Source organism: Janthinobacterium sp. 64 (assembly GCF_002813325.1).
GTDB lineage: Bacteria > Pseudomonadota > Gammaproteobacteria > Burkholderiales > Burkholderiaceae_D > Janthinobacterium.
Window position 1 is genome coordinate 5,542,284 of record NZ_PHUG01000001.1, and the last position, 55,550, is coordinate 5,597,833.

Here is a 55,550-nt window from a genome sequence, read left to right on the forward strand (position 1 = left end):
CGTCATCGCAAATTGCGCGCGCGACAGGTCCAGGGTATCGAAACCGAACATGGGGTTCTCCTGTTCAGCTGAGGGCGGCCGAAGGCGACAGCAGCACGGGGATGGATTTGAAGGTCGGCGTGCGCGAACCGTGGCCCACGCTGTCGAGCGGCACCAGCGGATTGGTTTCCGGATAGTAGGCGCCGATGCAGCCGCGCGGAATGTCGTACTCGACCAGCAGGAAGCGGTCGGCGCGGCGTTCGATGCCGTCATGCCACACGCCGATCAGGTCGACCCAGTCGCCGGCCGCAAAGCCCAGCATGGCCAGGTCATCCTTGTTGATGAAGACCACGCGGCGCTGGCCGAACACGCCACGGTAGCGGTCGTCCATGGCGTAGATCGTCGTGTTGTACTGGTCGTGCGAACGCGTGGTCATCAGCACCATCAGGCGCTCGCCATATTGCTGGCGCGCGCGGTGGATCGGGGTATCGAGTTCCACGGCGTTGACGAGGAATTGCGCCTTGCCGCTCGGCGTCTTCCATACTCTTTCACGCGAAGCGATTTCCAGGTGGAAACCGCCCGGCTTGGCTATGCGCAAGTTGTAATCAAAAAAGTCGTCAAAGACTTGCTCGATGGAATCGCGCAGCAGCGCATAGTTGCCGGAAAAGCGCAGCCAGTCGATCTTCTCGCTGCCGATTGTCGCTTGCGCCATGCCGGCCACGATGGCGATTTCCGAGCGCAGATTGGGCGAGGCGGGCTGGTTCATGCCGAACGAGATGTGCACCATGCTCATCGAATCTTCCACCGTCACGCCTTGCGCCACGCCTTCCTGCACGTCGATTTCCGTGCGCCCCAAGGTGGGCAAGATCAGCGCATCCTTGCCATACACGAGGTGGCTGCGGTTGAGCTTGGTGGCGATGTGCACGGTCAGGTCGCACGACCGGAGCGCGTCCCAGGTGCGCGGCGTGTCCGGCGTGGCCATCGAGAAATTGCCACCGAGCGCGACAAACACTTTGACTTTTTTCTCCAGCATGGCGGCTATGGTGCCGACGGCGTCGTAACCGTGGTGGCGCGGCGGCTCGAAATTGAAGACCAGGCCCAGGCGGTCGAGGAATTCCTTGGTCGGCTGTTCCTCGATGCCCATGGTGCGGTCGCCCTGCACGTTCGAGTGGCCACGCACGGGGCACAGGCCCGCGCCGCGCTTGCCGATATTGCCGCGCATCATCATCAAGTTCGACAGGATTTGCACGGTGGCCAGCGAATTCTTGTGCTGCGTCACGCCCATGCCCCAGGTGGCGATGACGGCCTTGCCCTTCACGTAGATCTGCGTCAGTTCCTCGATCTTGTCGCGCGCCACGCCCGATTCGGCGATCAGCAAGTCCCAGTTTTCGGCGCGCAGGTCGGCCGCGAAGGCGTCGAAGCCGCTCGTGTGTTCGGCAATGAAATCGCAGTCGAGCACGCGCTCCTGGCCGTGGGCGATGGCCTCGTCATCGAGCTCGACGACGCGCTTGGCCATGGCCTTGATCAGCGCAAAGTCGCCGCCCAGGGTGGGGCAGATGAACAGCGAGCAGATGTTGGTGCTGGCGCCCGTCAGCATTTCCAGCGGATGCTGCGGGCTGGTGAAGCGTTCCAGGCCCCGTTCGTGCAGCGGATTGATGGAGACGATGACGGCGCCACGGCGCGCCGCTTCGCGCAATTCGCCCAGCATGCGCGGGTGGTTGGTGGCGGGGTTCTGGCCGAACAGCAGCAGGGTGTCCGCATACTCGAAGTCGTCCAGCAGCACCGTGCCCTTGCCGATGCCGACCGTTTCCGGCAAGCCGCGGCTGGTGGCTTCGTGGCACAGGTTGGAGCAATCGGGGAAATTGTTGGTGCCGTAGGCGCGCACGAACAGCTGATACAGGAAAGCGGCTTCGTTGCTGGCGCGGCCCGAGGTGTAGAAGGCGGCCTGGTTCGGGTCGTCCAGCGCGTGCAAGTGGTGCGCCACCAGGGCAAACGCGTCGTCCCAGGCTATCGCCTGGTATTTGTCGCTGGCAGCGTCGTACACCATGGGGTCCGTCAAACGGCCATGTTGTTCCAGATCGTAGTCCGACTGCTCCATCAGTTCGGCGACCGTGTGCTCCTGGAAAAACTCGGGGCGCACGCGCTTGCTCGTCGATTCGGCGGCCACGGCCTTGACGCCGTTTTCGCAGAATTCGAACGTGGACGCGTGTTCGCGGTCGGGCCAGGCGCAGCCGGGACAGTCGAAGCCGTCGGGCTGGTTTTGCTCGAACAGCGAACGGTAATTGCCGGCGCTGACTTTTTCCTTGAACAGGTTGATGGCCACGTACTTGAGGGCACCCCAGCCGGCCGCGGCATGGGTGTAGGGCGCGATGCGCGCGTCGGACTTTGGCTTGCTCATGATGACTCTCCTGGTGATATGCGATGGGACAATCACATGGTAGGGGCGGGGGACTGCCCCGTAGGCGCACAGTTCCGGACAAAAAAACAGAGTACAGATGGCAAGACGACGATGTGCGTCGCGTCCGCGTCGGCCGTGATTTATGATGTGGACAAGGAGAAAAACATGCACAAGGAAGAGGGAATCGACGCGGCGCTGATCGCGCTGCTGGCGCTGCTGTGGCAAGCGCGGCAGGAGGCACCGGAGAAACCCTGGTCGCTGGCCAAGCTGGCCAAGCGGGCAGGGGTACAGATGAGCACTTTGCTGCGCCAGCTCAATGCGCTGTCCAGCGCGGGCCTGGCGGTGGTCGTCACGGCGGAGAGCGGCGGCGGCAGCGCGCTGCTCAGCGCGGCGGGCGCCGAGCTGTGCGCCAGCGTCTTTACTGCACCGCCAGCGCAATAGTTTGCGTCTGTACTCTATCGGCTGGCGCCGGACTGTACCTCTTTGCCTGCCCCCATTCGTCTTATGCTACATCCTGACGTATGCCTATCGAGGGGGAAGCAACAATGAACACCATCATGTATCCGCAGCCAGCCATCCGGCAGCCAGACCATAGTGACGCGTGTGTGGACATGCTGGGCCGCCCCCTGACGGACTTGCGCATTTCCGTCATCGACCAGTGCAACTTTCGCTGCACCTATTGCATGCCGGCCGAGCTGTACCCCAGCGATTACCCGTTTCTGCCATCGAGCGAGCGCCTGTCCTTCGCGCAGATCGACACCATGGCGCGCGCCTTCGTGCGCCTGGGCGTGGATAAAATCCGCATCACGGGCGGCGAGCCGCTGCTGCGCAAGAACCTGGAGCAGCTGATCGAGCGCCTGGCGCGGCTCACCACGCCGGACGGACGCGCCGTCAGCATCGCGCTGACGACGAATGGCAGCTTGCTGGCGGCCAAGGCGCGCTCGCTGAAGGATGCGGGCCTGGAGCGGGTCACCGTCAGCCTCGACAGTCTGGATAACGGTATTTTCCAGCGCATGAATGGCGTCGACTTTCCCGTCGAGAAAGTGCTGCACGGCATCGAGGTGGCGCAAGCCGTGGGCTTGCATCCCGTGAAGGTCAACATGGTGGTGCAGAAAGGTGTCAACGATAGCCAGATCGTGCCGCTGGCGCGCCATTTCCGCCATACGGGCGTGATCCTGCGCCTGATCGAATTCATGGACGTGGGCGGCATCGGCGCCTGGTCGCGCACGCATGTCGTCACGTCGGACGAAGCGCGGGCGCTGATCGCGGCCGAATTTCCCCTCGTGTCGCTGGGCGAAGGCAAGCCGATCTTGCACGAGACGGCCAGCCGCTACCGCTATCTTGATGGCGGCGGCGAAGTGGGCTTCATTTCCAGCGTGTCGCAGCCGTTCTGCGGCGACTGCAGCCGCGTGCGCGTGTCGTCGGACGGCAAGCTGTTTACCTGCCTGTTTGCCCACGACGGCCTCGACCTGCGGCCCCGGCTTGACTCGGCGCAAGGGCTGGAAACCCTGCTGCGCCAGCATTGGCAGCGCCGTGGCGACCGCTACTCGGAAGTGCGCGGCGCACGGGCCCAGGTGGGCGGGCGCAAGCAGTATCCCACCGTGCGCATGTCGCTGGTGGGCGGGTGAATGGTCTACAAAAATTCGGTGATGAGTTTACCCAGAAGAATAATGGCTTGCTCCACGCCCACGCTCCACGGATAGCTGTAATTGAGGCGGATGCAATGTTTGTAGGCTTGGCTGACGGAAAACATGCGCCCCGGCCCCACCGTGATCTTGCATTCCAGCGCGCGCCGGTACAGCTGCATGGAGTCTATGTCGCCGGGCAATTCCACCCACAGCACGTAGCCGCCCTGCGGGTGCGAGATTTTCGTGCCAGCAGGAAAGAAGCGCAGCACGGCCGCGGCCATGATGCGTGCCTGTTGGGCATACGCCTTGCGGGTGCGGCGCAGATGCTGTTCGTAGCCATCGTTTTGCAGGTATTCGGCGATGGCCAGCTGGGGAAACGAGGACGTGGCCAGGGTATTGAGGAATTTGAGTTCCTCCACCTTGCCCCGATAGCGCCCGGCCAGGGCCCAGCCCACGCGCTGGGCCGAACTGAGGCTCTTGGAAAACGAGGAACAGTGCAACACCAGGCCCTTGCGGTCGTACGACTTGAGCGAGGATGGATGGGCGTCGCCGTAATACAGTTCGTTGTAGACGCCGTTTTCGATGGCGGGCACGTCGTGCTGCTCCAGCAGCTGGACCAGGGCCCGCTTGCGCTGGTCGGACATTTGAAAGCCCAGCGGATTCTGGAAGTTCGGCATCACCATGACGGCGGCGATCGGTTGCCGGGCCATGATGTCGGCCAGCGCCTCGATGCTGATGCCCTCATACGGATCGGTGGAGATTTCCACCACCTTCATGCCCAGCCGTTCGACGGCCATCAGCATGGCATAGAAGGTGGGCGATTCGACGGCGATGGTGTCGCCCGGCTTGGCCACCGCTTGCAGACACAGGTTGATGGCTTCCGTGGCGCCCACGGTGACGATGATTTCGTCGGGATCGACGGCCAGGCCGTTTTCCATGTAGCGGCGGGCGATTTCGCGGATCAGTTGCGGGTTGCCCGGCGGCAGGTCGTCCGTCACGCTCCAGGCGCGGTTGCGGCGCGCCACAGTGCCCGCATACTGGTTGATGCGTTCCCAGGGAAACCGCGAAGGGTCGGGGTAGGGCGAGCCCAGCGGGATGGCGTCGTGCAAGCCGATCGAGCGCAAGGTAGACAGCACCAGGCGGCTGACGTGCACTTCGGCCGGCACGGTGCTGGGGTGCGACGCCTGCATGCACAGGGACGGTGCGGCCGTATCGCTGGCCCGCTGGCGCACGAAGTAGCCGGACTGAGGCCGGCTTTCGAGCACGCCCATGCTTTCCAGCTTGACGTAGGCGCGCAGCACCGTGGTGATGCTCAGCTTGTGCTGCTGGCTGGTCTGGCGCACAGAGGGGATGCGTTCACCGGGCAAGAGCACGCCCTTGTCCACCAGTTGCTCGATGTCGCTGACGAGCTTTTCATACAATTTCATGCAATGGTATCCATTCTTATTCTTGCTCTACGTCATTGCATTATCGTCCAATTCATGAAGGCGGTATGGCTGCGGTGAGCCCATGTTGTCGAAATGAAACTAGCATTCCGCACTTCTGGTTTACCATCCACATAGAAAACACAAAGAGGAACATTGGTTATGGCAATTCCACAAAGCATGCTGTCTGTCGTCGCGCGCGACGAAGTGCATTTGCAGTTCAAGGTGAAGGCCGGCGTCGACCTGCGGCAGTTGTTCAAGCTGCTGGGCAAGCTGTGGGAGTCCGAAGTGACGGGCATCCTCGACCCCACCCTGAACCGCCACCATCAGTTGACGGGCGGCACGGCCAATGTGGTGCTGGGATTTAAGCCTGAGCTGTGGCGCGCCGCCTGTCCCGGCTGCGTGCCGGACAACATGGAGTCGTTCGCGCACGACCTGGTGGGCGCCAACGGCAAGACGGCGCCGGCCACCCAGCACGATTTCTGGGTCTGGATCACGCAGTCGAACGCGGCCACCCTGTACGACAGCATGCGCACGACGCTCACCTTGCTGAGTCCCTTCGCCGAGCTGGCCAGCGAGCAGGTGTGTTTTCCGTATCACAATAATGTGACCTTCGACGGCTTTGCCGACGGCGTCGCCAATCCGAATCCGTTCCGCGCCCACGGCGTGGCCATCATTCCGGACGGCGAGCCGGGCGCGGGCGGCTCGACCGTGCTGCTGCAGAAATGGCGCATGGATGTGGAGCGCCTGCGCGCCTTGCCCGTGCATGCGGCGGAACAGGTGTGGGGCCGCACCAAGGCCGGCAGCCATGAATTGTCGCCGCTGCCCGTCGATTCCCATGTGGGCCGCAACCAATTCATCCGCGATGGCGAGGAAGTCGATATCGTGCGCCGCAATGCCAATTACGCCAATGCCGGCGAGGCGGGCGTCATGTTTGTCGGTTTCTGCCGCGATATCACGGTGACCATGGGCATGCTGCGGCAAATGTATGGCGTAGGCTATGATGGCGTCAGCAAAACGGACAGGCTGCTGGATTTTTCCACGCCGCTGTCGTCGGCGATCTATTTCGTGCCCAGCATCGATGCCTTGCTGGCAGTGGGTATTTCGCCGGCCGATCCCGGCTAAGGGCCGCCCCGGCGGCTCCAGGTCCTGTCCCTATTTTTTACTTCACAAGGAGTTTTCCATGCGTATTCGTCCCGCCACATTGCTGTCCGCCCTGATCTTCGGCAGCGTCGTCTTCAGCGCTTCCGCTTCCGCCGTCGGCCTGGGTTTCCTGGCCGATACGCCGATGGCTTACCTGAACAAGAATGACAAGCCGGTCTTCGTGAAAGCCGTCGCCGACGTGCTCAATGACAAGAAGGACGGCGAAACCGTGCAATGGAGCAATGAAGGCTTGCGCAATTCCGTGCGCATCGCCGCCGAGATCACGGCCAGCGACACGCAAAAGACGGATGCACAAATCTGCCGCAAGGTACAGGTGGGCTTGAGCGCCAAGGGCCAGGAACAGACCCTCAAGCTGAAAGTCTGCAAGGCCGGCACGGCCGCGTGGAAAGTGGCGAAGAGCTGATTTCCCGTGCATTGCCCTTGCCGGTTCTGCGCCGGCAAGGTGCGACTTTCGTCTAAGAGACTATCCCAGTAGGGAGCGTCTTTTGCTGGCAGTTCATCAGGAGTGCGGACAAGGCGTGAGGAGGACGCGTGGCGAGCCACGCGACGACGATCAACGCAGTCCCCGCTTCTGAGGGGCGCCAGCAGGGGATGTATTCATCTACTGGGACAGGCTCTAAGTAGGTCGTGGGAAATTATTGTGAAGTTATGACGAACAGAACCGGATGCTCTGCAAGGCGCCCGCTGCGACGCAGTGCGAGCACTGCCAGCAGCGGGCAACACCGCAGAGCGTCGGTTATGGAAGTCAGAAATCACAATAATTTCCCACGACCTGCTTGGGTAAGTCTGGCAGCGGTTAGAATCACGCTTTACCCTCACTTTTCCCAACTACATGCAGCAAAGTCGCCTCCTGTTCTTCCGCCTGGCCGGCCAGTTTCGCCGCTATGGCGCCATCGTTGCCGCCACCTTGCTGGCTGTCGGCGTGGCGTCCGCCACCGATGTGTTGTTAATCCGTCAGTTGCAAAACGTCGTCGATGCCATGCGCACGACGGCCAGCGAGCAGGTCGCACCCGTGTCCGGCGTGATGGGCATGCTGCAGGGCTGGGTCGACCGCTTCCTGCCCGCGCATGCGGGACAGGTGGACTTGTGGGTGATTCCCGCCACCATCCTGGGCCTGGCCGTGCTGCGCATGGTGTCCAGCTTTTCCGGCGATTACGGTTCCGTATGGCTATCGAGCCGGGTGCAGGCCGATTTGCGCGAAAAAATGTTCGCCACCATCATGCGCCTGCCCAGCCGCTTCTTCGATACCACCACCACCAGTTTGACGCAATCGCGCGTGGCCTTCGACGCCAGCCAGGTGTCGCAGGCGGGCTTGAACGTGCTCAACGTGATGGTGCGCGATTCCGTCGCCACCATCGGCTACCTGATTTTGCTGTTCAGCATCGATGTGAAACTGGCCCTGTTCTGCATGGCCTCGATGCCCATCGTGGCCATCGTCGTGACCCTGGCGGGACGCCGCATGCGCCACCTGAGCAAGAGTTCGCAGCAAGCCGTGGGCGAGCTGACGTCCGTGCTGGACGAAAGCATCGCCGGCCAGCGCGTGGTGAAGATCTTTGGCGGGCAAGATTATGAACAGGCGCGCTTCGTCGACGTGGTCAAGCGCAACCGCCAGCTGGCCGTCAAACATGCCGCCACCTCGGCCATGAATTCCGGCTTCATCATGATGCTCGTCGGCATTACCTTGTCTTCCGTGATTTACTTTGCCATGCTGCGCGCGCAAAGCGGCGCCATCACGCCGGGCGCCTTCGTCGCCTTCATGGGCGCGCTGATGGCGATGCAGTCGCCGATCAAGAACCTGACCAAGATCAATGAGCCGCTGCAGCGGGGCCTGGCGGCGGCAGAGTCCGTCTTCGGCCTGATCGACACCCCGCTGGAACCGGACCCGGGGACAGTGGCCCCGGCGGCCGTGCAGGGCAATCTGTCGCTGCAAAACGTCCACTTCCGCTACAACAGCGACGATCCCGATGCGCCCACGGCCTTGAGCAATATCTCGCTCGACATCCGCGCCGGCGAAACGGTGGCCCTGGTGGGCGGCTCGGGCGGTGGCAAGACGACCTTGCTGGGCCTGCTGCCGCGCTTCTACGACGTCAGCGGCGGCCAGATCCTGCTCGACGGCGTCGACGTGCGCGACTACGCCTTGCTGGCCCTGCGGCGCCAGTTCGCCCTCGTCAGCCAGGACGTGATCCTGTTCAATGACACGATGGCGGCGAACATCGCGTATGGCGACCCGGCCCCGGACCAGGACAGAATCGAAGCGTCGGCGCGCGCCGCCTACGCGCACGACTTCATCATGCAGATGCCGCAAGGCTACGCGACGCAGGCGGGGCAGAACGGTTCGCGCCTGTCGGGCGGACAACGCCAGCGCCTGGCCATCGCCCGCGCCCTGTACAAGGACGCGCCGATCCTGCTGCTCGACGAAGCGACCAGCGCGCTCGATACGGAGTCCGAGCGCTCGGTGCAGGCGGCGCTGGAAGTGCTGATGCGCAAGCGCACCACCATCGTCATCGCCCACCGGTTGTCCACCATCGAAAGCGCCGACCGCATCGTCGTCATGCAGGGCGGGCGCCTGGTGGAATCGGGCAGCCATGCCGCCTTGCTGCAGCAGGGCGGCGCATATGCGCGGCTGCATGCGAGCCAGTTGTCTCCCGTCAAGAATGGCGTGAGCTGACGCCTGACACCTGGCGCGTCAGCGCATCCGCCGGGCCGGAGCCGGACCAGCAGGTCCGTCCCGGCCTTTTTTCATGGGGCGGCAATCGTGCCCATGGCGCACGGCGCTTGCCTTTATGATAGTGGTCGCAAAGCAACATGATCAATGGAGCAACATGAAGAATCAACAAACGCTGCGCTGGCTGCTGGCCGCCGCGCTGGGTGCGGCCTTGCCGCTGGCGGCACAGGAACTGGCGCCAACGCCAACGCTACAGGAGGAACAGCAGACCATGTATCTGGATGAAAATTTCATGCCGAGCAATCAGCGCCGCGCCGTGTACGCGCTGCGCACGCCGCCCGTGCGCGACGAGGGGCTGGGCGCCTGGCATGTGCGGCTCGAATTTCCCGACACGCCAGGCATGCTGGCCTTTGAAACCTACACCACCGACCTGGACTTGAGCCAGGTCAGGTTCGTGCGTTTTCGCAAGTATTACTACGAGAATGGCCAGCTGCTGCGCGAAACCTACTTCAATGCCCAGGGCGAGGAGCTGCTCGGCGGCAGCGTGTACTTCGAGAATGGCCAGGTCAAGCAAAAGGTGACGGCCTTGCCGAACGGGCGCGACAGCATCTCGGAAACGTATCACGAGAATGGCCAGCTGGCGCACAAGACGCTGTATCACGGCGACGAGATGGCCGATGGCGAGCAAGTGTCGTATGGCGCGAATGGCGCCGTCAGCCACCGCGCGTATCGACGCAATGGCCAGATGCATGGCGTGCAGGAATCGTTTTATGCCGACGGCAAGCTGTTCCAACGTGGACAGTTCGTCGATGGCAAGCGCGAGGGTGAGTTTGTCACGGTTGCAGAGGACGGCAGCGTGCTGGCCAGGACCGTGTGGGTGCACGGCCAGCCCGACGGCTGGTCGTTTGAAAGCCATGGCAACGGCGTCGTGTCGAACAAATCGCTGTACCAGAAAGGTGCCGTGCTCAGCTTGCAAACGTGGGCGCCGAGTGGCCGGCCCGTGTTTGCCTGGCAGAAAGACGCGCAGGGGCGCGACCATGGCGACACGACGGACTGGCATGCCAACGGCGTGCGCGCCAGCGTGACCCCATTCGTCGAAGGCCAGCGCCACGGCTTGCTGCAGACCTGGTACAGCGACGGCAGCCTGCGGCAGATCGTGCCGTACGAGCACGGCAAGAAGCACGGCATCGAGCGCCAGTGGGACCAGGCTGGCAAGCTGGTGCTGGAACAGGCTTGGCGCGATGGACAGCCTGTCACAGGCAGTTAGAGCCTATTCCAGTAGATGAATACATCCCCTGCTGGCGCCCCTCAGAAGCGGGGACTGCGTTGATCGTCGTTGCGTGGCTCGCCACGCGTCCTCCTCACGCCTTGTCCTCGCTCCTGATGAACTGCCAGCAGAAGACGCTCACTACTGGGATAGGCTCTTAGTCGAGTGCTTCCTTTGCAGGTATCATGCAGGGATTCCGGCCCGCCAGCAGGCGCGCAGCCGGGTCTGATAACTGGAGGCAATGGTGGTGGAAGCGGAAGGTTCGGCGGTGGCCCGGGCACAGGGCCTGGCCTTGCAAAACATGCGCGTCGTCATGCGCGCGGCGCAGCGGCACTCGGCGCAGATCGAGAAGCAATGCGGCGTGTCTGGTGCGCAATTGTGGGTGATGCAGGAATTGCTGGAGCGCCCAGGCCTGCGCATGGGTGAACTGGCAAGCAAGATGTCGATCCACCAGACGACGGCCAGCAACCTGGTCGACGCGCTGGTGAAAAAAGCCTATGTACGCAAGGCGCGCGACCAGCCCGACCAGCGCGTGGTTACGCTCACCCTGACGGAGGAAGGCCAGGCCGTGATCGCCGGCGCGCCGCAGCCGGCGCGCGGCTTGCTGCCCAGTGCGCTGGCCCAGCTGGACCCCGACAGCCTGGCGCACCTGAACCAGGGCTTGAACGCCTTGCTGGCCGTGGTCGCCCCAGATGACCGCCAGGCGGGCATGCTGCCGTTTCCGTTCACCATGTAATCACGCGCAAGCGTGTGGCGGGACCGCCGCGCTTGCCCTTATCATCGGCGCCGTCGCAGCGTTGATGAAAGCACGCATTGAAGATAATCAATTCCGTTTTGCTGGCCACCGTCCTGGCCGGTTCGTCGTCCATTGCCATGGCCGCACCGGCTTTCCTGCATTTCACCGATGGCGAACTGCCCCTGCAGGAGGAGCGCAACGGGGAGGGCGGTGTCGACGGCGTGACCGTCGCCTGCTATGCGGACGGGACGGTGAGGAGCCGCAAGGCTTATCGCGACGGCGTGCTGTCGGGCGAGGCGCAAGCGTTTCATCCGAACGGCAGGCTGGCCGAGCGGGGACCGTATCTGGAAGGCCAGCGCAATGGCTTGCACCAGACCTGGTGGCCGGACGGCCGAGAAAAGTCGCGCCTCAATTTCCTGCATGGCAAGCCGCAGGGCTGGTCGCTGCTGTATTTCGCAAATGGCCAGCTGGACCAGAAAAACCTGTTCGAGGATGGCGTCATGCTGAGCACGCAAAGCTGGCGCGACGATGGCACGCCGCTGCATGCCGTCGAGTATGTCGACGGGCGCAAGCACGGCCTGGAGCGCCGATGGGGCGAGGATGGCACGCGTACCGTCTGCGCATGGCAAGACGGCCGCTTGCTGCGCCCCTGCAACCATTTTTAGGTCGGTGGCGCCGGCAGCCGTTGCAGCTGCAGTTGCGCCAGCGCCCCGTACAGCGGTTCGCTGAGTACGCGCGACACCGTGCTGGCCACCACGGCGCAGGCCATCAGGCTCAGCACCATGCCGTGGCCGTCGACCATTTCCATGACAATGATAAACGCCGTCAGCGGCGCCTGCGTGGCGGCGGCCAGGAAACCCACCATGCCCAGCGCGATCAGGGCCGGCGCGTGCGGGTAGTGCAGCAGTACGGCGATATCGTGGCCGATGCCGGCGCCGATGGCCAGCGACGGGGCGAAGATGCCGGCGGGCACGCCCGACCACACGGTCAGCCACGTCGCCACATACTTGAAAGCGACAAAGGCGGGCGAGGCGTCGCCGGAACCTTCCAGCATGGCGCGCGTGGCCACGGTGCCGCTGCCGAACGTGGCGCCATGGCTGGCGATGCCGATGGCCGCCACCAGCACACCGCAGACGGCGGCGAACAGCACGGGCCGGCCCGTTCTCCACGCGGACAATTTTCCCAGCGGATTGCCGCGGGCGGACGCCAGCAACAGCCGCGCGAACAGGCCGCCGGCCACGCCCGCGACCAGGGTGACCAGTAAACCTGGCAAGGCCAAGGCCAGGCCGATGGGGCCGGGATGGATGATGCCGAAATGGGTGGCGTTGCCGTGAATCGACACTGCCATCATGCCGGCCAGCACGATGCCGGCGACAATCAAGCCGCTGTTGCGCTGCTCGGGCGAACGCGACAATTCTTCGATGGCAAACATGACGCCCGCCAGCGGCGTGTTGAAGGCGGCCGCGATGCCGGCGGCGCCACCGGCCACCAGCAGCGAATGGGCGCTCACCTGAGAGTGGCGCGGCAGCAGGCGGCGCGCGGCCAGCATCACGCCGGCGGCGATCTGCACGGACGGCCCTTCGCGCCCCAGCGAGAGCCCCCCCAGCAAGCCGCCCGCCGTCAGGACGATTTTTGCGGCACTGAGTTTTAATGAAACAAACAATGAGCGCTGCTCGGGCGCGACGGCCGGATCCAGTGTCGCCATCACTTGCGGGATGCCGGAGCCGGCCGCGCCCATCGCATAGCGGCGCGTCAGCCAGACCAGCAGGGCGGCGCAGGCCGGCGTCCACAGCAGGGCGAACCACCAGGCCTTGCCGTTAAAAAACAGGAACAGGTCCAGCGCTTCCTCCGCCAGCCACGTAAAACCCACGACGACAAGGCCCGCGATGGCGGCCATGCCGACGACGACGGCGCGCGACCACCACAGGCGCGGGTTGGCAAATTCATGCTTGAAGGCAGAGGGAATATCGTGCAAGTGCTTCATTGCGGCAAGTCCAGGAAGGGGCGCGCAGGGCGTCGGGAAGACTTGCCATTATATAGATGTATTTGCTCGAATGTATTTATGTCTCGCGGTGTTGGGGCTGTTACACAAACAACTCGTGCCGCGCGCTCTGGCTGATGGCGATGGTGGCCGGGTGGCTCAAACGCCGTTCCGTGGTGATCGCATACACTTGCTCGACGAGGCTGTCGACCCGCCCCAGCGCCACCACGGCATATTGTTCACACACCTGGGGCGCGATGACGGTGGGGGCAAAGAACAGGCCGGCGCCGGATTGGCCGAAGGCTTTCATCATGGCGCTGTCGTCGAACTCTCCGACGATGCGCGGGTGCAGGTGATTGTCGCCCAGCCATTGCAGCAAGCGCCCGTAAATGGCGAAGTCTTCGCCCGGCAGCAACAGCGGCGCGCCATCGAGGCACTGCGGAAAGCCGCCCGTCAGGGTGGCGGCCAGGGCTTGTGTGCCGAACAGGGTCATGCCGCTTTCACCGAGCAGATGGTTAAAGCCGCGCACGCTCAAGTGGGCCGGCATGGGGCGGTCCGCCATGATCAGGTCGAGCCGGTGCACGGCCAGGTCCGCCAGCAGGCTGGCCAGTCGTCCTTCGCGGCAAATGATGCGCAGCGGTTCGGCCAGGCCCAGCGCCGGTGCGACCAGGCGGCAAGCGATCAGTTTCGACACGGAATCGGCGCAGCCCACGCGAAACGTCGTCGTCGCCGTGCGCGACTGGTCGCGCACGATTTCCAGCAGTTCATCGCCCGTGTTGAAAATGCTTTCGGCATGGCTGAGGATGCGCCGGCCCGTGTCCGTCAATTCCAGCTGGCGCCCGCTGCGGCGGAACAATTCCACGCCCAGGGTGTCGGCAAATTCGCTGAGCTGTCCGGAGATCGATTGCGGCGTCAGGTGCAGCTGCTCGGCCGCGCGCGCGATGCTGCCCGTCTTGGCCACCATCCAGAAGTAGCGCAAGTGTTTGAAGTTGAGTGTCGACATGCTTTTCCCTAAAGCTAATACATCGAGTTTTTCGATGTATTCTTAAATTATATTCGATTTGTTCGATGTTTATATTCGGACTATGATGGCTGCTCAATTCATGCAAGGAGAGTGTCATGGACTTCAGGATACAAACAGACAGTTGCGGAGGCCGCCGATGAACGGCCTGGAAAGTATTGCTACGGCACCCATGTGGGCCGGCTTCATCGCCTTTGTTCTGGTGATGCTGGCGCTGGACTTGTTCGTCTTCGGCGGCAACAAGGCGCACAAGGTCAGCGTCAAGGAAGCGGCCACGTGGTCGCTGGTGTGGGTCAGCCTGGCCCTGCTGTTCAACGGCGGCCTGTGGTGGTATCTGAACGGCACGGCCGGTCCCGAGATCGCCAACCAGAAGGCGCTGGAGTTTTTCTCCGGCTACCTGATCGAGAAAGCGCTGTCGGTCGATAACGTGTTCGTCTTCCTGCTGATCTTCAGCGCCTTCCAGGTGCCGATCCAGTACCAGCGCCGCGTGTTGATTTATGGCGTGCTGGGCGCGATCGTCATGCGTGCCGTGATGATCATGGCCGGCGCCTGGGTGGTAAGCGAGTTCAGCTGGGTGCTGTACCTGTTCGGCGCCTTCCTGCTGGTGACGGGTATGCGCATGCTGGTGGCGGCCGATGCGGAACCGGACGTGGCGAACAACCCGGTGCTGCGTTTTGCCCGCCGCCACTTGCGGGTGGCCGATGGCGACCACGGTGAGCGATTCTTTGTGGCAAAGGGCGGCTTGCGCTATGTCACGCCGCTGTTCCTGGTGCTGATCCTGATCGAGGTGACGGATCTGGTGTTTGCGGTCGATTCGATCCCGGCGATTTTTGCCATCACGACGGATCCGTTCATCGTCTTCACGTCGAACCTGTTCGCCATCATGGGCTTGCGTGCCCTGTACTTCCTGCTGGTGGATGTGGCTGACCGCTTCCACATGCTCAAGTATGGCCTGGCGATGGTGCTCGTGTTCATCGGCGCCAAGATGCTGATCATGCCGTGGTACCACGTGCCGGTGGAAGCGTCCTTGCTGGTGGTGGCAGTGCTGATCGTGGCTAGCTGCGTGGCGAGCGTGTTCATCACCCGCAGCGACAAGAAGTAAATGCGGTACGGCGCGCCCCGCCTGGCGGTGGCGTGCCTTTTAATTGACTAATAGAAAGAGTAGAAAATCATGCGTACCTATGAAGCGAACAGTCCCCAGGCAGCGGGCCGTATTCTGGCCCTGATGATGGTAGTCGATGGCAACCTGGCCAGTGCCGAGCTGCAAGCGATGCACCGCAGCAAGATCCTCGAACATATCGACCTGGCGCCGGCCGCTTTTCAACAGCTGCTGCAAGACCTGTGCGACGACATGCTGACGTCGACCGTGCATGGCGCCGTGCAACTGGCCAATGGCGTGATCGACAGCCTGCTCGATGAAATCGATGATCCGGACTTGCGCCGCAAGCTGCTGCAAGCCATGTGGAAGATCGCCGATGCGGACGACTGGCTGGCCGATGGCGAAGCCGTGTTGCTGGCCCGCGCCAGCGCGGCATGGTCGGCGGAAACGAATTTCCGCGCGCATGGTGCCTGATGCACGTCAAGCCGTCTTGTGTCCCATGGCAATGACGGCGGCGCCGGCCAGGGCCAGGCCCACGCCGGCGATGTCGGTCCAGGCGGGTGTGATGCCGTCCACCAGCCACAGCCATCCCAGGGCCGTGGCGATATAGATGGCGCCATACGTGGCATACACGCGGCCGCTGGCGGCCGGATGCAAGGTCAGCAGCCACACGAAGACCAAGAGGCTGATGGCGGCTGGCAACAGCAGCCAGGCGCTGCCCTTGTTGCTCAGCCACAGCATGGGAAGGTAGCAGCCCAGCAGTTCAGCCACGGCCGTGACGGTAAACAGCCCGAAGGTGCGGGCTAGACTGGTCCATTCGATGGCGTCGTTCATGGCATTCCTGTGATGTGGTCAAGCCGCCATTCTAGCCGCCAGCTTGCCGGCACTGCTATGATCGGGTTCGGATACCGGAGGAAACACCATGACGACCACCCCAGCGCCGCGTGCCTTGCTGCAAGCCATGTTCCAGGCCGCCATCGCAGCGGCCCAGCCATCGCACTGCATACCGCCCCATCTGCCGCCCGCGCCCAAGGGGCGGCTGATCGTCATCGGTGCCGGCAAGGCGTCGGCCGCCATGGCGCAAGCCGTGGAACGGCATTGGCCCGGTCCCCTGTCCGGACTCGTGGTGACGCGCTACGGTTACGCCGTGCCGTGTGAGCGCATCGAGATCGTGGAAGCGTCGCACCCCGTGCCGGACGCGGCCGGCATGGCGGCCGCGCGGCGCATGCTCGATCTGGTGGGTAACTTGCAGGCGGACGATACGGTGCTGTGTCTGATTTCGGGCGGCGGCTCGTCGCTGCTGGCCTTGCCGCTGGACGGCATCAGCCTGGAAGACAAGCAAGCCTTGAACCGCGCGCTGCTGGCCTCGGGCGCTACCATCGGCGAAATGAATTGCGTGCGCCGCCATTTGTCCGCCATCAAGGGTGGCCGGCTGGCGGCCGCCTGCCATCCGGCGCAAGTCATCACCCTGGCCATTTCCGACGTGCCCGGCGACAAGCTGGGCGATATCGCTTCCGGCCCCACGGTCGGCGACGCCACCAGCTGCGAGGATGCGCTGGCCATCGTGCGCCGCTATGGGATCACATTGCCCGACAGCATACGCAAGACGCTGGAAAGCGGGCGCGGCGAATCCGTGAAACCCGACGACCCGCGTCTGGCGCGCACGCGCACGACCCTGATCGCCACGCCGCAGATGGCCCTGGAAGCGGCGGCCGCCGTGGCGCGCGCGGCCGGTGTCATGCCGTATATCCTGGGCGACAGCCTGGAAGGCGAGGCGCGCGATGTGGGCAAAGTCATGGCCGGCATCGCGCTGCAAACGGCGGTGCGGGGCCAGCCGTTTCCCGCCCCGTGCGTGCTGCTGTCGGGCGGCGAAACGACGGTCACCGTGCGCGGCAACGGGCGCGGCGGACGCAACGTGGAGTTTTTGCTGGCGCTGGGCATCGCGCTGGACGGACACGAGGGCATCCACGCGCTGGCGGGCGACACGGATGGCGTCGACGGCCAGGAAGACATCGCCGGCGCGGTGCTGGCGCCCGATACCCTGCAGCGGGCGTGGGACTTGGCTATCCGTCCCCGCGACAGCCTCGACAACAACGATGGCCACGGCTTCTTCCAGGCGCTGGGAGATGCCGTGATCACGGGCCCGACCTTGACGAACGTCAATGATTTCCGGGCCATCCTGATCAGCTGAGTTTAGAAACCTTCGAGTACGATTTTCCCCTTTGCCGTATTACTTTCCAGCAGGGCATGCGCGCGTTTCAGGTTGTGCGCATTGATCGTGCCGAAGCGCTCGGCCAGGGTGGTCTTGATGATGCCCGCATCGACCAGTTGCGCCAGTTCTTCCAGCAGTTCATGTTGCTGGATCATGTCGGCCGTCTGGAACAGCGAACGGGTAAACATCAGTTCCCAGTGCAGCGACACGCTCTTGCCCTTGAACTTGCGCACGTCGATGTGCTCGGGGTCGTCGATCAGGGCAAATTTTCCCTGCGGGGCGATCAGTTCGACGATTTGCTCGAAATGCTTGTCGGTCTGGTTCAGGCTGATCACATAATCGACGGGCGGTAAACCCAGGCGCGTGATTTCCTGCGCCAGCGGCAGGCTGTGGTCGATCACGTGGTGGGCGCCCAGTTCCTTCACCCAGTCAGCCGTTTCTGCGCGCGAGGCCGTGCCGATGATGGTCACTCCCGTCAATTGCCGCGCCAGCTGCACCAGCACGGAGCCGACGCCGCCGGCCGCGCCGATCACGAGAAGCGACTTGCCCGTCAGATGCTTGTCGCGGCTCAGCTGCAAGCGGTCGAACAGCAATTCCCAGGCCGTGATCGCCGTGAGCGGCAGGGCGGCGGCCTGGGCGAAATCGAGGCTGGCCGGCATGTGGCCGACGATGCGCTCGTCGACTAATTGAAATTCGCTGTTGCTGCCGGGGCGGTTGATGGCGCCCGCGTACCAGACTTTATCTCCCACCTGGAACAGGGTGACGTCGGGGCCGATGGCCGTGACGACGCCGGCCGCATCCCAGCCCAGAACTTCCGGCTGGCCCTCTTGCGGCGCGCGGTTCTTGCGTACCTTGGCGTCGACGGGATTGACGGAGATGGCGTGCACGGCGACGAGCAGGTCGCGCCCCGTGGCGACGGGCGTGGGCAATTCGATGTCGAGCAGGGCGTCGTCATCGGTGATGGGCAGGCTGTGGTGGTAGGCGATGGCTTTCATGATTATCCTTGGGCTAGAGTGGGAAGGCGATGACGTATGATGGTTGCTTTCGCGTCTAGAAAAAAGAGGGCGCATAGCGAAACACTTTCAAAGGAATGCTGAAAATTGCTGCGACTCGATGACTTGCAGGTGTTTGTCCGCACGGCTGACCGGGGCAGTTTGTCGGCGGCCGCGCGCGAGATCGGCATTTCGCCCGCGCTGGCCAGCGCCGCCGTCAAGCGCCTGGAAGGGGAGCTGGGCATGCGCCTGCTGACCCGCACGACCCGTTCCCTGAGCCTGACGCCGGAAGGCACGCAATACCTGGAACACGCGCGAGCAGCCTTGCGCCTGCTGCGCGCGGGCCACGACGCGCTGCTGGCGGGCAAGGACAGTTTCGGCGGAACCTTGAAAATTGCCATGCCCTCGGACCTGGGCCGCAACCTGATGCTGGGCTGGCTGGACGAATTCCAGGCGCGCCACCCGAAGCTGCAGTACCAGCTCAGCGTCAGCGACCGGGTGGCCGACATGGTGCGCCAGCAAGTCGATATTGCCCTGCGTTACGGACAGCAGGACGATTCAAGCATGATCGCCATGCCGATCGCGCCTGCCAACGACCGCGTGCTGGTGGCGTCGCCCGCTTACCTGCGCGAGCACGGCCCCCTGCTGGCGCTGGAAGACTTGTCGCAGCGCAATTGCCTGCGCTTTGCGCTGGAGGATGGCATGCACGACCGCTGGACCTTTTATCGCCTGCCGCAGCGCGAGCAAATCACCGTGCAAGTGAGCGGCAACCGCAGCGCCGACGATGCCGACCTGGTGCGGCGCTGGGCCGTGGCGGGGCTGGGCATCGCCTATAAATCGCGGCTCGACGTTGCCGGCGACGTGGTGGCCGGCCGCCTGCAGGTGCTGCTGCCCGAAGTGGCGGGCGAGGCCACGCCTTTGCAGCTGCTGTGCATGCACCGGGCCCAGGTGACGCCGCTGGTGCTGCAGCTGCGCGATTTCCTGCGCGACAAGTGTGCGCAATGATGAAAATGGCATCATTGATTACAACTCGTTGCAAATGGCAATCATGCGCAGGTCAACCTGGGCGTACCCTCAGGCATTCTGCATGAAACCGCTTGAAGGATGGCCATGACCTCACACCGATTCTTGCCGACGACCTTGATGTGCCTGCTGTTGCTGGCCGGCTGCGCCGCGACGGCGCCGCCGGCCGCGCAGCATGCCGCCGCCGCGCCCGACAATGCCGCGCAAGGCATCGCCATGCTGGAACGGGTCAGCTGGGGCGTGAATGGCGGCAGCGTGCGCCAGTTACAAAAGGAAGGCTGGAACGCTTACCTGCAGGCGCAGTTGCACCCAGGAAAAACTAGCCTGCCGCCCGCCGTGCAGGCACAGATCGACGCCATGACGATCAGCCAGGTGCCGCTCGATCAATTGGTGATGTCGATGGAGCAAAAGCGCAAGGAGTCGGCTGCCGTCATGGATGACATGGCGAAGCAGCAGGCGCAAAAAGATTACCAGCAGGAACTCAACCGCCTGGCGCGCGAGGCTGCCACGCGGTCGCTGTTGCTGGACGTGTATGCGCCGAATCAGCTGCAGCAGCAGCTGAGCTGGTTCTGGCTCAACCATTTCAGCGTGCACCAGGGCAAGCACAACTTGCGCGCCATGGTGGGCGATTACGAGGCGAACGCCATCGCGCCGCACGCGCTGGGGAAATTTCGCGACTTGCTGGGCGCGACCGTCCACCATCCGGCCATGTTGCGCTACCTGGACAATGAAGCCAATGCCGTCAAGCGCATCAATGAAAACTATGCGCGTGAACTGATGGAGTTGCACACCCTGGGCGTGAACGGCGGCTATAGCCAGATGGACGTGCAGGAACTGGCGCGCATCCTGACCGGGGTGGGGGTGAACCTGGGAGCGGATACGCCGAAAGTCAAGCCGGCGCTGCAGTCGCAATACGTGCGCCGGGGATTGTTCGAGTTCAACCCGAACCGCCACGATTACGGCGACAAGCAATTCCTCGGGCAAACGGTGAAGGGTAGGGGGCTGGCCGAACTCGACGAAGCGCTGGACCGCCTGAGCCGCAGTCCCGCCACCGCGCACTTTATCAGTGGCAAGCTGGCCCAGTATTTCGTCAGCGACAATCCGCCCGCGCCGCTGGTGGCGCGCATGGCCGCCACCTTCCAGAAAAGCGACGGCATGATCGCCGACGTGCTGCAGACCATGTTCAACAGTCCCGAATTCAAGCAATCGCTGGGCAAGAAATTCAAGGACCCCATGCATTACGTGGTGTCGGCCGTGCGCCTCAGCTATGACGACAAGCCCATCCTGAATGCGGGACCCATGCTGAACTGGCTCTCGCGCATGGGCCAGCCACTGTACGGGCGCCAGACGCCCGATGGCTATCCTCTGACGGATGCCTCCTGGGCCAGCCCCGGCCAGATGACGACGCGTTTCGATATCGCCCGCACCATCGGCTCGGGCAGCGCCGGCCTGTTCAAGACGGATGGCCCGCAGCCGCAGGAAAAGGTGGCGTTTCCCCAGCTGGCCAGCGCCCTGTATTACCAGTCGCTGCAGCCAGGCTTGAGTCCCGCCACGCGCCAGGCACTGGAGCAGGCCGCTTCGCCGCAAGAGTGGAATACCTTCCTGCTCTCGTCGCCCGAAATGATGCACCGCTGAAAGGAATTGTCATGAACCGTCGTGACCTGTTGAAAGCCCTGGCTGCCGGACCCTTGTTGTCGCATGCGGGCAGCTTGCTGGCCGCACCCGCCACGAATGCCCGGCTGTTGTTCGTGTTTTTGCGCGGCGGCTATGACGCGAACAACCTGCTGGTGCCGGTCGGCAGCGATTTTTACTATGCGGCGCGGCCGAATATCGCCATTGCGAAACCCGGTGCGGACAACGGCGCGCTGGCCCTGAATGCCGACTGGGCCTTGCACCCAGCGTTGCGCGAGACCATCTACCCCATGTTCAACGGCGGCGAGGCGGCCTTCATTCCGTTTGCGGGCACGACGGATTTGACGCGCAGCCATTTCGAGACGCAGGACAGCATTGAACTGGGGCAGGAGATCGGCGGGCGGCGCGACTTCCGCTCGGGTTTCCTGAACCGGCTGGCGCAAAGCCTCAATGCCAATCAGGGCAACCATGCCATTTCCTTCACCGACCAGCTGCCCCTGATTTTTCAAGGTGGCGTGCAAGTGCCGAACATGGCGCTGCGCACCGTGGGCAAGTCGGGCATCGATGCGCGTCAAAGCCAGGTTATCGCCGCCATGTACCGTGGCACGCCCTTGCAGCAACCGGTCAGCGCGGGCTTTGCCGTGCGCGACGATGTAACGAAGGAATTGACGGGCGAGATGCAGGCGGCCAACCGCAACGCCATCAGTACCCGCGGCTTTGAACTGGAAGCGCAGCGCATCGCCCGCTTGATGAAGGACAAATACAATATCGGTTTCGTCGACGTGGGCGGCTGGGATACCCACGTGGGGCAGGGCGGCGCCAACGGCTACCTGGCGGGGCGCTTCGATGAGCTGGGGCGTGGCCTGGCCGCGTTTTCGCAGGAAATGGGCAGCGCCTGGCGCCATACCGTGGTGGTGGTGGTCAGCGAATTTGGCCGCACCTTCCGCGAAAACGGCAACCGCGGCACGGACCACGGCCACGGCAGCGTGTTCTGGGTGCTGGGTGGCGGGATCAAAGGCAAGCAGGTGGCGGGCGAGCAGCTGGCGATTTCGCAGGCGACGCTGTTCCAGAACCGCGACATGCCCGTGCTGAATGAATACCGGGCCGTGCTGGGCGGCTTGCTGCGCCGCACCTTCGGCCTGACCCCGGCGCAGCTCGACCATGTGTTTGCCGGCGTGAAACCGGTGGAGCTGGGACTCGTGTAAATCGGAATGCCACCGTGTTACGCTATGCCTGCGCAACTGGCGCGTAGCTAAGCCTCCGTCACGCTTACCGGTGCGGGGCATGAATGGAGTGGTATGACCGATACCCAGCGCGACATCGTCAGCGCAGGCTTTTCCCTGGCCTTGATCGCCGTGACGGCCTTCGTCATGCAGCGTTTCTTTTTGCCGCTCGTGTGGGCCGGCATCCTGTGCGTGGCCACGTGGCCCCTGTACCTGCGCGTGCGCGCGGCGCTGGGTCAGCGACCCATCATCGCGGCGGCCGTGCTGACCCTGGCGTTCGCCTGCATCTTCATCATCCCCGTGCTGTCCGGCGTGGCGCAGGCGGCGCGCGAAGTGCCCGTGCTGGCCAATTTTATCGTCCATGCGAATACCGACGGCTTGCCCGTGCCGGACTGGGTAGCGCATATTCCGCTGGCCGGCAGCGCCATCGGCGACTGGTGGCTGGCCACCCTGAGCCAGCCCCATGGCCTCGGTCACTTCTTTGCGGGCAGTGCCGTCGGTGGTTTTCATTCCGCGCGCGACATCCTGAAAATCCTTGGCGCGGACGTGTTTCACCGCCTGGTCGACTTCGGCCTGGCCTTTTTATGCCTGTTTTTCTTTTACAAGGATGGCGAAGCGCTGACGCGCCAGATCACGGCCGTCGGCAGCCACTTCCTGCGCCCCGAACGCTGGGGCCGCTATGCGCAAAAAATCCCGACGGCCATCCGCGCGACCGTCAACGGCCTGGTGCTGGTGGGCCTGGCCGAAGGCGTGCTGATCGGCATCGCCTATGCGATTGCCGGCTTGCCGTCGCCGGCCCTGTGGGCGTTTGCCACGGGCATCCTGGCCATCATCCCGTTCGGCGCGCCGCTCGCTTACCTGAGTGCGGCCGCCTTGCTGGTCTTTCAGGGCAATGTGGGCGCCGCCATCGGCGTAGCCGCCTGGGGCACCGTGGTGCTGTTCGTGGCCGACCACTTCGTGCGTCCCGGCATGATCGGCAACGCCACCCGCTTGCCCTTCCTGGCCGTGCTGTTCGGCATTCTGGGCGGCGTGGAAACCCTGGGCCTCGTGGGCCTGTTCATCGGTCCCGTCGTGATGGTGCTGTTCGTGACCTTGTGGTACGAAGCGAATGTGTCTGACAAGGTGCTGCCAGTGCAAACACCTGCCAGCCCGGCCGCACCGGAGCGCGCACAGTAATGAGGGGTCGGTCAGCGTTGCCGCTGGCCGGTACTGAGGCGTTCCCGGCGTGGCCGGGCGAGCTGACTTTACAACAGGGTGCGAGCACCTTGTTTTAAAGTCATTCTTAATGCGCCTTGGATAGAATAAGCAACCAACGGCGCATCAGCAGCACTTCAACATAGCCCGGCTCGATGCCCGTACCGCACTCGATCAGGGGATTGACGGTGTAGTAGCGCTTGCGGAAGTCGCGGCAGACGAGGATTTCGCGCTTGCCCATGCGGACGAGGAAAGAGCTTGGGGCGTATTCCAGGCCGAACCGTGAGCCAAAACCGCTATTCAATGTTGCCATGACAATTCCTTTGAGGGAGATGTGTTGAACGAGTCATCAGAATAGCATAACTACTGTATGAAAACACAGCTACTGTATGAATAAACAGTATTTTTTTACTGGTGTGGTTTTTTTGATCATCACCGGGGACATGAAAGAGAGATGAGTTTGCAAGAGAAAAATGACATGCGCATGACCACGGGCTGGACCATGAAACTGCGCCGCTTCGTCGAGGCGCGCCTGTCGCCCGAAGGCGAGCTGGGCCTGCATATGACGGTGGGCGTGGCCCTGATGCTGGTGGCCATCGTGGTGTTCCACGAGATCGCCGAAGCGGTGATGGGCATGGCCCAGATCACGGTGATCGACCTGCAGGTGGCGCACTGGTTCAACCAGCATGCCGTGCCGTGGATCACCAGCTGCCTGCTGGTCATCACGCACATGCACGGCGTGATCGGCGCCATCACCCTGGCCCTCTTGCTGGGCTGGTATCTGCACCGCAAGGGCGCCGATTACTGGTTGTTTACCCTGGTCATCACCATGCCGGGCGTCATGTTTTTGAACCTGCTGTTAAAGTATATTTTTGTCCGCGCGCGGCCCAGCTTTGACGAGCCCATCCTGCAGACGGCCTTGAGCACGTACAGCTTTCCCAGTGGCCATACTGCCACCTCGACGGCCCTGTACGGCTTGCTGGCCGCCTACCTGATTTGCCAGACGGCGCCAGGCGCCTGGGGCAAACGCATCGCCATCGCGCTGGGCGCCTTCCTGATGGCGGCCCTCGTGGGTTTCAGCCGCATCTACCTGGGCGCGCATTACCTGAGCGACGTGCTGGCGGCCATGGCGGAAAGCTATGGCTGGCTGGCCATCTGCATCGCCGGCGTGTCGACCCTGCGCCGCCGCCGGCATATCCGGCAAACCAAATAAGGGGAAACGATCCTGAGCAAGATTGCAGTCATCATCAACGGGAGCGCCGGTTGCGGCTATGCGCCGGACTGGGCGCAGCAGCTCGAAGCGCAATTCGCCGCCGTGGGACTCGACGCCGCCATCACGCTGGCGCAAAGCGGCGCCGAGATGATCGCCACGGCGGAGCAAGCCTTGCGCGATGGCGCGCCCATCGTCGTGGCCGGTGGCGGCGACGGCACCATCAATGCCGTCGCGTCAGTCGTGGTCGGCAGCGGCACGCCGTTTGGCGTCTTGCCGCTGGGTACCTTGAACCATTTCGCCAAGGATTTGAGTATTCCTTTGGCGCTCGATGCGGCCATCGCCAACGTGGCGCAGGGCGTGTTGCACCAGGTCGACGTGGGTGAAGTCAATGGCCGCATCTTCCTGAACAATTCCAGCCTGGGCCTGTATCCCGATATCGTGCGCGACCGCGAAAAGCAGCAGCGCCGGCTGGGGCGGGGCAAGTGGCTGGCCTTCAGCTGGGCCCTGGTGGCCGCCTTGCGCCGCTACCCGTTTCTCAGCGTGCAATTGACACTCAACGACGCCGTGCATGCGCGCCGCACGCCGTTCGTCTTCATCGGCAATAATGAATACCTGATGGAAGGCTTGAATATCGGCGAGCGCGAGCGGCTCGATGGCGGCCAGCTGAGCTTGTATGTGGCGCAGCGTCCGGGCCGCCTGGGCTTGCTGAAGCTGGCCCTCCACGCGCTGTTCGGCAAACTGTCGCAAGCCAAGGATTTCGATATGCTGACGGTCAATGAGCTGGACATTGCCACGAAACACCGCCGCCTGCGCGTGGCCACCGATGGCGAAGTGACCATCATGAATACGCCGCTGCGCTACCGCATCCGTCCCGCCGCGCTGGATGTGATCGTGCCCGCGCCGGCGCCAGCCCAGGATTAGGCCATGCGTACCCTCGTGCATTTATCCGATTTGCATTTTGGCAAGGTCGATGCGGCCCTGCTGGCGCCTTTGCGTGCGCTGGTCGAGCGCCTGGAGCCGGACGTGGTCGTGGTCTCGGGCGATTTGACGCAGCGCGCCCGCAGCGTTCAATTCCGGCAGGCACGGGCTTTTCTCGACAGCTTGCCGGGGCCGCAGATCGTGGTGCCGGGCAACCACGACGTGCCACTGTACAACGTCGTTTCCCGCTTTTTGACGCCGCTGGTGAAATACCGGCGCCATGTCACGGACGATTTGTCGCCCGAATACGTGGACGAGGAAATCGCTGTGCTGGGCATCAACACGGCCCGTTCCCTGACGTTCAAGGATGGCCGCATCAGCCACGAGCAGATCGATTTTCTGCGTGAACGCCTGGGCCGTTTGCCGCCCGGCTTGACGCGCATCATCGTCACGCATCATCCCTTCGACTTGCCGGAAAACTTCGACAAGGATGACCTGGTCGACCGCGCGCCGCAGGCGCTGCAAATGTTTTCCGAGTGCGGCGTCGATCTGCTGCTGGCGGGGCATTTGCATGCTAGCGTGGCGGGCAACACGGCCGAGCGCTACAAGATCGCCGGCTACGCGGCCCTGATGGTGCAGGCGGGAACGGCCACGTCCACGCGGGGCAGGGGCGAGTCGAATTCCTTCAACGTGCTGCGCGTGGAAAACAGTTGCATTCGCGTCGAGCGCTACAGCTGGAATGAAGGCAGCGCCGCCTTTGAAAAAGTCAGCACGGAAGCGTTTGAACGCCAGGGCGGCGTGTGGGCCAGCTTGCGGCCTTTATGATGAGGCTATAGTCGGAAAGGCGAATTGCCGGGTATTTTCTGACTTGATCTGCAATTTGTAAATAAGATGGTGGATTACAATTGAGGCAATATATTCAATTGGAGAAATATATGTTAACCAATGTAACAACCATTCCCGTCGCTTCCCTCTCAGCGCGAGCGGGCGACGTGGCGACTCGTCCTGAGAACAAGTCCTTTGCCGAGGTATTCGCGGCGGTGACAGAATTGGCGGCAACGACGGTAGCTGGCAAGCAAGGTGTTCCTGCTGATGCAGGAGTTGCTGGCAATTACCGCAACAAGCTGCTTGATAGCGCGAGGGCAGATCCGGCGGAAGCGGAGAAACTGCTCGCCTTCAATACCGCACCCGATAGCGGCGCCTTTCCCCTGATCGACATTTCGAATTGGCCGACGGTGCGCTATTCTGTTTCTGGCGAACTGCAGACACCGGAGTCCGAAGCCTATTTCGCTGGCGTCGCCACATCCGCATCGAAGGCGCGCCTCGACCTGCTGCAACAGGAGCGGGCAAAAGGCACGCCGCCGGCGGAAATACTGGACAAGGTATTGGCCTTGAACAGCGCCTTGCCTCCGCGATATAAAGCCATGGCGAATATCGGGTATTGAGCTGCGGCGGGCGGCCGCTACAGCCAGTAGTTCATGAAGCGCGCCGCCCACTCCTTCATGCGGTCCGAAATGGGCCGCGTTTCCCATTTTGCTTTGGTGATTTCTTCCGAATCGCGCAAGTCTTCCTGGAAGGCGTTTTCCATTTCCCGGCCGAAGCTGTCGCCCAGCACGATCACGTTCAGTTCGCTGTTGTGTAAAAAGCTGCGCATGTCGATGTTGGTCGAACCCACGGTCGACCAGGCGCCGTCGATGACGGCCGTCTTGGCGTGCAGCACGGCCAGTTTCAAATGAAAAATGCGGATGCCGCCGGCCAGCAATTGATCGTACAGCGCGTGTCCCGCATGGAACACCAGGCCGCTGTCGGACACGCCGGGCAGCACCACGGTGACGTCCACGCCCCGTTTCGCGGCCGCCACCAGTGCGTCGACCGTCTGCTGGTCGGGCACGAAATAGGCGGACGTGATGTGGATGGATTTCTTGGCTTCCTGGATGGCTAAAATATATGCCTTGTAGATTTCAAAGCCGCCGTCCGGCTCGCTGGCCACCACGCGCACCAGCTTGTCGCCCACTTCGGACAGCACGGGGAAATAATTGGCATCCGGCAAGTCGGCCTGGTCCTGCTGGGCCCAGGTGCGGATGAATAGCCATTGGAAGGCGGCCACGGCCGGGCCTTCCACTTTCACATGGGTATCGCGCCAACCCACGTCCTTTTTATCGGTGGCTTTCGATTTCGAGCGGAACAGCGAGCTTTTCGCATAGGTATCGCTGATGTTGATGCCGCCCGTAAACGCCATCTTGCCATCGACGATCAGCACCTTGCGGTGGTCGCGGTTGTTGATTTTCCAGTCGTCGCCCTTGAGCTTGGCCGGATTGACGGGGTTGAACGCCACCAGGCGCACGCCGGCCGCGCGCATGCGCTCGAAAAACGCCTGTGGCACGCCGATCGTGCCCACGCTGTCGTAGATGACGTTGACCGTCACGCCCGCTTGCTGCTTTTCGATGAGCATGTCGGCAAATTTCAGGCCCAGCGGGTCCTGGTCGAAGATATACGTTTCCAGGTTGATGCTGGTCTTCGCCTCGCTGATGGCCCGGAACATGGCGGCCATCGTTTGCGGGCCGTCAAACAGCAGGGTTACCTTGTTGCCCTTGATCAAAGGCACGCCCGTGGCCGCCTCTTCCAGCGCGGCCTGGGTTTTCAAGTCCATGCCGGACCTGGCCCAGCGCTTGTTGAGCAGGGCGGCACGGCTGTTGACGTTCAGCAAGGCTCCCTTGCCCGTGATCACATTGGGTCTGGCCACGGGCTCCAGGGTGGTGTTGAGGTTCTTGACATCGGGCAGCGAGGCGCATGCAGCCAGGGTCCAGCACAGCAGTAGGGCGGTGAGACAGGGTTGCATGCGCCTGGTGGTCATTTTTGAGCCTTGGTCGTCAGTGACAGGTTTACCGAATCATCGGCCAGTGCCAGTGGTGGCGGGTTTTTCGAACCGAAGAAGAAGACGATGGGCGAGCGCAGGAAGCGCTTGCCCAGAATCTTCAACAATTGCATGCCGTGCTTGAAGCGCACCTGGCGCGAACGCAGCGCTACCCACAGGGCCAGGCCGAAGCTGACCAGCAGGTTGGCCGTGCCGATGGCGAAGATGCCCGACAGCGACTTGACGGCCAGTTGCCAGCTCATATTGTGATCGAGTCCCACCAGCGCCGTCGCAAAGTTGGCGGCCGAGAAGGTAATGTGGCGGATATCGATGGGCAAGCCGATCAGGAAACCCAGGGTGCCGATGGAGCCCAGCAGGATGCCGAAATAGAAATTACCCATCAGGCCGCCCAGGTTGTTTTCCAGATACAGGCCCAGCCGCTGCAAGCGCTCCTGGCCGATGACGCGGCCCAGGCCGCGCAATTGCGCGATGCGCTGCGCCCAGCGCGTGTACAGCGCCTGGTTGTCATAGTAGCCGGAAATCAGGCCAGCGACGAACAGGCACACGCCGGCAATCATCGCGTAGAAGATGGCGGGGCTGCCGATGGGGTCTATATCGTGCAGCAAGTGCATGGCTTTTTCCGGCGACACCAGATGGTGGCCCGTGATCGCCTTGTAGCCGAGCGCGATCAGCCAGGCCGTGGGGATGGCGGTGGCCAGGTTGCCCAGCACGGCCATGTTTTGCGTGCGGAAGACCTTGTTGATCAGTTCCGCCATGCTGTCGAGGTCGATATTCCGTCCATCCTTGCTGTGCAGGCCGGCGGCGATGCGCGAGGCCGTCATGGCCGGCTGCTTGGTGGCCACCGTGAAGTGCAGCAAGTGGATGAACATGAAGCCGATCGAGTAATTCATGCTGAACATGAACGCTTCGACCAGCGGCGCCGAGCGCAGGTAGGACATCAAGATCTTGAACAGGGCCATGAAGCCGATGATCACGCCCGCGCCCGCGGACGAGAGGAACATGGCGCCCATCTCGCGGCGGTTTTCCGCGATGTAGTGCTCGCCCGTGCGGCTGGCGTTTTCCGTCACATTGCGCGCCAGCAAGTTGATATTGTCGGAGAACAGGTCGCTGACCTTGTACTTGTGGTTGTGCGCGCGTATCAGTTCCAGCGCCAGCCCCACGGCGCCCGCGCGGCGGCGGCTGACCGGTTGCGGGTGCAGCAAGTCTTGCGTGGCGTCGACCGTGATGGCGGCGATGTCCACGTTGTTTGAAGCGGGCAGCTCGCCGCTCGTGTCGACGAGGAACAGCAGCTTGCGCAGGCGGTCGATGCTTTGCGCCAAGGCCACCAATAAATACGTGAGGGGAATGCTGGTGCCCTGGTACAGCGCCTTCTTGCGGATCTTGGCGATGACGGCATCGCACTGGTCCAGCATCACCAGCAGGTGGCGCGCATCCTCGATGTGCTCGATATTGCCGTGCAGCAGATTCGTGTAGGCGTCCAGGTAGGCATTGACTTCCGTGTTCTGCACCATGAAGGGCGACTGGAACACTTCAATTTCATTGTGGAAACGCGTCAGCTCCGGTTCCAGGCCCATGGCGCAGACGCGGTAGGACAGGGTACGGATGGCGTCGAGCATGCCGGGCAGCATGATGTTGCCATCGCCGACGGCCAGTTCGATGTCGTCGCTGGTGAGCACGTCGAACAGTTCCAGCCAGTCCGTGGCGGGCACGTTGCTGATCCACAAATAATCGGTTTTCAGGTACAGCACCTGGTCGAGCGCGTCGTTCAGGTATTCGTCGCCCAAGGCGGGCGGCAGCATGCGGTAGGCGATGCGGCGTTTCAATTCGGTGAAAAAACCGCTGTTCGACAGCACGCCGATGTCTGTGTACAGGCTGGCGTGGCGGCGCGCGGCCAGCACGCGCAGCACGTATTCGTGCAGGGCGCGCGCTTGCGCGGGGTTACCTTTGAGAAGCTGGCGCAGGGTGCGCACGTTGGCGATCGCGGTAGCGCTGTCGTGCGGGCGCTTGGGACGCAGTGAGTTGAATAATGCCACCAGCAAGTCGATATTGCTGGAGTTGGGGTCTATGCGTTCGAGGATGGCTAGCATGCAAAAAAACGGGCGAGCCGCTGTCGGTAAAACCAGTAGTGTACCGCCTGCGTCAAATCGCGCAACGTTCGCCACCGAACACTGCTTTGCGGCAGAGCCTGCTTTTAACGCCATTTTGCCGCAGATTGCCACAATCATGGTCAAACTTGCGTGTTGTCAGTGTGCGACGTGTTTCCTGGGACTAAGCTGAAGTTTCTGTTGTACAACGCACGGATGGCTGGACAAAAAGCGGGGATAAGGTAACACTGGGATGTGACACACAGCGCATGTCCTGATCAATACCGGGAAGTTTCACCCACGTCACCGAGATATTTATCATGAAAACCTCGTATTTTGCGCTTGCTGTGATAGGGATGGGGCCATTCGCGCTGGGCGCAACGGCCCAGGCCGCCGATGGCGCGGGCAGTGCCGCATCGGGTAACGTTGCCGTGTACGGCGTGCTCGACGCGGGCATCGTTGCCGAACGGGGCTGCGCTGCCAATTGCGCCGGCAGCAAGGTGTCCGGCGGCGTCGCGTCCGGCTCGCGCCTGGGGTTGCAGGGCCGCGAAGCGCTGGGCAATGACGTGTCTGCCATATTTACCCTGGAAGCGGGTGTGCAGAACGACACGGGCCAGTCGGAAGACGGCCGGCTGTTCGGCCGCCAGGCCTATGTTGGCCTAGACAGCCGCCTGGGCGCGCTGACCCTGGGGCGCCAGTACAACCTGCAATACCTGGCGCTCACCGATGTGGCCGACCCGTTCAAGGGCGGCATGGCCGGCAGCGCCGGCAACCTGGCCGGCTACAGCGTGAAACGCTACGACAATACCGTCAAATACGTGTCACCGGCCTTGCGCGGCGTGTCGGCCAGCGCCATCTACAGCTTTGGCGAGTCGCCGTACAGCAGCGCCAACAACCGCGCGTATGGCGCCACGCTCGGCTATTCGGCCGGCGCCGTGAATGTCAGCGTGTCGCACCAGCGCAAGAACAACTTCATCCTCGCTTCCGGCACCTTGCCCGCCATCGATATGTCGGCCCGCAACACCCTGATCGCGGCCAATATCGACCTGAAAGTGGCCACCGCCTTTGCCGCCGTGGGCGTGAACAAGGGCTATGGCAGTTCGCCGTGGGACCCGAACAACGCCTACAGTTCGCTGGCCCTGTCGATGTCGTCGTCGGACAGCCGCGACACCTTGCTGGGCGTGTCCGTGCCCGTGGGCGGCTTCAAGCTGCTGGCGTCGTGGGTGCGCAAGGATGACCGCGACCTGGCCAACCGCGACGCCAGCCAGCTGGCCGTCGGCCTCACGTATTCGCTGTCAAAGCGCAGCGATTTCTACGCGTCCTACGCGAAGATCCACAACAAGAATGGCGCCCGCTACACGGTGGGCAACGCCAGCGATGCGGGCCGCGGCGACGCCGCTTTTAATATGGGCTTTCGTCACGGCTTTTGAGCGGCAGCGGTGGATGGCGCAGGGCACGTTGCCCCCAGCCACTTGCCGTTGCTCGTCACATTCACCTGTTCCGGCGTGCCGCGCGCGCTGGTCGTCACGGCCAGCTGCATGCTGAATGCCTGCTCGCCCGTGAACATCACCTTGCCTTCGCCGCTCGATTTCGGGTTGGCGCAGGTGAACGACACGTGCATGCCGCCCGCGATATCCGTGTTTTTCGATTTGCAGTCGCCGGGCTGGCCCGTGGGAATCTGCCTGCGCGCGGCCATGTCGGGCGTCACGCAGGCCGTCACGCGCACGGCGCCGTCGGCGCCCACGGTGGGCATGGCCATGCCGCGGCTGGCCGCCATGCTTTCCAGCTGCTTGCGTTGATCGGGAGGAAGGTTGCCCAGCTGCTGCAGCACCATGGACATGGCGTTGTCGGTGGCGGCGTCGGGCGACGCCATCTTGCTGTCGACTTGCCACAGGCCCGGCTTGATGCTGGCGGCCTGCGAGGCGGCCTGGGCACTGGCCTGGGCGCCCAAGGCGGCGCAAGCCAGCAGGGTCAGGCGTAGCAAAGAGTGTTTCATGTTGGCGTCTCCAGAAAAGGCAGACCCCAGCATACGGCATGGCAAGCGGGGCACGCTTGCCATTGTGTTACAAACTGTGATCGGGCTCGATGCGGCGCACGTCCACGCTGGCGATGCGGCGCTCGTCGGCCTCGAGGATTTCATAGCGCAGATCATCGAGTTCCAGCACTTCGCCCACGGCCGGCATGTTTTCGAAGTGCGCCAGCAGGAAGCCGGCCAGCGAGTTGTACTCGCCGTCTTCGCTGACCAGGGTTTCCTTCTCGAACACTTGCTCCAGGTAATGCAGGTCGGTCGCGCCATCGATGCGCCAGTGGCCGGGGCCCAGCACTTCCACGTCGGGTAGCTCGTCCTCGTCGGGGAATTCGCCGGCGATGGCTTCGAGGATGTCGATCGGCGTGAGCACGCCTTGCACGGTGCCGAACTCGTCGACCACCAGCACCAGCTGGCCGCGCGAGCGTTTTAACGTTTCCATGGCTTTCAGCACCCCGGCCGCTTCCGGCACGACGACGGCTTCGCGCATGCTGGCCGGGTCGATCTTGCCGCGCGAGACGAGGTCCTCGATGAGGTCTTTGCTGCGCGCGATGCCAACCACGTTGTCGAGGTCATCATTGCAGACAGGAATCATGCTGTGCGGCGTTTCGCGCAGCAGTTGCAGCATCTTGTCGCTGCTGTCGTTCAGGTTGACCCACGACACATCGCCGCGCGGCGTCATGACGGAGCGGATCGAGCGCTCGGCCAGGGTCAGCACGCCGCTGACCATGTTGCGCTCTTCCACGCCGAAGGCGGAGACGTCAGGCGTTTCCTTGACTTCATGTTCTTCCACGGCTTCGCGGCCCTTGCGTCCGCCCAGCAGGCTCAGGACGGCTTGCGCCGTGCGGTCGCGCAGCGGCGCGGTCGATTGCAGCTTGAGGAAGTTGCGGCGCGCCAGCTGATTGAAGAACTCGATGACGATGGAAAAGCCGATGGCCGCGTACAGATAGCCCTTCGGAATGTGGAAGCCCAGGCCTTCGGCCACCAGGGAGAGGCCGATCATCAGCAGGAAGCTCAGGCACAGCACCACGACGGTGGGGTGGGCGTTGACGAAGCGCGTCAGCACTTTCGAGGCGAGCATCATGACGACGATGGAAATGACGACGGCCGCCATCATCACGTACAGGTTTTCCACCATGCCGACGGCCGTGATGACGGCGTCGAGCGAGAAGACGGCGTCGAGCACGACGATCTGCGCTACCACCAGGCCGAAGCCGGCGTAGACTTTCGGGCCCGTCTGGGCATGCGTGACGCCTTCGAGGCGCTCATGCAGCTCGGTGGTGGCCTTGAACAGCAGGAACAGGCCGCCGACGAGCAGGATCAGGTCGCGCCCCGAGAACGAGAATTGCCAGACAAAAAACAGCGGTGTGGTCAATGTCACCAGCCACGAAATCAGCGAAAGCAGGCCCAGACGCATGACGAGGGCCAGGGTCAGGCCCAGCACGCGCGCCTTGTCGCGCTGGTGCGGCGGCAGTTTCTCGGCCAGGATGGCGATGAAAATCAGGTTGTCGATACCCAGTACGATTTCCAGTACGACCAGCGTCAGCAGGCCGACCCAGATTGTCGGGTCAAATAACCATTCCATGTGTGTAACCTTGTAAAGTCGATCAGTGTAAAGCGTGCCCGGCGGCTAAAGCCCCGGGCGCGTGGGTGCTGCATGCATGTGTTCAGAGGCGGACGCGCGGCGGCCGGGTGGCCAGCCGCACGTCCGCTTCGGCAAGTGCGCCCGGTCCCGCTTGCCAAATGATGGCGTAAAACGGTACGGCCTGGCGCGAGGTCGGGTACAGCGTGATGGGGTCGTTGTCGCATTCGTCGGCGTCGCAATTGTCGCCGGGCAAGCCTGCATGGGCGCTGGGGTCGAGGCAATCGGCGACGAAGGCAGGCGCAGCGGTAGTGCCGGCCGCGATTGCATGCTGGAATGGGGAAGGGCTGGCGTAAGCCATGCTGGCGAACGCCTGGGGCAAAGCGATGAAAACAAAAAGGCAGAGCAGGACGAGAGCTCGTCTCATATACAGGCAGATAGTTCTGGAACCGCGAGTATAACACGGGCATATAACAGCTTGATGACGGGGACTTGCGTAACTGATAAGTATGCCGTAAATTGTGAGAGCAATGATTTCCCTGGGCAGCGAAGACGCAGCGCGGGTCCGTGGCAATTCTTGCGTTTGTATCGTATTGCGTTTGCGCATCTTTCGTTTGCGCAGCTTTCGCATCTTTATATCGTAGTGTTACCGGGACTCTGACTTGAAACCAATTACCGCACTCCTGCTTGCCGCCGGCATCCTCTCGCCGTCGTTCATCCTGGCCGCCACCCCGGTGGAAGCCGCACCGACCCAGAAAGCCGGCAAGGCCGCAGCCAACCGCGGCGCCGCCGTCAAAGTCACGTCCGTCGAAGGCATCACTGAATACCGGCTGGCCAACGGCTTGCGCGTGCTGTTGTTCCCCGATGCCAGCAAGCCGACCCTGACCACCAACATCGTCTACCTGGTCGGTTCGCGCCATGAAAACTATGGCGAAACGGGCATGGCCCACTTGCTGGAACACTTGCTGTTCAAGCCCAGCGCCAACTTTGGCATCAAGAAGGGCAGCAAGACCCCCGTCGAGATCCTGAACTCGACGGGCGCGCAGTTCAACGGCACCACCTGGTATGACCGCACCAATTACTACGCGACCTTCCCCGCCAACGACGACAACCTGCGCCAGATGCTGGCCATGGAAGCGGACCGCATGGTCAACGCGGCCATCGACCAGAACGACCTGTGGAACCCGAAGACGCAAAAAGGTGAAATGACCGTCGTGCGCAACGAGTTCGAAATGGGCGAGAGCGATCCGATCGGCGTGACGAGCGAACGCATCCAGGCCATTGCCTACGATTGGCACAACTATGGCAAGTCGACCATCGGCGCCCGTTCCGACATCGAGCAGGTGAACATTCCCCGCTTGCGCGCGTTTTATCATAAATATTATCAGCCAGATAACGCTGTACTGATGGTGGCAGGCCGCTTCGATGAAGCCAAGGTCTTGCAACAGATCAATGACCTGTTTGGCAAGATCCCGAAACCCACGCGCGTGATCGAACCGACCTACACGGCCGAGCCCGTGCAAGATGGCGAGCGCGCCGTGACGGTGCGCCGCAGCGGCGGCACGCAATTCGTCGGCGCCGGCTACCACGTGGCGCCATCCGGCAACCCGGACGCCGTCGCCATCGAGGTGCTCGGCCACGTGCTGACGGACGCCCCGGCTGGCCGCCTGCACAAGGCGCTGGTGGAAACCAAGCTGGCCAGCAAGATTGAATACAACTCGGTAAGCAACCTGGAGCCGGGCTACAACCTGTTCGGCGCGCTGGTGCCCGTCGATGGCAACCTCGATGCGGCGCAAGCGGCCATGCTGAAAGTGCTGGAAGAGCTGAAATCGCAGCCCATCACGGACGCGGAAGTGGCGCGCGTGAAGCAGCAATTGAACAAACAGATCGAACTGGCCACCTCGAACACGGCGCGCCTGACGATTGCCCTGACGGAATCGCTGGCGGCCGGCGACTGGCGCCTGTTCTTCCTGCAACGCGACCAGCTCGACAAGCTGACGACGGCGCAGGTGCAGGCGGCCGCCGAGAAATACCTGAAGAGCTCGAACCGCACCTTGGGCCGTTTCATCCCCACCGATGCGCCGGACCGCACCGTCGTGCCGGCCTACGCCGACGTGGCGCCGCAACTGGCCGGCTACACGGGCCGCGCCGTCGTGGCGCAGGGCGAAGCGTTCGACCCGAGCCCCGAGAATATCGAAGCGCGCACCCAGCGCTTCACCTTGCCGAACGGCTTGAAGGGCGCCTTGCTGCCGAAGAAAACCAAGGGCAGCACCGTCAGCGTCGTGCTGAAATTGCAGATCGGCAGCGAAGAGAGCTTGCGCGGCAAGGGACAAGTGGGCAGCTACACGGCCAATCTGTTGTCGCGCGGCACGGATAAACTGTCGCGCCAGGAAGTGAAGGACAAGTTCGACCAGCTGGGCACGCAAGTGGCCATCACGGGCGGCGCCGAGGGCGTGACCGCCATGCTGATGGGCAAGCGCGAGAACTTGCCGGCCGCCATGGACCTGCTGGCGCAAGTGTTGCAAAAGCCGGCCCTGAACGCAACGGAATTCCTGGAATTGCAGCGCGAAAGAGTGGGCCGTGCCGAGCAGGAATTGCCTGAACCGCAGCCGCTGGCCGTGAACGCCTTCCGTCGCCTGCTCGACGCCACGCCGGAAGGCCATGTGCGCCACGTGGCCACCCTGCCGGCCGAGCTGGCACAATGGAAAGCCATCACGGTGAGCGATGTGAAAGCCTTCCACGGCGCCTACTATGGCGCGTCGAACGCCACCTTTGCTGCCGTAGGCGACTTCGACCCGGCCGCGCTGAAGGCGCAAGTGGCCAGCCTGTACGGCAGCTGGAAGGCGCCGCAGCCGTATGTGCGCATTCCCGACGCCGTCAAGCCCGTCAGCGGCGAGAAAGTCACGCTGGAAACGCCGGACAAGGCGAATAGCGTGCTGTTCGCCATCCAGCCGATTCCCCTCAAGGATGACGCCGCCAGCTATCCGGCCTTGCTGATGGCCAATCACATGCTCGGTGGCGGCGCCTTGCGCAGCCGCCTGGCCGACCGCATCCGCCAGAAGGAAGGCCTGTCGTACGGCGTGGGTTCGCAAGTGAGCATCCCGTCGCGCGAGCCGGCCGGCTACTGGATGGCCTACGCCATCAGCGCGCCGCAAAACACGGTCAAGGTGGAAGCGGCACTGCGCGAGGAAATCGCCAAGGTGCTGGCCGACGGCTTCACGGAAGCGGAACTGGCCGAGGCGAAGAAGGGCTGGCTGCAATCCCAGGAAGTGGGCCGCACGCAGGACAGCGGCCTGGCGCGCGAACTGGCCGGCTACCTTGCCGAAGACCGCACCATGGCTTACGACAAGGATCTGGAAACGAAAGTGGCCGCCTTGACCCTGGCGCAAGTGAACCAGGGCTTGCGCGATTACCTGAAGCCATCGGCCGTGTCGGTCGTGACGGCGGGCGATTTTGCCAAGGTGGCGAAAGAGGGTGAGAGCGGCGCCAAGGCAACGACGTCGAAGTAAGCTGTTTTCAATGGAAAAAACCCGCCGGCAAGTGACCTTGCCGGCGGGTTTTTTTATTGAATCAAGCCAACTTAGCGTGGCGCCATTTCGGCTACGTAGATTTCCACGCGGCGATTGCGTGCGCGTCCCGAGGCATCGGCATTCGAGGCGATCGGCTCGCGGGCGCCGCGGCCTTCCGTGACGACGCGCGTTGGCGATACGCCGCGCATGGCCAGGTAGTCGCGCGTGTGGGCCGCGCGTTCCACCGACAGCGGTTCGTTGATGGAAGCGCTGCCCGTGCTGTCCGTGTGGCCGACGATGCTGACCGTCGTGTTCGGGTTTTCATTCAGGGTAGCGGCAAAGCGGTCGAGAATCGGGCGGAAGTTGCCCTTGATGTCGGCGCGGTTGGTGTCGAAGGAAATATCGCTGGGGATTTCCATTTTCAGGCGGTTATCGGCCGTCTGCGACACTTGCACACCGGTACCCTGTGTCGCTTGTTCCATCGCGCGCTTCTGGTTTTCCATGCGGTTCGACCAGATATTGCCGACCACGGCGCCCGCTGCCGCGCCGAGCAGGGCGCCGCCGGCCGTACGGCCGCTGCTGCCGCCACCGGTGGTGCCGCCGATCAAGGCGCCCAGGCCCGCGCCGATGCCGGCGCCCGTGGCTGTGCCGCGTTGCGTCGAGGACATGTCCGCGCAGCCGCTGGCGGCCAGTGCGATCACCAGCATGCCGATCAGGGATGTGGCGCCGGGGCCTTTTTTGAATGTTTCTTTCATGGATTTTCTCCTTGTTTTGTTATTGGGACATACCCAGGACTACCCGTACACGTTACTGCAAAATGGGCCGGTTTGCCAGCGCACGCAAAAGGGCGGCGCCCGTTTGCACGCGCACCGCCCCTCTGGCCAGTCAATTGGCCTCTATAAACCGCGCCCGCTGATCAGGCGCAGCAGCACCATGATCACGGCGACCACCAGCAGGATGTGGATGAAGCCGCCAATGGTATAGGAAGTTACCAGGCCCAGCAGCCAAAGAATAATGAGTACGACGGCGATTGTATACAGCATGATATGTCCTCCGAGAGTAATGTGTGGATGACGGCGACTGCCATGGCCTTGCAGGCGCTGGCGCATGGCGCCGTCATCGGTTTTTTGTCATTGCGCGGCGATTGGGTCGCTGAACGCTGATGCCATGACTTAGTGTCTACTTTGTTTCGCTTGCGTTCTGTACGCTGTCGTACACAAGGATCAACTATCGGGACCGGTCAGCGTGATCATCTGCCATGCCCGGTATCCAGGCCAGCATGCCGGCCATGCCGACGGCGCCTGCCAGGCAGCTGACCATGCCGCCGGTCAGCAGCAGCATCACGCCGAACACGGGCGCGCTCGCTTGCAATGGCGCCAGGTCCAGCGCGCAGAAGCCCAGCGCGGTGGCCAGGATGCCGGCACCGATCAAGCCGAGCCAGATCCGCTTACTGCCTGCCTTGTCGTTTTCCATCGCAGCTCCTTGAAGATATTCGTTGAACTTTCCTGAGTGCATCATCTCGCGGGATGGGAAACTCATCTGTACGCCAACGAACATTGCCAAAAAGAAAACGCCCGGACGGGCCGGGCGTGTATTCGGTTTAAACGCCGGCTGGCGGCCGCTTAGCCCATGGCGCGCAAGCTGCCGTTGACGACGCGCACGCGGTCGCCCTGGCGCCAGTTCGGCGCGGCGCTCTGGTGCACGGTGCGCGTCTTGCCGTTATCGAGGCGCACGACGATGTTGTAGCTGCGCGTGGCGCGCACGCTGCCTTCGATCTGGTTGCCGGCCACGGCGCCGCCCACGGCGCCCAGCACGGTGGCCAGCTGCTTGCCGTGGCCGCCGCCTACCTGATTGCCCAGCAAGCCGCCGACGACGGCGCCGCCGGCCGCGCCCACGCCGCTGCCTTCGGCGCGCGTATTGACTTCATGGATGGCTTCGATCACGCCGCAATTGCTGCACACCTGCGGCGCCGGGGCTGCCGCATATTGTTGCTGTGGCTGTTGCTGCGGCTGCTGAGGCTGTGGCTGGCGCACGGGTTGCTGCGGTGGCTGGGCTGCCAGCGCTTGCGCGCCGGCCGGCTGCAAGTTCGCTGGCGGCTGGTTCGCCTGCAGGCTGGCCATTTGCTCGGCCGAGGTGCCGGCTGCCAGCGGCTGGCTATCGCCCTGGGACGAAGGCAGCCAGCCCATCAGGGCCGCCGTGCCGACGCCGCAAAACAGCAGGACGGCGACGGCGGCGGCAAGCACCAGTGGATGGAGGGATTTGGTGGTGGTAGTCATGGAGAGCTCCTTGTGTTTTTTGAAATAATGAAAAGGGTGATGCGTGTTCTGCGTGTTACTTGCGTCTGTTGCCAGTGTGCTGTGCCGCGTGCGCCGCTTCCGTGCGTCACCGTACATACAGGCACGGTACTGCACCGTAGGCTAAGTAAAAATTATGTCGAGTTGTAACGACACCAAGGAAAAGCAATGCCACCAACGAACGCCAGCATGACCCTGTCCCGCGATGCAGGCCGATCCGGCATGGGCACGCCTGCGGGCGCGCTTGATGCCGGTAACCGCTTGCTGGCCAGCCTGCCCGAGCACGACTTGCGGCACCTGACGGCGCTGTTCGAGAGCGTCACGGTCGAGGTGGGCGAGGTACTGTACGAACCAGGCCAGCCTATCGGCCACATCTATTTCCCCGGCGACTGCCTGATCTCGCTGCTGGCCGTGGCGGAAGGGCGCATGACCCTGGAAGTGGGCTCCGTCGGCCGCGAAGGCGTGCTGGGCGCTTCCGTCGCGCTCGGTCATGAGCTGGCGCAAGTGCGTGCCGTCGTGCAACGATCCGGTACGGCCAGCCGCATCGGGCGGGCCGCGTTCTGCGCCGAGTTCGCCCAGCTCGAATCCCTGCAGCGTTTGCTGTACCGCTACACGGACACCTTGCTGGCGCAAGCCATCCAGATTGCCGTGTGCAGCCGCTTTCACGTGCTTGAGGCACGCCTGGCCCGTTCGCTGCTGATCACGCGCGACCGCCTGCAGTCGGAAAAATTTCACCTGACGCATGAATTCCTCGCCCATACCCTGGGCGTGCGGCGGGTCGGCGTGACCAAGGCCGCCAGCGCGCTGCAACAGCAAAAACTGATTACCTACAGCCGCGGCAATATCGAGATCCTCGATTCCGCCGGCCTGGAAGCCGTTTCCTGCCGCTGCTACGAGCTGGTCAAGGACAGCGGCGCCATCGGCATGGCCAACGTCTTCGTCTGATTTCCTCATCCTCGTGCCGCGGACGCAAAAAAGCGGGGCGGGCGCCTGGGCACCCACCCCGCTTTTTTGAGCGTCAATTACTTCGGCTTGACCTGATTACCGATCACGCCACCGACGGCGGCGCCGCCGACTGCGCCGACGGCGCTGCCGCCCGTCAGCACGGAGCCGGCAACGGCGCCGATACCGGCGCCGATGGCCGTGTTTTTATCCTGGCCGGACATGTTGGCGCAAGCGGTCAAGCTCAACAGCAAGGCGGCAACGGAAGTGGTAGCGGCGATTTTTTTAATGATTTGCATGATAGTTCTCCTATGAATTCGGACCTCGTGGCGCCGGCATGGTATGGGCCGGGGGACTTCGTATCGCCACGTCTTGGTGTTTCAGGCACGATCACAGAATAGAATTGTGGCAAGGCAGGGTCTGTTCGGCAACGCACATAGGGGTGTAACAATTGTAATCGTGCACGGCCGCCCTATCTTGCCATCTTGTTCAGCGGCTTTTGCGCGCTGTCTTGCCCGGTTTCGGCGCCACCGGTTTCACGCGCGCCTGGGCCAGCAGCGCCGCGCATTCGCTATCTTCGACGGGGCCGGTATTGACCAACGGCAGCAGCGCCGCCACGGGCGCCACCACGGCCAGCGCCAGGGCGCCACCGGCGCGCAGGGCCAGCACGCCCTTGTCGACGCTCACGTCGGGCTTGCTGAACGTGCCATGCACATACAGGGGCGAGCGCAGCGAAAAGACGCGCAAGCCCTTGCTGTCGGGCCGCAGGGTCAGGTCCAGCCGTTCATCGGCCAGGTTCACCGTGCCATCGATATTGAGGATGGCGTCATCGGTGTCGACGATGAACTGGCGCGTGCGCATCAAGCCCTTGGTGACGGCGAAGTCGGCGGCCATGCAGTTCAGCCTGACCTGCTTGTCGCCAGACAGTTTGGCCAGCACGACACTGCCGATGTTCAAGCCCATTTCTTCCAGCAACAGTTTGCTGATGCTGCCCCGGTTGATCAGCGCACGCACTTCGCCGTTCGAACTGCCCAGCAGGGTGGCGACGGAATTGCCCGTGGCCGACAGCGATGCATCGCCATTGATTTCGCCCACGCTGGCCTGCAGGGCCGGCAGGCGGGGGAACAGTTGCTGGATGTGCAGATGGCGGGCGCTGGCCTTGAGTTCGGCCGCGATGCCGTTGGCGATGACCTTGCCGCTGCCGTCGAGCTTGATTTGCGACGTCAGGGTGCCGCCCGCCACGTTGAAGTTGAGCGGCGTCAATGACAGCACGCCATCCGTCAGCACCACATGCGTGTCGAGCTTGCTGATCGGCAGCTCGGCGTCGCGCGTGATCTTGTCGGCCGTGTAGCGCACGTCGGCGTCCAGGCTGGTCCACCGCTCCGTCTTGAAGGTTTCCACCGGCAGCACGCGGCCGGCCGGTTGCGTCGACGGCACGCCCCGTTCCTTCTTGCTGGCGCTGGAATCAGCGCCCACCAGCGGACCGAGGTCGGAAAATTGCAGCAGGCGCGAGTGCACTTCACCCGTCAGGCGCTTGCGCGGCGTGCTGGCGGAAAAGGCCAGCTTGCCGCCGATGTCGCTCGAACCCACCTTGCCGCTGAACTGGTCGTACACCCATTCGCCGCCACGCGGTGCCAGGGTGCCCGTCAAATGGCCTTCCGTGCTGAAATGCGGCGTTTCCGGCAGCAGCACGCCCGTCAAGGGATACAGGCGCGCCATGCTGGGTCCGGATAGCTTCAGGCGCACGTCGAGCGCGGCCAAGTCCGCCGGGCGCGTCAGCGTGCCTTCGATGGCCACGCTGCTGCCGCTCGCGCGCATGTCGGCCTGGATGGGGAAGGGCGTGCCTTGCCGCTGCAGCGACAGCACGCCGCCCGCCTTGCCGCCGCCCTTGACGGTTTCGCCGCGGTAGGTGCCCGACAGTGTCCAGGCGATGCCGTAGCGCGCATCGCCCGCGAGGGTGTCGACATCGGCGCGCATCGCCGTTTTGCTGACGCCATCGTCCAGGGTCACGCTGCCCTTGCTGAAGACCACGCTTTGCAGTTCCAGCTGCCACGGCGATGGCTGCTCCTGCTTGTCGAAGGTCCAGTTATTTTTGCCATCCTTGCTGCGCAGCAAGCGCACCTGCGGCGTGTCGAAGCGCAATTGCGGGATGATGATTTTCTTGTCCAGCAGGGCCAGCGGGTTGAGCGAGAACGCCAGCTGGCTGACGCTGGCCAGTTGCGCCTGGCCATCCGTGTCCGCCATGCTGCTCGGGTTGCCCAGGCGCACATCCTTGGCCTGCAGGTGCGGCCAGGGCAGATAGTCGCGCCAGGTTTTTTGCCCCGTAGTTGCCGGTTGCCGCCACGTCAGCGCCAGGTCGCCCACGATGGCAAACGGCCGTCCCAGCGCGTCGCTGGCGCGCGCATTGAGCCAGGGCTTGGCGCGGTTCCAATCCATGTTCGACAGGACGATGGCGGCGGTGACGGGCAGGGCGATGAGCACGGCGGTGCTGGCAAGGGCGATTTTCTGACGGCGGGAGAGCGGCATAAGCGGAATTCTTTCTGGACAAGTAGACACGATGCTACAGGAATCGCCACAAAACCGGTCCCGTTTCTGGTTTTGCAGGCGTGCACGTGCGCTGCCGCACGTTGCCCATGCAAGTATTGTCGATTTCTTACTCTATGTGCGGCACCGAACGGATATGTGGGGAGCCGGAGCCTATAACGTCATACATCAAACGCAGTTCCTGATTCGTTCCACCTGTTACACATCAATCACATTCTCCAGGAGAAGAAAAATGACAAACCGAGATTCCATCACAACCCCCATGACCGCTCTGGCCGCCTGCCTCACCGCCGTTGTTCTGATGACGGGCTGCTCCAGCCTGAAAACGCCAGCCACGGCTGATGTCGCCGTGTCGCGCGCCGCCGTCGATAACGCCGCCAGCGCCGGCGCCGCCGAACTGGCCCCCGATGAAATGCGTTCGGCCCGCGAGAAAATGCGCATGGCTAACCAAGCCTTGAAAGACCGCGACTACAAACTGGCGCGCGACCTGGCCGACCAGGCGCAAGCCGATGCCAAGCTGGCGCAAAGCAAGGCCAACTCGGCCAAGGCCACCAGCGCGGCCGATGAAATCAACGAGAACATCCGCGTCATGCGAGAAGAACTCGACCGTGCCAATCAGCAAGCTCCAAAACAATAAGCAACAACAACAATAACTAATAACAGGACTCCATCATGAAAAAAGCTACCTACACCACCATTCCCGGCCTGCTGGCCATGGCCGCTTTAGTTGCCGCCTGCAGCTCCGCACCGACCACCACCAGTCTGCTCGACCAGACGCGCGGCGACTACATGGCGGCGCAATCGAACCCGCTGGTATCGACCTATGCGCCACGCGAATTCCGCGAAGCGAGCGCTGCGCTGGAAGCGGCGAACGCGGCCGCCACGCGCCAGGATGACAGTGAAAAGGTCGACAAGCTGGCCTATCTGGCCAAGCAAAAGATAGCCACGGCACAAGAGGTAGCCAAGCAGAAAGCCGCAGAAGCCGATGTCGCCAACGCCGGCAAGCAGCGCGATCAGTTGCGCCTCGATGCGCGCACGCAGCAGGCCGACCAGGCCACGGCCCGCGCCCAGTCGGCGCAAGCCGATGCGGAAGCGGCCAAGGCGCAGGCGCAAGCGGCCGAAGCGTCGGCCCGCGATGCGCAAGCCCGCGCCGCCGGACTCGAAGCGCAGCTGGCCGACCTGGCCGCCAAGAAAACCGAGCGCGGCATGGTCATCACCCTCGGTGACGTGCTGTTTGGCACGGACAAGGCGAACCTGACGGCCGATGGCGCAAATACGGCGCGCAAGCTGGCCGACGTACTAAAAAACAACCCGCAACGCACCGTGCTGATCGAAGGTTTTACGGATAGCACGGGCGGTTCCGCGCATAACCTGGAATTGTCGCAACGCCGCGCCGAATCCGTGCGCAATGCATTGCTGGAACAAGGCATCAGCCGCGACCGCATCGCCACGAAAGGCTACGGCGCCGCCTATCCGGCCGCTGGCAATGACACGGTGGCAAACCGCCAGCTGAATCGCCGGGTGGAAATCGTGCTGTCGGAAGATAACACCGCCATTCCCGCCCGCCGTTAAACGCCTTGGGGCGTTGTAAGCCAAAGGCAGCACCGGCCGAACCTTGGCCGGTGGATACCCATGCAAGACTTGAAAGGAAACATCATGACACTAACATCTGTTGAGATTCCAGCTGGCATCGACACGGCCGCCATCCGCGCGGCCGCAAAAAACCTGGACGACGGCGCCGTGACGGCCGGCTACCAGGCCGATCGCCAGGAGTTGATCACTCTGCTGAATGGGGCCCTGGCCACCGAACTGGTGTGTATTGCGCGATATAAACGCCATTACTACACCGTGAGCGGGCGCGACAATGGCAGCATCAAGGCCGAGTTTCTGGAACACGCGCAGCAGGAGCAGGAACACGCCGACTGGCTGGCCGAACGCATCGTGCAATTGAATGGCAAGCCAGATTTTAATCCTGCGACATTGCTTGCACGTAGCCATGCCGAGTATGATGACTCCGAAGACGTGCAAAGCATGGTGCGTGCCAATCTGATCGCGGAACGGGTGGCGATCGAGTCGTATCGCCAGATGATCGTGAAAATTGGCGACAAAGATCCGACCACACGCCATTTGTTGATCAAAATCATGGCTGTCGAGGAAGAGCACGCCGATGATATGCGCGATCTAATGGAATAGTGTTTTTGAGTAAAGTAGGTATAGTAACTACATTCATCCATAGCTAAGGAGCTAAACCATGTTGGAAAACAATATCACCACCGTCAATAACGATGTCAAAACCCTGGTCAAGGATGCGCAAGCCCTGTTCAGCGCCGCTGCCGCCCTGACGGGCGAAAAAGCCGATGAAGTGCGCGTCAAGGGCATGAAAACCCTGGACGCCGCTCTGGCCAAGGCGCATGAAGCGCAAGCGTCGGCCATCGTTGCCACCAAGCAGATGGCTGCCCAGGCGGACGGCTATGTCAAGGAAAACCCATGGCGCACCGTGGCCGTCGCCGCCGGCGTCGGCGTGCTGGTCGGCTTCATCCTGGGCCGCAAGTAATCCACTGTCAGGAGCGATATGGACAAGTCTGCTTCGTCTCACCAGGGGCCGGGATTGATCGGCTCGGTCGCCGGCCTGGCCAGGAACGCCGTCGGACTGATGTTGTCGCGGCTGGAACTGGCCACCATCGAACTGTCGGAAGTGCGCAATCACATGCTGCAGCTGATTGTCATTTTCGCGCTGGCGACGGTGGCGGGCTTGTTTGCCATCGCTTACGGCAGCGTGCTGATCGTTTTCCTGGCCTGGGATAGCCTGGGCTGGAAGATCCTCGCGATCATGACGGTCGTGTTCGTACTGCTGGCCATCGCGCTGGTCATGTATGCGCGCGCCATGCTGCGTCAAGGAAAGCTGTCGATGCCCGCCACCATGGCGGAATTGAAGGCCGACCGCGACATGCTGATGTAAGCTGCCCTACGAGGAGAATTCATGTCGGAAACCGACAAACTGGCGGCGCAAGCCGCCCGCAAGCGCCTGCTGATCGCCCAGGGCGAAATGTATCGCGTGGGCATCGTGCATGCGCGCGCCAACGTGGGCTATGCCTTGCGTCCCGAATCGATGCTGCAGGGCGTGGTCGAAACGGCGGTCGGCTTTGCCGGCCACCGCGTCGAATCTCTGCTGGCGCCGGGCGGCATGCGTTTGCAGGGCGCCATGCCTTACGTGCTGACGGCGCTGTCCTTTATCGGACGCAAGAAGCTGGTCAAGCCGGCCCTGGTCCTCGTGGCCGTGGCCGCCGTTGCCGCCAGCTGGCTGCGCCGCAAGCGCTGAACGCAGGTCGTGTTGCACAGGAACGCCGTCATTGACGGCGTTTTTTTTGCCTGTACCCAAGGTCCGACACGCACTGACGCAATCCCTTACAATGATCCACGCCGCACCCCGCGGTGGACAGAGGGCCATCTTGATGACGCATTCGAAGACACCGATCAATCAGTTAAATCCCTCGCGCCTGCGCATCGTGCTGGTGCTGCAGGGGGGCGGCGCACTGGGCGCCTACCAGGCCGGCGTCTACCATGCGCTGCACGAACATGGCCTGGCACCCGACTGGGTGGTAGGTACCTCGATCGGCGCCATCAATGCGGCCATTTTGGCCGGCAACAAGCACGAGGACAGGCTCGTGCGTCTGAAAGAGTTCTGGCAGCGCGTGGCGCACCGCGACAGCATCGACATGAATCTGGTCTCCGACCAGCAGCGCCGCTCGAACATCTGGCTGGCCACGCTCGATACGGTGCTGCGCGGCGTGCCCGGCTTCTTCAAGCCTCGTTCGTTCAGCCTGTTTCCCGCCGGAATCGCCGTCAAGCCGGAAGAGGCGAGTTTTTATGACACCAGCGAGCTGGCCAGCACCCTCGGGGAACTGGTCGATTTCGATTACCTGAACCAGCCCGGCGGCATGCGCCTGACGGTCAACGCGCTGCGCGTCAAATGCGGCAGCCTCACCAGTTTCGACAGCCAGCAGCAACCGCTGACGGCCGATCACATCCGCGCCAGCGGCGCCTTGCCGCCCGGCTTTGCGGGCGTGCGCGTCGATGGCGATTTGTATTGGGACGGCGGCCTGTACTCGAACACGCCGCTTGAAACCGTGCTCGACGACACGCCCCACGTCGACACGCTGGTCTTCATGGTCGACCTGTGGAGCTCGGAAGGCCCGGAGCCGACCACCCTCGATGAAGTGCAGACGCGGCAAAAGGACGTCACCTTCGCCTCGCGCTCGAAGCGGCACATCGCCGATTACGTCAATACGCATACCTTGCAGCGCAAACTGCGCGAACTGTACGCCGGTCTGCCCGACACCAAGCACAACCGCCAGCAGACGCAAGAGCTGGTAGCGCTCGGTTGCGACAGCACCATGCACATCGTGCGCCTGCCGTATGCGGGGCGCGACTGGCACATGGCGGCCAAGGACATCAATTTCTCGAAGGGCTCCATCGAGTGGCGCTGGGAGCAGGGCTATCAAGACGGCTTGCGCGCGATCAAGGCGGCCGGCTGGCTGGCGTTTGTCACGGAAGACACGCCACTCGTGGTGCATGAATTGCCACCCTACGAGCGCGACGCCGCTTAGTGACGCCTGTCAAAACCTGCTGCGCGTCGGTATAGGCGGCCTGCGATGCTCACCGTACTAGAAGTACGGTTGCGCTTCTTAGCCACCTCTCCCTTCCGCTCGCGACGGTTTTGCCAGGCGTTGCAAGAGTAAAGAGCAAGAGTACGGCGTATCGCTGCATCACTGCGGATGGGCTGCCTCGCGCAGCTTCTCCGCGTTCGCCATGTCTTGCCGATACGTGTCTTGCGCGTCCTTCAGGCAGGTGGCGCGCGCGGCCGATGGTTCCGAACGGCAGGCTTTTTTGGCCTCGGCCAGCGCGGCGGCGATTTCCTTGCGCAGGGTGCGCAGCTGGGCTTGCGCCGTGCTGTCTTCCTGGTACCAGCGTTGCGGGTCTCCCGGCTGCGGCGTGGCCGTCTGCGCGATTGCCAGCGGCGCCAGGCTGCAGGCTAGCAAGGTGGCCAAGAGTGTGTTGTGGATAGTCATGATATTTCCTCCTTGAAATGAAAAAGGCGCCGTAGCGCCTTTTTTTACAACCTGCCCGTCAGTAATAGCAGGATCAGTATCACTACGACGAGGCCGGCGATGCCGCTGGGGCCGTAACCCCAGTTGCGGCTATGCGGCCAGGTGGGCAGGACGCCGACCAGGGCCAGGATCAAGATGATCAGAATGATGGTGCCCATGGTATCTCCTTGTTGGTGCATGGTTTGGCGCGGGCTTGCTGGCAAGCCTGGCCAGCGGATTAATAGCGGTAGACGCGGCCGTCAACGACGCGCACGCGGTTGCCCGGGCGCAAATCATTCGCGTTGTCTTGCACCACGGTACGGTATTCGCCGTTGTCGAGGCGCACGCTGATTTGGTAAGCCTGCGCTTGCTGCCTGCGGCCTTCCACCTGGTTGCCCACGACGCCGCCGGCGACGGCACCGGCCACGGTGGCGGCCGTGCGTCCGCCGCCCGAGCCGATGGTATTGCCCAGCAGGGCGCCGGCGATGCCGCCGACCACGGCGCCGGCGCCGCTGGTTTGACCTCCGCCCTGCACGATCTGGATGGAATCGACGGTGCCGTACATGGCGGACTCAGGCTGGTTGGCCGGGTAATATTGTTGTGACTGGGAAGGACCGGTGGCGCAACCGCTGAGTACAGCGGTGGCGGCGAGCATCAGTGCAGCCAAGGTGGCGTTGGTTTTCATTTTATTCTCCTGACGAGGTGAGGGTGTAGTGCCATCTTAGTCACGCCCCTGTCCTTGGTCTGTACGCTGCCGCACGCACTTATTTGCTGTCGAACTGGCAATGTGGGCAGGAGCGATCCAGCAAAACGTTGTTATTTCTCCCTGTCTGCCTTCCGCTTTCAAAATAAATTACTTGTGTACGGCAGCGTACAGAAGAGCGGCGACTATCCACGTAAAACGGTAGTCATGCCAAGCAGACATGCTTGGTGCCACCAGGGAGAAATACAATATGAACAAGAACAAGCTCTTCACCGCCATCGTCGTCAGCCTGGCATGCGCCGCCTGGGGCGGTCAGGCAGTGGCTGCCACGCCGGAAGCGAAAGCGGCCTACAAGGCGGCCAATGAGCAGGCGGGCCTGAATTACAAGCTGGCACATGCCGAGTGCGAAAAAATCACGGGCAACCCGAAAGATGTCTGCGTCGCCGAAGCGAAGGCCGTGCGCGCCTACGATGAAGCGGTGGCTCAGGCGCAATACACGAATACCCTGCGTGCCTACACCAAGGCGCGCATCAAGATTGCCGATGCCAACTACGACGTCGACCTGGCCCGCTGCAATGCGCTGACGGGCAACGACAAGGATGTCTGCGTCAAGCTGGCCAAGTCCACCAAGGTGGCGGCCCTGGCCGATGCCAAGGCGGACAAGAAAGTCATCGAAGCGCGCAGCGATGCGCGTGAAGCAAAAAGAAAAGCCGAGTACAAGGTCGCGACAGAAAAATGCGATGCATTAGCCGGCGCAGCCAAGGATGACTGTATCAAGGCTGCAAAAACCCAGTTTGGCTACTGAGCTCCTTCCGGCGCGCAGTCACCACACTGGTATAAGAAGCTCATTGTGAGCACATTGATTGACCACTCCTAAGGAAAAAACCATGAAATTCACTAAATCTATCGCTACTGGCCTTTTCATCGCTTCCCTGTTCGCCGTTGCAGGTTGCGCTTCGACCCCAACCAAGGAAGGCACGGGCGAGTACATCGACGACGCGGCCATCACCACCAAAGTGAAAGCCAGCATCTTCAACGAGCCTACACTGAAATCGACGGAAATCAACGTTGAAACCTTCAAGGGCGTGGTTCAGCTGAGCGGCTTCGTGGCCCAGCCAGCCGATGCCGCCAAAGCGGGTGAAATTACCCGTGGCGTCAAGGGCGTGAAGTCGGTCAAAAACGACATCCGCGTCAAGTAATGGCATGACCTGCCGCAGCGGCCAGCCCCACGGCTGGCCCTGTGGTCCACCACCGACCGTCGCGGGAATCGCATGCATATCCAGCCTACAGATACCCCGCCCGAGCCGGTGGCGGCTGCCTCCACCGAGCCTGCCGGGCCACCTCCCGGCACGCCCGTGGAGCACCTTGACACATCCTTGCGTTTGCCGCTGCACGTCAATGCGCGCGGTCTGGCGCTGGGCATCATCGCCACCGTCAGCTTCATTTATGCGCTGCAGTGGGCACAGAAATTCCTCATTCCCGTCATCTTCGGCATTTTCATTGCCTATACCCTCAATCCCGTCGTCGCCTGGCTGGAAAAGCTGCGCCTGCCGCGCGCCATCGGCGCTACCGCCGTCACGGCCCTGATCCTGTTCGGTTCCGTCGTCGTGGTCGAGCGCGTGCAGGGCGAATTTGAATCCATCGTGGAAGAGTTGCCGGCCGCCACGCATAAACTGTCGCGCCTGATTGCCGCCAGTACGGGCGGCAAGAACAGCACCTTCCAGAAGATGCAGGCCGTGGCCAATGAAATCGAGCAAGTGGCCGCCGGCGCCGAGGCCCGCCGCAACAACCGCCGCGCCGCCGCGGCCGAGGCGCCCAACTTCAAGATCATGGACTGGGTCTGGGCCGGTTCGCTGGGCCTGGTGGGTTTCCTCAGCCAGGCGACCATGGTCATCTTCCTCGTATTCTTTTTGCTGCTGTCGGGCAATACCTTCAAGCGCAAGCTCGTCAAGCTGACGGGCCCGTCGCTGAGCCGCAAGAAGGTCACCGTGCACATCCTGGAAGACATCAATACCTCGATCCAGAACTATATGTTCATGCTGCTCGTCACGAATGGCTTGCTGGCCGTGCTGATGTGGATCGCCCTGCGCGTGATCGGCCTGGAAAACGCGGGCGCCTGGGCCATCGTGGCGGGCTTGCTGCACATCATGCCGTATTTCGGACCCTTGCTCATCACCATCGCCACGGGCCTGGTTGCCTTTTTGCAGTTCGAATCGCTGGAAATGGTCTTGCTGGTGACGGGCACGTCGATGGCCATTGCCACCCTGGTCGGCACTTTTGTGACCACCTGGATGACGGGGCGCATCGCCCGCATGAATCCCACGGCGGTGTTCATCAGCCTGCTGTTCTGGGGCTGGCTGTGGGGCGTCTGGGGCTTGCTGCTGGGCGTGCCCATCATCGTCATCGTGAAGGTGGTGGCCGAGCGCGTGCAAGGCATGGAAGTGGTGGCGGAATTGCTGGGCGAATAGTTCTCCAAAACGCATGTCAAAACGGCGCCCGCGGGCGCCGTTTTGACATGCGTCAGCCTGCTCAGGACTGGTGGCGTTTCAATATCTTGACTTGCACATCGCCATCGTCCGTCTTCGGCATATCCTTCATGCTGCCCAGCTGCAGGGCGAACTGGCGCGTGAATTCGGCGCCCAGGAAGAAGATTTGCGCCGAGTAATACACCCACAGCAGCAGGGCCACCAGCGAACCGGCCGCGCCATAGCTGCTGGCCACGCCGCTATTGCCGATATACACGCCAATTGCATACTTCCCCAATGAAAACATGAAGGCCGTGCCCACGGCGCCGATCACCACGTCGCGCCAGGACAGGCGCACGCGCGGCAGCATTTTATAGATGACGGCAAACAGGCTGGCGATGACGGCAAAGCCGATCAGATTCGACAGCATGGTAAACAGCACGGCTGTATCCTTCCACACGCCCTCCCAGAAGTTGGCGAGGATGGCCATGGCCGCGTTGACCACCAGCGACACCATCAGCAGGAAGGCCAGCACCAGCACCAGGCCGAAGGACAGCAAGCGCGTGCGCAGCATGTCCCAGGCGCCCGCTTCCTTCAGCGGTGGTACTTGCCAGATTTCATCGAGACTGGCTTTCAGTTCGGCAAACACGCTGGTGGCGCCAAACAGCAGCAGGGCGCTGGCGATGAGGGTGGCGATGCGGCCCTGTTCATGGTTCTTCGCGCCGGCCAGCACCAGCTGGATGGCTTCGGCGCCTTGCGTGCCCAGCAAACCCTGCAGTTGCCCCATCAGTTCGCCGCGCGCGGCGGCCGGGCCATAGAAAAAGCCGGCGATGGCAATCACCAGCACGAGGATGGGGGCGATGGAAAACAGGGTGTAATAGGCGAGGGCGGCGCCCTTGCTCGAGGCGCGGTGTTCCAGCCATTCGGTGACGGAACAGACGATGACACTGCGCATCTGCTTGCTGAACGGCGCCAGGCCGGCCAGTCTGGGATAACGGGTAGAAAAATTCATGATGACTTTCAATGCAAAAAAGGGGCGCGAGCCCCTTTTTTTATTCACAAGTGGCGTACCACTGTTGAGCTTACTGCACGCGGCGTTCGATGGTGATTTGTTCCACTTCAACGCGGCGGTTTGGTTCCAGGCACTTGATCAGGTCGGCACGCTTCTTGTTATCGCAGGTGACGACAGGATTGGTGGAGCCCTTGCCTTCAGCCGTCAGGCGGTTGGCGGCGACACCGTGGGCGACCAGGTATTCCTTGACTGCATCAGCGCGCTGCTGCGACAGTTTCAGGTTGTACTTCGGCGAGCCGATGCGGTCGGCATAACCGCTGATGACCACGTTGTTGACGTCCGGCGCAGCGCTCAGCACGCGGGCGATTTCGTCGAGCTTGGTCTGTGTCGGACCCAGCTTGGCGCTGTCGAACGCGAACAGCTCCGTTGCCGACATCGTCACTTTTTCAAAGCGTGCTGGCGGTGGCGGTGGTGGTGGCGGCACGACCACGACGACTTCTTCGCGCGCTGGCGGCGGCGGTGGCGGTGGTGGCGGCGGTGCAGGCGGTTTGTCGAACGCGAAGTTCAGGCCCACGGTGACGTAGTAGTTGTTGCTCTTGCTGCTAGGGTCGAAGGTGTTACCGCGCAGGAAACCGTGCACATTGCGGATGTCAGCCTGGAACGACAATTGATCGTTGATCGTGGACTGGAAGCCCAGGCCGACGCTGGCGTAAGGCGAGCTCTTGCTGCGTTCGCCGAAAGCGAAGCTGGTGTCCTTGTCGCGCTGCATGCCGGCACCGACCAGCAGGAAGGGACGGAAGGCTTTACGCGAGAACATGTACAAGCCGTCTACGCCCAGCGTATTTTGCTGGTAGCGCTGACCGCCATCCTTGGAGCGGGCGTACGTGGTGCCCAGCTGGATATCCCAGTCCGGGGAAACAGGTTTGCCGAAACGCAAGCCTGCGCCATAGCCGGTTTTATCCGTGGCAAAGTCGGAATCTGGCTTGAGTGCGTTGAGGCTGGGTTGAATGTACCAGGAGGGATTGATTTCCTGGGCCTGTGCGCCGAGGGCGGAGCACAGTACTGCGGCGGCAACGGCGATTTTTTTTAGATTATTCACAAGTAACTCCCAACGTTGATAAGAGATTGTCTCTACTGCATCAATGCGACAACTGCCAGACATGCTATTGCTAGAGATAGACAGCAATTCCAGGTGCGCTTTCTTGCGATAAATGCACTGCTGTTGGAGTAGAGAATACGGTTGCAGGTTCAGGTGGTCGGTGCGCTGGCGCACAAAGCATTGTGGTAGATCAATGGTGTTGCAGATTCACGACAAATACTTTGCTGTTGAAAAAAACTCATCTGCCTCGACAAAAACTGGCGGCAACAGCCTATGGACGGGCATCGCTGCGGGAGGCAATCGTACGACTTGTTACTGGCATGCCACTGTATATTAGCAACAATGATGAGCTTGATAACTAGTATTACTTTACTGTTGTATTCCTGCCGCGTTCGCTTACCTTGTCTTGCTTCCTCCAGGCAATTTTTGCGCGCCGCAGCCAGCTCCGCCACATTTCATCAAGGAGTCACCCGTGCCTGACCTGTCCCGTGTTGTTTCTTCCCCGCTGTCTGGCAAGCTGGGGCGGCTATGTCTTTCGCTGTCGCTGTCGCTGGGCCTGGCTCTGCCGGCCTGGGCCGATAGCGGCGTGGCCCTGTTTTCGCCGAGTGGCACGGTCAAGGCCGTGCGCCAGGTGCGGGCCCAGTTCGCCACGCCGATGGTGCCGTTCGGCGACATGGGCTTGCCCGCACCGTTTGCCATCGATTGTGGCAAGGCCGAGCCTGGCGTCGTGGCGGGCGCGGGGCGCTGGGCCGACGAGCGCAACTGGAATTATGATTTCGAGCGCGACTTGCCGGCCGGCGTGGCCTGCAGCTTCACCTTGAAGCCGGGCCTGAAGGACCAGGCCGGCAAGCCCTTGCAGGGGACGGCCTCCTACCGCTTTTCCACGGGCGGCCCGACCATCGTCGAGGCCGTACCGTATGACGGCCAGCCCTACATCGATGAAAACCAGATCTTCGTGCTGGGCCTGGACGCTGCGCCGAACGAGGCCAGCGTGGCCGCGAACGCATATTGCCGCGCCGATGGCATCAATGAAAAGATTCCAGTACGCCTGTTCAAAGGCAAGGAACTGGAGCAGGTCTTGACCCTGCGCAAGAGCTTTCTCGACCGCTACCTGACCGTCTACTTCAAGAAGCGCGGCGTCGTGTGGAAAGTCGGCATGCCCGTCGCCAGCAAGGGCGCGCCGCCGCTGCCCGTCACCGTGCTGCAATGCAAGCGCAGCTTCCCCGCCAACGCCAAGGTCTCGCTCGTATGGGGCGAGGGCATCGCCAGCGCCAGCGGCATCGCCACGGACAAGGCGCAAACACTGCAGTACAAGACGCGTCCCGATTTCACGGCCAAATTCAGCTGCGAGCGCAGCAACCCGAAGGAACAATGCATCCCCTTCCTGCCCATGCGCGTGCAGTTTTCCGCGCCCGTGAGCGCGGCGCAGGTGCGCGCCATGACCCTGAAGGGCGGCGGCAAGACGTATGCGCCGACGATTTCAAAAGAGGAAGAAAAGGCCGAATTCCTGCATGGCGCCACCTTCAATGGCCCCTTCCCCGTGCAAGCCAGTTTTGTGC

57 protein-coding genes (2 of these 57 cut by a window edge) are annotated in these 55,550 nt (G+C 62.7%); 33 read left to right on the forward strand and 24 right to left on the reverse strand.

Going from position 1 to position 55,550, the window contains the following annotated elements:
- Positions 1–51, reverse strand: the 5' end (the start) of a protein-coding gene (locus tag CLU91_RS24435; protein ID WP_100876182.1) for a cytochrome ubiquinol oxidase subunit I. 1,329 nt of this gene lie to the left of the window's left edge; only the first 51 of its 1,380 coding nucleotides appear in the window; the start codon lies at positions 49–51; its stop codon lies beyond the left edge, outside the window.
- A gap of 13 nt (positions 52–64) precedes the next feature.
- Complete coding sequence (locus CLU91_RS24440) at positions 65–2,377, reverse strand: FdhF/YdeP family oxidoreductase (protein WP_100876183.1); 2,313 nt, start codon at positions 2,375–2,377, stop codon at positions 65–67.
- A gap of 111 nt (positions 2,378–2,488) precedes the next feature.
- Here CLU91_RS24440 and CLU91_RS24445 point away from each other — a divergent pair, with 111 nt between their 5' ends.
- Together CLU91_RS24445 and moaA are read left to right on the forward strand one after the other, a co-directional pair.
- Positions 2,489–2,818, forward strand: coding sequence for a helix-turn-helix domain-containing protein (locus tag CLU91_RS24445; RefSeq protein WP_232730869.1), 330 nt, complete (start codon positions 2,489–2,491; stop codon positions 2,816–2,818).
- Positions 2,819–2,922: 104 nt separating this feature from the next.
- Positions 2,923–4,005: a GTP 3',8-cyclase MoaA gene (moaA, locus tag CLU91_RS24450; protein ID WP_100876184.1), complete on the forward strand. Its 1,083-nt coding sequence runs from the start codon at positions 2,923–2,925 to the stop codon at positions 4,003–4,005.
- 5 nt (positions 4,006–4,010) lie between these two features.
- On the opposite strand, the gene CLU91_RS24455 is transcribed toward moaA, so the two are convergent.
- Positions 4,011–5,432: an aminotransferase-like domain-containing protein gene (locus CLU91_RS24455; protein ID WP_100876185.1), complete on the reverse strand. Its 1,422-nt coding sequence runs from the start codon at positions 5,430–5,432 to the stop codon at positions 4,011–4,013.
- 159 nt (positions 5,433–5,591) lie between these two features.
- On the opposite strand from CLU91_RS24455, the gene CLU91_RS24460 reads away from it, so the two are divergent.
- The 6 genes from CLU91_RS24460 (at position 5,592) to CLU91_RS24485 (ending at position 11,926) form a co-directional block, all read left to right on the forward strand.
- Positions 5,592–6,554 carry a Dyp-type peroxidase gene (locus CLU91_RS24460; RefSeq protein WP_100876186.1) on the forward strand — a complete coding sequence of 321 codons (963 nt, stop codon included), beginning with the start codon at positions 5,592–5,594 and terminating at the stop codon, positions 6,552–6,554.
- Between the two features lie 58 nt (positions 6,555–6,612).
- Positions 6,613–6,996, forward strand: a complete 384-nt coding sequence (locus CLU91_RS24465; RefSeq protein ID WP_157814797.1) for a hypothetical protein — start codon at positions 6,613–6,615, stop codon at positions 6,994–6,996.
- Between the two features lie 429 nt (positions 6,997–7,425).
- A complete protein-coding gene (msbA, locus tag CLU91_RS24470; RefSeq protein ID WP_100876188.1) occupies positions 7,426–9,261 on the forward strand; it encodes a lipid A export permease/ATP-binding protein MsbA in 1,836 nt (611 codons plus the stop codon).
- A 154-nt stretch (positions 9,262–9,415) separates the two neighbouring features.
- Positions 9,416–10,525: a toxin-antitoxin system YwqK family antitoxin gene (locus tag CLU91_RS24475; protein WP_100876189.1), complete on the forward strand. Its 1,110-nt coding sequence runs from the start codon at positions 9,416–9,418 to the stop codon at positions 10,523–10,525.
- A gap of 241 nt (positions 10,526–10,766) precedes the next feature.
- Positions 10,767–11,261, forward strand: a complete 495-nt coding sequence (locus CLU91_RS24480; protein WP_100876190.1) for a MarR family winged helix-turn-helix transcriptional regulator — start codon at positions 10,767–10,769, stop codon at positions 11,259–11,261.
- Between the two features lie 77 nt (positions 11,262–11,338).
- Complete coding sequence (locus tag CLU91_RS24485; RefSeq protein ID WP_157814799.1) at positions 11,339–11,926, forward strand: toxin-antitoxin system YwqK family antitoxin; 588 nt, start codon at positions 11,339–11,341, stop codon at positions 11,924–11,926.
- Here the strand turns inward: CLU91_RS24485 and CLU91_RS24490 are convergent.
- Positions 11,923–13,245 carry a chloride channel protein gene (locus CLU91_RS24490; protein WP_100876192.1) on the reverse strand — a complete coding sequence of 441 codons (1,323 nt, stop codon included), beginning with the start codon at positions 13,243–13,245 and terminating at the stop codon, positions 11,923–11,925. The genes CLU91_RS24485 and CLU91_RS24490 overlap by 4 nt on opposite strands.
- Before the next feature lie 100 nt (positions 13,246–13,345).
- Positions 13,346–14,245 carry a transcriptional activator NhaR gene (gene nhaR, locus CLU91_RS24495; protein ID WP_100876193.1) on the reverse strand — a complete coding sequence of 300 codons (900 nt, stop codon included), beginning with the start codon at positions 14,243–14,245 and terminating at the stop codon, positions 13,346–13,348.
- Between the two features lie 157 nt (positions 14,246–14,402).
- On the opposite strand from nhaR, the gene CLU91_RS24500 reads away from it, so the two are divergent.
- Positions 14,403–15,365 carry a TerC family protein gene (locus CLU91_RS24500; RefSeq protein WP_100876194.1) on the forward strand — a complete coding sequence of 321 codons (963 nt, stop codon included), beginning with the start codon at positions 14,403–14,405 and terminating at the stop codon, positions 15,363–15,365.
- Between the two features lie 69 nt (positions 15,366–15,434).
- Positions 15,435–15,836 carry a tellurite resistance TerB family protein gene (locus CLU91_RS24505; protein WP_100876195.1) on the forward strand — a complete coding sequence of 134 codons (402 nt, stop codon included), beginning with the start codon at positions 15,435–15,437 and terminating at the stop codon, positions 15,834–15,836.
- 6 nt (positions 15,837–15,842) lie between these two features.
- Here the strand turns inward: CLU91_RS24505 and CLU91_RS24510 are convergent, their stop codons facing one another.
- Entirely contained in the window at positions 15,843–16,196 is a 354-nt protein-coding gene (locus CLU91_RS24510) for a YnfA family protein (protein ID WP_100876196.1), read from the reverse strand.
- Between the two features lie 88 nt (positions 16,197–16,284).
- Between CLU91_RS24510 and CLU91_RS24515 the strand changes: the two genes are divergently transcribed.
- The gene (locus CLU91_RS24515) at positions 16,285–17,553 is read left to right on the forward strand and encodes a glycerate kinase type-2 family protein (RefSeq protein WP_100876197.1); all 1,269 of its coding nucleotides are present in this window, start codon (positions 16,285–16,287) and stop codon (positions 17,551–17,553) included.
- A 2-nt stretch (positions 17,554–17,555) separates the two neighbouring features.
- On the opposite strand, the gene CLU91_RS24520 is transcribed toward CLU91_RS24515, so the two are convergent.
- Positions 17,556–18,569: a zinc-binding alcohol dehydrogenase family protein gene (locus CLU91_RS24520; RefSeq protein WP_100876198.1), complete on the reverse strand. Its 1,014-nt coding sequence runs from the start codon at positions 18,567–18,569 to the stop codon at positions 17,556–17,558.
- A 105-nt stretch (positions 18,570–18,674) separates the two neighbouring features.
- Between CLU91_RS24520 and CLU91_RS24525 the strand changes: the two genes are divergently transcribed.
- The 4 genes from CLU91_RS24525 to CLU91_RS24540 all read left to right on the forward strand — a co-directional run bounded on the left by CLU91_RS24525 (position 18,675) and on the right by CLU91_RS24540 (position 23,620).
- On the forward strand, positions 18,675–19,571 hold the full coding sequence (locus CLU91_RS24525) for a LysR family transcriptional regulator (RefSeq protein WP_100876199.1): 897 nt from the start codon (positions 18,675–18,677) through the stop codon (positions 19,569–19,571).
- 105 nt (positions 19,572–19,676) lie between these two features.
- Positions 19,677–21,224, forward strand: a complete 1,548-nt coding sequence (locus tag CLU91_RS24530) for a DUF1800 domain-containing protein (RefSeq protein ID WP_100876909.1) — start codon at positions 19,677–19,679, stop codon at positions 21,222–21,224.
- A gap of 11 nt (positions 21,225–21,235) precedes the next feature.
- Entirely contained in the window at positions 21,236–22,426 is a 1,191-nt protein-coding gene (locus tag CLU91_RS24535; RefSeq protein ID WP_100876200.1) for a DUF1501 domain-containing protein, read from the forward strand.
- Between the two features lie 93 nt (positions 22,427–22,519).
- Positions 22,520–23,620, forward strand: coding sequence for an AI-2E family transporter (locus CLU91_RS24540; protein WP_100876201.1), 1,101 nt, complete (start codon positions 22,520–22,522; stop codon positions 23,618–23,620).
- 106 nt (positions 23,621–23,726) lie between these two features.
- On the opposite strand, the gene CLU91_RS24545 is transcribed toward CLU91_RS24540, so the two are convergent.
- Positions 23,727–23,951 (reverse strand): hypothetical protein, encoded by a 225-nt coding sequence (locus CLU91_RS24545; RefSeq protein WP_010396348.1) that lies wholly within the window; start codon positions 23,949–23,951, stop codon positions 23,727–23,729.
- Positions 23,952–24,092: 141 nt separating this feature from the next.
- Between CLU91_RS24545 and CLU91_RS24550 the strand changes: the two genes are divergently transcribed.
- From CLU91_RS24550 to CLU91_RS28310, 4 genes are all read left to right on the forward strand, one after another.
- Entirely contained in the window at positions 24,093–24,851 is a 759-nt protein-coding gene (locus tag CLU91_RS24550) for a phosphatase PAP2 family protein (protein ID WP_232730870.1), read from the forward strand.
- Between the two features lie 12 nt (positions 24,852–24,863).
- The gene (locus CLU91_RS24555) at positions 24,864–25,772 is read left to right on the forward strand and encodes a diacylglycerol/lipid kinase family protein (protein WP_100876202.1); all 909 of its coding nucleotides are present in this window, start codon (positions 24,864–24,866) and stop codon (positions 25,770–25,772) included.
- Between the two features lie 3 nt (positions 25,773–25,775).
- A complete protein-coding gene (locus CLU91_RS24560) occupies positions 25,776–26,594 on the forward strand; it encodes a metallophosphoesterase family protein (RefSeq protein WP_100876203.1) in 819 nt (272 codons plus the stop codon).
- A 110-nt stretch (positions 26,595–26,704) separates the two neighbouring features.
- Positions 26,705–27,214 carry a hypothetical protein gene (locus tag CLU91_RS28310; RefSeq protein WP_198521400.1) on the forward strand — a complete coding sequence of 170 codons (510 nt, stop codon included), beginning with the start codon at positions 26,705–26,707 and terminating at the stop codon, positions 27,212–27,214.
- A gap of 17 nt (positions 27,215–27,231) precedes the next feature.
- Here CLU91_RS28310 and cls read toward each other — a convergent pair whose 3' ends face one another.
- Both cls and CLU91_RS24575 read right to left on the reverse strand, forming a co-directional pair.
- Complete coding sequence (gene cls / locus CLU91_RS24570; protein WP_442906581.1) at positions 27,232–28,608, reverse strand: cardiolipin synthase; 1,377 nt, start codon at positions 28,606–28,608, stop codon at positions 27,232–27,234.
- 11 nt (positions 28,609–28,619) lie between these two features.
- Positions 28,620–30,731, reverse strand: coding sequence for a site-specific recombinase (locus CLU91_RS24575; RefSeq protein WP_100876205.1), 2,112 nt, complete (start codon positions 30,729–30,731; stop codon positions 28,620–28,622).
- 317 nt (positions 30,732–31,048) lie between these two features.
- Between CLU91_RS24575 and CLU91_RS24580 the strand changes: the two genes are divergently transcribed.
- Positions 31,049–32,158 (forward strand): porin, encoded by a 1,110-nt coding sequence (locus CLU91_RS24580; protein WP_100876206.1) that lies wholly within the window; start codon positions 31,049–31,051, stop codon positions 32,156–32,158.
- On the opposite strand, the gene CLU91_RS24585 is transcribed toward CLU91_RS24580, so the two are convergent.
- The 3 genes from CLU91_RS24585 to CLU91_RS24595 form a co-directional block, all read right to left on the reverse strand.
- Positions 32,146–32,724 carry a DUF3617 domain-containing protein gene (locus CLU91_RS24585; RefSeq protein ID WP_100876207.1) on the reverse strand — a complete coding sequence of 193 codons (579 nt, stop codon included), beginning with the start codon at positions 32,722–32,724 and terminating at the stop codon, positions 32,146–32,148. The two genes, CLU91_RS24580 and CLU91_RS24585, sit on opposite strands and share 13 nt — an antisense overlap.
- Positions 32,725–32,791: 67 nt before the next feature.
- The gene (locus tag CLU91_RS24590) at positions 32,792–34,339 is read right to left on the reverse strand and encodes a TerC family protein (protein ID WP_100876208.1); all 1,548 of its coding nucleotides are present in this window, start codon (positions 34,337–34,339) and stop codon (positions 32,792–32,794) included.
- Between the two features lie 82 nt (positions 34,340–34,421).
- Positions 34,422–34,697, reverse strand: coding sequence for a hypothetical protein (locus tag CLU91_RS24595; protein WP_100876209.1), 276 nt, complete (start codon positions 34,695–34,697; stop codon positions 34,422–34,424).
- 301 nt (positions 34,698–34,998) lie between these two features.
- On the opposite strand from CLU91_RS24595, the gene CLU91_RS24600 reads away from it, so the two are divergent.
- Positions 34,999–37,845 carry a M16 family metallopeptidase gene (locus tag CLU91_RS24600; RefSeq protein ID WP_100876210.1) on the forward strand — a complete coding sequence of 949 codons (2,847 nt, stop codon included), beginning with the start codon at positions 34,999–35,001 and terminating at the stop codon, positions 37,843–37,845.
- Positions 37,846–37,916: 71 nt separating this feature from the next.
- Here CLU91_RS24600 and CLU91_RS24605 read toward each other — a convergent pair whose 3' ends face one another.
- The 4 genes from CLU91_RS24605 to CLU91_RS24615 all read right to left on the reverse strand — a co-directional run bounded on the left by CLU91_RS24605 (position 37,917) and on the right by CLU91_RS24615 (position 40,121).
- On the reverse strand, positions 37,917–38,552 hold the full coding sequence (locus CLU91_RS24605; RefSeq protein WP_442906613.1) for an OmpA family protein: 636 nt from the start codon (positions 38,550–38,552) through the stop codon (positions 37,917–37,919).
- 189 nt (positions 38,553–38,741) lie between these two features.
- Positions 38,742–38,888 (reverse strand): lmo0937 family membrane protein, encoded by a 147-nt coding sequence (locus CLU91_RS28020; protein WP_010396376.1) that lies wholly within the window; start codon positions 38,886–38,888, stop codon positions 38,742–38,744.
- A gap of 184 nt (positions 38,889–39,072) precedes the next feature.
- Complete coding sequence (locus tag CLU91_RS24610; protein WP_099760056.1) at positions 39,073–39,318, reverse strand: hypothetical protein; 246 nt, start codon at positions 39,316–39,318, stop codon at positions 39,073–39,075.
- A gap of 149 nt (positions 39,319–39,467) precedes the next feature.
- Entirely contained in the window at positions 39,468–40,121 is a 654-nt protein-coding gene (locus CLU91_RS24615; protein WP_100876212.1) for a glycine zipper 2TM domain-containing protein, read from the reverse strand.
- 240 nt (positions 40,122–40,361) lie between these two features.
- On the opposite strand from CLU91_RS24615, the gene CLU91_RS24620 reads away from it, so the two are divergent.
- A complete protein-coding gene (locus tag CLU91_RS24620; RefSeq protein ID WP_100876912.1) occupies positions 40,362–41,084 on the forward strand; it encodes a Crp/Fnr family transcriptional regulator in 723 nt (240 codons plus the stop codon).
- A 77-nt stretch (positions 41,085–41,161) separates the two neighbouring features.
- On the opposite strand, the gene CLU91_RS24625 is transcribed toward CLU91_RS24620, so the two are convergent.
- Both CLU91_RS24625 and CLU91_RS24630 read right to left on the reverse strand, forming a co-directional pair.
- Positions 41,162–41,380: a glycine zipper 2TM domain-containing protein gene (locus CLU91_RS24625; RefSeq protein WP_010396384.1), complete on the reverse strand. Its 219-nt coding sequence runs from the start codon at positions 41,378–41,380 to the stop codon at positions 41,162–41,164.
- 190 nt (positions 41,381–41,570) lie between these two features.
- Complete coding sequence (locus CLU91_RS24630) at positions 41,571–43,607, reverse strand: AsmA family protein (protein ID WP_100876213.1); 2,037 nt, start codon at positions 43,605–43,607, stop codon at positions 41,571–41,573.
- Positions 43,608–43,857: 250 nt separating this feature from the next.
- Between CLU91_RS24630 and CLU91_RS24635 the strand changes: the two genes are divergently transcribed.
- The 7 genes from CLU91_RS24635 to CLU91_RS24665 all read left to right on the forward strand — a co-directional run bounded on the left by CLU91_RS24635 (position 43,858) and on the right by CLU91_RS24665 (position 48,232).
- Positions 43,858–44,262: a DUF4398 domain-containing protein gene (locus CLU91_RS24635; protein WP_100876214.1), complete on the forward strand. Its 405-nt coding sequence runs from the start codon at positions 43,858–43,860 to the stop codon at positions 44,260–44,262.
- A gap of 35 nt (positions 44,263–44,297) precedes the next feature.
- On the forward strand, positions 44,298–45,197 hold the full coding sequence (locus CLU91_RS24640; RefSeq protein WP_100876215.1) for an OmpA family protein: 900 nt from the start codon (positions 44,298–44,300) through the stop codon (positions 45,195–45,197).
- A gap of 84 nt (positions 45,198–45,281) precedes the next feature.
- Positions 45,282–45,818: a ferritin-like domain-containing protein gene (locus CLU91_RS24645; protein WP_035828883.1), complete on the forward strand. Its 537-nt coding sequence runs from the start codon at positions 45,282–45,284 to the stop codon at positions 45,816–45,818.
- A gap of 58 nt (positions 45,819–45,876) precedes the next feature.
- A complete protein-coding gene (locus CLU91_RS24650) occupies positions 45,877–46,179 on the forward strand; it encodes a DUF883 family protein (protein ID WP_035826246.1) in 303 nt (100 codons plus the stop codon).
- 18 nt (positions 46,180–46,197) lie between these two features.
- Positions 46,198–46,584, forward strand: coding sequence for a phage holin family protein (locus tag CLU91_RS24655; RefSeq protein ID WP_100876216.1), 387 nt, complete (start codon positions 46,198–46,200; stop codon positions 46,582–46,584).
- 21 nt (positions 46,585–46,605) lie between these two features.
- Entirely contained in the window at positions 46,606–46,944 is a 339-nt protein-coding gene (locus tag CLU91_RS24660; RefSeq protein ID WP_034758933.1) for a hypothetical protein, read from the forward strand.
- Between the two features lie 133 nt (positions 46,945–47,077).
- Positions 47,078–48,232: a patatin-like phospholipase family protein gene (locus CLU91_RS24665; RefSeq protein WP_100876217.1), complete on the forward strand. Its 1,155-nt coding sequence runs from the start codon at positions 47,078–47,080 to the stop codon at positions 48,230–48,232.
- A gap of 159 nt (positions 48,233–48,391) precedes the next feature.
- On the opposite strand, the gene CLU91_RS24670 is transcribed toward CLU91_RS24665, so the two are convergent.
- From CLU91_RS24670 to CLU91_RS24680, 3 genes are read right to left on the reverse strand one after another with little or no spacing between them, the layout of a single operon-like run.
- Positions 48,392–48,694 carry a hypothetical protein gene (locus CLU91_RS24670; RefSeq protein WP_100876218.1) on the reverse strand — a complete coding sequence of 101 codons (303 nt, stop codon included), beginning with the start codon at positions 48,692–48,694 and terminating at the stop codon, positions 48,392–48,394.
- 44 nt (positions 48,695–48,738) lie between these two features.
- Entirely contained in the window at positions 48,739–48,891 is a 153-nt protein-coding gene (locus tag CLU91_RS24675) for a DUF3309 family protein (protein ID WP_010396415.1), read from the reverse strand.
- Between the two features lie 59 nt (positions 48,892–48,950).
- Complete coding sequence (locus CLU91_RS24680) at positions 48,951–49,397, reverse strand: glycine zipper 2TM domain-containing protein (protein WP_070278587.1); 447 nt, start codon at positions 49,395–49,397, stop codon at positions 48,951–48,953.
- A gap of 268 nt (positions 49,398–49,665) precedes the next feature.
- On the opposite strand from CLU91_RS24680, the gene CLU91_RS24685 reads away from it, so the two are divergent.
- The 3 genes from CLU91_RS24685 (at position 49,666) to CLU91_RS24695 (ending at position 51,883) form a co-directional block, all read left to right on the forward strand.
- The gene (locus tag CLU91_RS24685; RefSeq protein ID WP_100876219.1) at positions 49,666–50,220 is read left to right on the forward strand and encodes a hypothetical protein; all 555 of its coding nucleotides are present in this window, start codon (positions 49,666–49,668) and stop codon (positions 50,218–50,220) included.
- 82 nt (positions 50,221–50,302) lie between these two features.
- Entirely contained in the window at positions 50,303–50,614 is a 312-nt protein-coding gene (locus tag CLU91_RS24690) for a BON domain-containing protein (protein ID WP_096234579.1), read from the forward strand.
- Between the two features lie 72 nt (positions 50,615–50,686).
- On the forward strand, positions 50,687–51,883 hold the full coding sequence (locus CLU91_RS24695; protein ID WP_442906583.1) for an AI-2E family transporter: 1,197 nt from the start codon (positions 50,687–50,689) through the stop codon (positions 51,881–51,883).
- A 61-nt stretch (positions 51,884–51,944) separates the two neighbouring features.
- Here the strand turns inward: CLU91_RS24695 and CLU91_RS24700 are convergent, their stop codons facing one another.
- Together CLU91_RS24700 and CLU91_RS24705 are read right to left on the reverse strand one after the other, a co-directional pair.
- Entirely contained in the window at positions 51,945–52,892 is a 948-nt protein-coding gene (locus tag CLU91_RS24700) for a YihY/virulence factor BrkB family protein (RefSeq protein WP_100876221.1), read from the reverse strand.
- Positions 52,893–52,962: 70 nt separating this feature from the next.
- Complete coding sequence (locus CLU91_RS24705; RefSeq protein ID WP_100876222.1) at positions 52,963–53,991, reverse strand: OmpA family protein; 1,029 nt, start codon at positions 53,989–53,991, stop codon at positions 52,963–52,965.
- A gap of 472 nt (positions 53,992–54,463) precedes the next feature.
- Between CLU91_RS24705 and CLU91_RS24710 the strand changes: the two genes are divergently transcribed.
- Positions 54,464–55,550: the start of an alpha-2-macroglobulin family protein gene (locus CLU91_RS24710; protein WP_232730871.1), read on the forward strand. It continues 4,661 nt past the right edge of the window; the window shows 1,087 of its 5,748 coding nt (coding positions 1–1,087); the start codon lies at positions 54,464–54,466; the stop codon falls past the right edge of the window.

Coding starts and splice junctions, on each gene's coding strand:
- CLU91_RS24440 (WP_100876183.1), bottom strand. CDS start 2,377: ATGAGCAAGCCAAAGTCCGACGCGCGCATCGCGCCCTACACCCATGCC.
- CLU91_RS24445 (WP_232730869.1), top strand. CDS start 2,489: ATGTGCGTCGCGTCCGCGTCGGCCGTGATTTATGATGTGGACAAGGAG.
- moaA (WP_100876184.1), top strand. CDS start 2,923: ATGAACACCATCATGTATCCGCAGCCAGCCATCCGGCAGCCAGACCAT.
- CLU91_RS24455 (WP_100876185.1), bottom strand. CDS start 5,432: ATGAAATTGTATGAAAAGCTCGTCAGCGACATCGAGCAACTGGTGGAC.
- CLU91_RS24460 (WP_100876186.1), top strand. CDS start 5,592: ATGGCAATTCCACAAAGCATGCTGTCTGTCGTCGCGCGCGACGAAGTG.
- CLU91_RS24465 (WP_157814797.1), top strand. CDS start 6,613: ATGCGTATTCGTCCCGCCACATTGCTGTCCGCCCTGATCTTCGGCAGC.
- msbA (WP_100876188.1), top strand. CDS start 7,426: ATGCAGCAAAGTCGCCTCCTGTTCTTCCGCCTGGCCGGCCAGTTTCGC.
- CLU91_RS24475 (WP_100876189.1), top strand. CDS start 9,416: ATGAAGAATCAACAAACGCTGCGCTGGCTGCTGGCCGCCGCGCTGGGT.
- CLU91_RS24480 (WP_100876190.1), top strand. CDS start 10,767: ATGGTGGTGGAAGCGGAAGGTTCGGCGGTGGCCCGGGCACAGGGCCTG.
- CLU91_RS24490 (WP_100876192.1), bottom strand. CDS start 13,245: ATGAAGCACTTGCACGATATTCCCTCTGCCTTCAAGCATGAATTTGCC.
- nhaR (WP_100876193.1), bottom strand. CDS start 14,245: ATGTCGACACTCAACTTCAAACACTTGCGCTACTTCTGGATGGTGGCC.
- CLU91_RS24500 (WP_100876194.1), top strand. CDS start 14,403: ATGAACGGCCTGGAAAGTATTGCTACGGCACCCATGTGGGCCGGCTTC.
- CLU91_RS24505 (WP_100876195.1), top strand. CDS start 15,435: ATGCGTACCTATGAAGCGAACAGTCCCCAGGCAGCGGGCCGTATTCTG.
- CLU91_RS24510 (WP_100876196.1), bottom strand. CDS start 16,196: ATGAACGACGCCATCGAATGGACCAGTCTAGCCCGCACCTTCGGGCTG.
- CLU91_RS24515 (WP_100876197.1), top strand. CDS start 16,285: ATGACGACCACCCCAGCGCCGCGTGCCTTGCTGCAAGCCATGTTCCAG.
- CLU91_RS24520 (WP_100876198.1), bottom strand. CDS start 18,569: ATGAAAGCCATCGCCTACCACCACAGCCTGCCCATCACCGATGACGAC.
- CLU91_RS24530 (WP_100876909.1), top strand. CDS start 19,677: ATGACCTCACACCGATTCTTGCCGACGACCTTGATGTGCCTGCTGTTG.
- CLU91_RS24535 (WP_100876200.1), top strand. CDS start 21,236: ATGAACCGTCGTGACCTGTTGAAAGCCCTGGCTGCCGGACCCTTGTTG.
- CLU91_RS24540 (WP_100876201.1), top strand. CDS start 22,520: ATGACCGATACCCAGCGCGACATCGTCAGCGCAGGCTTTTCCCTGGCC.
- CLU91_RS24545 (WP_010396348.1), bottom strand. CDS start 23,951: ATGGCAACATTGAATAGCGGTTTTGGCTCACGGTTCGGCCTGGAATAC.
- CLU91_RS24550 (WP_232730870.1), top strand. CDS start 24,093: ATGAGTTTGCAAGAGAAAAATGACATGCGCATGACCACGGGCTGGACC.
- CLU91_RS24560 (WP_100876203.1), top strand. CDS start 25,776: ATGCGTACCCTCGTGCATTTATCCGATTTGCATTTTGGCAAGGTCGAT.
- CLU91_RS28310 (WP_198521400.1), top strand. CDS start 26,705: ATGTTAACCAATGTAACAACCATTCCCGTCGCTTCCCTCTCAGCGCGA.
- cls (WP_442906581.1), bottom strand. CDS start 28,608: ATGCAACCCTGTCTCACCGCCCTACTGCTGTGCTGGACCCTGGCTGCA.
- CLU91_RS24575 (WP_100876205.1), bottom strand. CDS start 30,731: ATGCTAGCCATCCTCGAACGCATAGACCCCAACTCCAGCAATATCGAC.
- CLU91_RS24580 (WP_100876206.1), top strand. CDS start 31,049: ATGAAAACCTCGTATTTTGCGCTTGCTGTGATAGGGATGGGGCCATTC.
- CLU91_RS24585 (WP_100876207.1), bottom strand. CDS start 32,724: ATGAAACACTCTTTGCTACGCCTGACCCTGCTGGCTTGCGCCGCCTTG.
- CLU91_RS24590 (WP_100876208.1), bottom strand. CDS start 34,339: ATGGAATGGTTATTTGACCCGACAATCTGGGTCGGCCTGCTGACGCTG.
- CLU91_RS24595 (WP_100876209.1), bottom strand. CDS start 34,697: ATGGCTTACGCCAGCCCTTCCCCATTCCAGCATGCAATCGCGGCCGGC.
- CLU91_RS24605 (WP_442906613.1), bottom strand. CDS start 38,552: ATGCTGGTGATCGCACTGGCCGCCAGCGGCTGCGCGGACATGTCCTCG.
- CLU91_RS28020 (WP_010396376.1), bottom strand. CDS start 38,888: ATGCTGTATACAATCGCCGTCGTACTCATTATTCTTTGGCTGCTGGGC.
- CLU91_RS24610 (WP_099760056.1), bottom strand. CDS start 39,318: ATGGAAAACGACAAGGCAGGCAGTAAGCGGATCTGGCTCGGCTTGATC.
- CLU91_RS24615 (WP_100876212.1), bottom strand. CDS start 40,121: ATGACTACCACCACCAAATCCCTCCATCCACTGGTGCTTGCCGCCGCC.
- CLU91_RS24620 (WP_100876912.1), top strand. CDS start 40,362: ATGGGCACGCCTGCGGGCGCGCTTGATGCCGGTAACCGCTTGCTGGCC.
- CLU91_RS24625 (WP_010396384.1), bottom strand. CDS start 41,380: ATGCAAATCATTAAAAAAATCGCCGCTACCACTTCCGTTGCCGCCTTG.
- CLU91_RS24630 (WP_100876213.1), bottom strand. CDS start 43,607: ATGCCGCTCTCCCGCCGTCAGAAAATCGCCCTTGCCAGCACCGCCGTG.
- CLU91_RS24635 (WP_100876214.1), top strand. CDS start 43,858: ATGACAAACCGAGATTCCATCACAACCCCCATGACCGCTCTGGCCGCC.
- CLU91_RS24640 (WP_100876215.1), top strand. CDS start 44,298: ATGAAAAAAGCTACCTACACCACCATTCCCGGCCTGCTGGCCATGGCC.
- CLU91_RS24645 (WP_035828883.1), top strand. CDS start 45,282: ATGACACTAACATCTGTTGAGATTCCAGCTGGCATCGACACGGCCGCC.
- CLU91_RS24650 (WP_035826246.1), top strand. CDS start 45,877: ATGTTGGAAAACAATATCACCACCGTCAATAACGATGTCAAAACCCTG.
- CLU91_RS24655 (WP_100876216.1), top strand. CDS start 46,198: ATGGACAAGTCTGCTTCGTCTCACCAGGGGCCGGGATTGATCGGCTCG.
- CLU91_RS24660 (WP_034758933.1), top strand. CDS start 46,606: ATGTCGGAAACCGACAAACTGGCGGCGCAAGCCGCCCGCAAGCGCCTG.
- CLU91_RS24665 (WP_100876217.1), top strand. CDS start 47,078: ATGACGCATTCGAAGACACCGATCAATCAGTTAAATCCCTCGCGCCTG.
- CLU91_RS24670 (WP_100876218.1), bottom strand. CDS start 48,694: ATGACTATCCACAACACACTCTTGGCCACCTTGCTAGCCTGCAGCCTG.
- CLU91_RS24675 (WP_010396415.1), bottom strand. CDS start 48,891: ATGGGCACCATCATTCTGATCATCTTGATCCTGGCCCTGGTCGGCGTC.
- CLU91_RS24680 (WP_070278587.1), bottom strand. CDS start 49,397: ATGAAAACCAACGCCACCTTGGCTGCACTGATGCTCGCCGCCACCGCT.
- CLU91_RS24685 (WP_100876219.1), top strand. CDS start 49,666: ATGAACAAGAACAAGCTCTTCACCGCCATCGTCGTCAGCCTGGCATGC.
- CLU91_RS24690 (WP_096234579.1), top strand. CDS start 50,303: ATGAAATTCACTAAATCTATCGCTACTGGCCTTTTCATCGCTTCCCTG.
- CLU91_RS24695 (WP_442906583.1), top strand. CDS start 50,687: ATGCATATCCAGCCTACAGATACCCCGCCCGAGCCGGTGGCGGCTGCC.
- CLU91_RS24700 (WP_100876221.1), bottom strand. CDS start 52,892: ATGAATTTTTCTACCCGTTATCCCAGACTGGCCGGCCTGGCGCCGTTC.